Raw genomic sequence first — 57,671 nt, 5'->3', positions numbered from 1 at the left:
AAACTATACAATCCATACCATTTAATATGTACTGTTTCTATTAACCTCACCTCATTTTTAGATAATATTATAATTTCCGAATGTTCGAATTATTTTGGATACATAGCCTTGATTACTTGAATTATAAATAGTGCTTTTCAATAATACATTTTATTATTACTAATTTCAATAATGAATATGTATATCTCAACATGAATTTCCTATCATTGGTTTCGTCAAGTAAGGCTCATAATTCTCTTCGATAATTTTATCTTACTGTGGTGGGAGAATCCTTGTACAGTGGAGATAGCGTGTCAGCCGGATGAGTTGATTTTTCGTTTTCTAAATACCTTTTCTTAAAATGATATGCGGTGTTTTCACGTAAGACGTCATTTGCATAGAATAGCGTACTTTTTTGTGGGAATTCGAAAATAACACCTTCACAGGAGTCGGACACTTGTCGATAAGCGACATGCCCCCTCTTTGATACATTTTGTTTGCTAAATTGATAAGCATTTCAACATCCCCAAACGAATTCTTTTGTTTTGTTAGCTTGATGGGCATGTGGCACTCCCCCTATTAATAAATATTACTAACCATATATCTATGATTCATATCTATCATATTTTTTATAAACAGGATCAATTAGATTTAAAAAAAGATTTCTTTTTCTTTACTCGTAATAAATCACCTGTCCATCCTTTGACTCGCATATATAAATACATACCCCCTGTTGTGAAAATAATAAATAAGAGAGCGATTAAATAGCTATATTTCCATTCTAGTTCAGGCATATATTTAAAATTCATCCCCCACAATGCTCCTAAGGCCGTCAAAGGCGTACTTACAGCAGTTAATACAGTAAGAGCTTTCATAATCTCATTCCCACGATGTGAAGAAACCACTTCTTGTAAATGAATCATCGTGTCTAATTCTTCTTGGTACTCTTTAACGAGTTGTAATCCACGCTCTAATTTTACGTGTGTTTGTTTATAACAAAGGGTGTTCGTTAGGTTTTCTAACCAAGCTTCCTCCAAGCCTTGTAACACTTCTTGTATTAAGCGAAACACATGTGTGTTCATAAATAATTCATGACGAATATGATAAATTCTTTCTAAAACTGCTATGTTATTATGATGATAAAAATCCCATAATACATTTCTAAAATTGTTTTCGAAATAATCAACCTTTCGCAAGTAATGAGATATAAAGATTGATAAGATAGCACATAATCCTTCAGCGGAACTATTACAATTTTTCACACTAAAAGAGGAATTATCTATTAATTTTTGGAAATCCTCTTCCTCTTTTTCCTGGACCGTTATCAGTATTCCATGAGCTACGAAATAATGAAGAAATTTTTGAATTTGGGCGTCCTTTTTATCTTGATCATATAAAAACGAACCATATACACAAGTTTGACTTGGTGATAACGTATAAACATATAATCCATTTTCACAAGGAGAACTTATTTTCTTTATAAATTGAGAAAAATAAGATGTTACATCACGAGGGATTATAGAAGAAAGTTTTTCAAGTTCACTAGTTTTCACATGATACCAATCCCATTTCGGCATTTTTATACATTCCACATTATTCTTCCTTTCTGAATAGTTTTATGTTTCATCGAATAATATCCGTAATATGAAATTTATATGTAGGTATTCATGTCTTGGAGGAAAAGTTTTTAGATCCTCTACATTACAAACTAAATGGCATAGGAGGTCTTCTTCTGTTACACAAGGAAGACCCCCTATATATTAGTTATTTGGATTCTAAATTTTAAACATTTCCTCTATACAAGCACTTTTTATCTTTTCTTATTTATATGTGGCACGTCTATTTAACGAACTCCATTTCGGTCGTTATTATAATTTAGATTCATATGCAGATTGATTGGTGATGTCGTCAAATACTTGACTTCCAATCATATAGTATCCATGAAGTGCAGCCTCTTTCGAAGCGTCTACCATACGGAAAGAAGAAATTTCACCTTGCATTTTTTCAATTCGTTTTTTGTGGATATCTACTATCCCTCCTGTCCAAATAATAGTGTCATACTGGGCTAACTTAAATTGTTCTTGTAATACACGCATAACGTCTTGGAAGTGTGTATCCAACTCTTTTTGAATCAAAGTATCAACCTGACTTGTCTGAGGATTTTCTTCTCGATCCCCATATCCTTTTTCTAATACTTTTGGCATGTCGTTAATATGCAAGTGATCACTTTCCCCCCCATGATTCTGCAGGATATTCTTAATATTTTTCAAAGGCTTGCTACATCCTAGTTCCGTCTCATAATGATTTAAAATGACATTCTGTTTCATATCTGTCATTTCTAATGTACGAAATCCACCATCAATAATTAAGATACGATCTTGTTCCTGAATGATTCCCTCTTTTAAGAAATAGGCATGTAAAGCGACCGGTTGCTGAAGAATCAAAACATTTTCCACCGTAATATTAATAAATTTCCCATCAATTTGTACGGAAGTTTCTTTTTTTAGTGCACGTTGTAATTGCTCATGCTGACTACCAAAACAAGTAACGGGAAGCCCGGTAACAACTAAAGGTAACACGACATTTTCTTTATAATCCTTTGCAATGCAACCAAATATTTGTTGTTTAAACTGTTCGCTTTCATAATAATTTTCTATTTCTTCGTCAAATGGAGGAAGAAATGAAGCCCCAGATTGATGCGCTTCATTTCCCATGTAGTATGCAAAGTCTAAGTCTATAAAACTTACCTTTGTTAAATCTTCACTTTCAGCATGATTAGGTACAGGGGCTAGTGTGGAAGCTTCACTCTTAATCGTCACCTCAGAATCTACATCCTGTCGATATGCCCGCTTAGTAAAACCAATTCCTACATCAATTGCATACAGAGATTTCATACTTTTTTCCTCACTTTCTCTTTTTAGAATTAAATCTAAGCACTCTCTTCTTTCCCTTCTTTCATATATTTCTTTTCATTTTTCGTTTTTTCTCCGTCTATGTCTTTACTGTTTTGATTTATTTCGTAATCCTTTTCATCTTTTTTCTTTTTATTATTTTCGTTTTCTGTTAAGTCTTTAATAGTAGAAATGACAACTGGTGTGGCTGTAAGTAGTTGTGGTAATGTTTGTTTTGCAACATTAGCTGCAGTTACAGAGAATTGTTTACTTGTCTCAGTTACCTTCTCTAATGTTTCCTTTATGTTTCCTTCTTGTAGTTTGTCTTTTACGCTTTTTCCTTTTGTTTGTATAGCTTTCCGATTTTCTTTTTTTAATAGAGAAACCATGACTCCTGTCGTAATCCCAATCACAGCGTATTTAAATATTGTATGTTTCATTTTTCTCACCCTTCTCTACTTTTATTTTCTTCCATGCTACAACCTAAAATAATTAACTTATCTATTTATCAGATGTTACAATCTATTAGAGAGAACGATAGTTTTGCGGCTGCCTATCACTCGCCATTGGTGTTTCAGCTGTTACTAGAAGTAAAATTCTCCCTTGATCTAGTTTTTCTTCATATAAATTAGCTTCCTCCTTTGACAACCCCATTTCCTCCATTTGATTTCGGAGTTCGTCCCCTTTTTTGGAGAAAAAGTTGATAATACTTGTACCCAATCCTTGTTCTTTTACTCCAATCGTATTTGTGTTTGTATCATCCGCAATCTTTTTTGTTAGATGTGTTTCATGTGTTAAAACGTAAATGTCATCTTGGTGAATCCCTTGCAATTCTAGCTCTTTTACTTTCATAACTACTTCCTGTTCATTTTCATATTCATGAACCACCGGTTTTCTTTCATTCTTATGCATTGTATTTTTCCTCCTTTAGATTTTTTATTTTTTTATTTAGTTGTTATGTAATATGTAATACACTTATTTTAAAGATGTTAAACCTAAATTTTCAAAAAATTTTATGTAATAGATTATTAATGTTTTTGAATATTAAAGCAATGTCACGAGCATTTTGCTTTAATAACAGTGTTACAAATAACAATTTGTTTGGAAGACAAGCCTCTTTTTTTATCATTGGATTTTCCAATGACATAGAAGCACAGCGCTGCATTACATGTAACTGTCCCATGGAATTCCCTACTTCAAAAGAAAAAGCATCTCACTAGATGCTTTCTTTCATTGTTCGCACTATAAATGTATTTAGATAATTCTCTTATTACTATAAAATACATTTATTCTAGTTCCTAAACCTCACTTATTTCTTAATTCACTCATACCAATATAAAAGCACATAACCTACCATTAAAAAATAAAGAAAACAAATTATTTGGCTATTCATTCCGTAAGCTTAATACTCAAGTTAATTTTTTTCACAAGGTTAAACTTTATTAAGAAAACCTTAAGGAATTTCCCTCTATATTTATAAGATTTTTTTCTATCCTAAATCATGTAAATGAACAAGAGGAGAAATGCTTATGAAGAAATTTGTACTTTGCATACTAGGAATAGGCCTACCTATATACATACTACCTTTCATATTACGGGGGGATTTGGATAGATTTAATCCGATTGCTGAAGAAAAAAATGTATATGCCATTGCGAAGGGGTATGGTGTTCCAGATTATCATCATAAAGGACAAGCTATGTACGCCCTAAAAGGTGTTGATGAATCAAGAAATGAGAAAGAATATACAGTAGGAACTAGCACCCCTAATGATTTTATAAAAAAAACTTACTTAAAAATTCATGTGAAAGGAAAGTATGTGTATTCTTACGACGTTATTTCTAAAAAGGATGTTCCGGAGAAAATAAGAAAGCAATTAGAGGTAGAAGTTAAATAAAAGAGCCTGCTCTTATGAGCTGGCTCTTAATTACCTCCCCAACCTACCATTAGGATATCTTAAGCAAGGAGAATTCTTTCGATCACTTTATTACATTCGCTATCATTGTTTTAACAACCATCCTTCAATTACTTTCACTGTTTCATCTTGCTGTGTTTTTGGCGTAATTAAGCTTGCATTATCACCTTTTTGCTCACCACACATGCCAAAATGTGCATGGTTTCCGCCTTTTATCATGTGCATAGTTGTATTCTTTGACATGAACTTTTTATTGTTCTCTATTTTTTCTACTGTTGCTAAAGCATCTACTTCCCCATAAATTGATAACATCGGCATCGATTTCGTAGAGAAATCATCTGCAGGGTACGAACCTAAGAAAATAATCCCGTCTACCTTGTCTTCATTCTGAAAGGCATACTTAGAAATCATAGCTCCTCCCATTGAATGCCCTGCAACATACCATTTTTGAACTTCAGGATACTGTTCCATTACACTATCTACTGCATTGATTCCAAGTATCGCTAAATTTAATGGCAACTTAGGCATTACTACAAAGTGCCCATCTTTTGCAAGAGCTTCCCCTAAGTAACTATAAGCCTCAGCTTCTACTTTAGCTCCTTGGTAAAAAATAATCCCTACTTTAGCATCTTTCTGTCCAAAAACGATATGATCCTCATCTTTTTTATCATCTACTAACGACAAAGCCTCTTTCGTTGGTTTATAAGTAAACTGAGTCCAAGTCAAAAACGTAATACTTCCTATAATTAAAATACCTAGTAAAGAGTACAGAATAATTTCCATCCATTTCTTCACAAAGATGACCTCCCAAAGATGTATATATTCTATATTTTAGATTATCATTCATACACATAAAAACTCGAGCATTTTTATTGTGCTCAAGTTTTTATTTACGTCTTTAATTTATACTATAAATTGTCCAAGATAAATATGTAGCAAATGCAGACCATAAAAAATATGGAATTAGCAACCATGTCGATACTTTAGATAATTTGGAAGAAACCGCTATGAGAAGTAACGTAGTAATAGCGACTAGTAAACAATCTACTGTTGCTAAAAATAAATTTTTTTGACTGAATTGAAAGTAGCTGAACGCTTGATTACAAATATAATTTAAAAGGAATACAAACCAAAAAGTTTTTGGCTTACATCCATATTTGTTGTAAATAATTGCAACTGATAATGCAATAAGTCCATATAATACAGCCCAAACTATTCCGATTGTCATACCAGAAGGTGTCCAAGACGGCTTTTCTAGCGCATCGTACCACATGCGATCAATAGGAAATAAAACACTAGAAACATAAAACAAACCATATGTTAGTAAGAACACTATAATACTAGACTTTTTCATAAACATTCTCCTTTTTCAATAGAAGGTTTTAGAAACTCTATATGATTATTCTGTCCCTTTAATGGGTAACATTCTAATATTTAAATTTCGAATACATATTGTTTAACCTATTTTATACGAACTCTTTCATACTTTTATATGCACAAAGTGCTCTCTCACGTGCTGCCTTATGATCAACAATTGGCAAAGGATATGTATGACCAAGCGTTATATTGGCCTTTTGTAAAATATGCTCAGGTGCTTCCCAAGGTTTATGTATATATTTATTAGGCATATCTCTTAATTCTGGTACCCATTTTCTTATATACTCCCCATCTTTATCAAACTTTTCTCCTTGTGTGATGGGATTAAAAATACGAAAGTACGGTGATGCATCTGCCCCACTTCCAGCAACCCACTGCCATCCCATTGTATTATTTGCAATATCAGCATCTAGCAGTGTATCCATAAACCATTTTGCTCCTTCTTGCCACGGAATTAACAAATGCTTTACAAGAAAAGAGGCTACAGCCATTCTTGCCCGATTATGCATAAAACCTGTTTGCCATAGTTCCCGCATTCCCGCATCAATAAACGGATAACCAGTTTCACCCTTCTGCCATACTGTTAATAACTCCTCTTCATTATTCCACGGAAAATGTTCGAAGCTCTTATTAAGAGGTTTATATACTGTAAATGGATAATGATATAGCAAATAATAAGAAAACTCTCGCCAAATGAATTGACGGATAAAACTATTCACTTGTTTTTCAAAAAGACTACATTGTCTTTCGGTACTTTTATTGATTAAGTAATGATACATCCATCTCACTGATATTTGGCCAAATGCAAGATACGGTGCCAACATCGAATGAGCATTTTCATTTGGAAAATCTCTTCCTTCACTATAAGAGGCTAATTTGCTAGAGAAAAATTTCTTACATGTTTTGTATGCCCCTTGTTCTGTAGGCTCCCATATTAATTCAATATGAGATGTCCACCGTATAGTCGGCAGCAAATGTAATTCTGAAACAGATAAGCTTGCTGGTAAAGAGTTTCCTCCTTTTATATGCTGCACTTTACTAATAGGTTTAGGTATTACCTGCTTTTGAAATGCATTGTAAAAAGGCGTAAACACCTTATATTCAGTGTTATCTTTCTTTTTAATAATCCACGGTTCTAATAATAAATGTGAATTAAATTCCTTACAAATAATACCTTTACCTTCTAACATTATTTTCATTTTTTCATTAGATTGTAATTTGTCCGGATCATAACAAATATTCCAATATACAGCCGTTATACCTAACTGTTCTATGAGAGAAAGTATTTCTTCCTGTGTATTTCCTTGGCGAATTATTAAAGTAGAGCCCAATGTCTCAAGTTGCTTTTGGACATCTATTATAGCATGATGTAACCACCACTTTGACGCACTTCCTTTTGAAAAAGTTTCGTCATGTACATATACCGGAACAACCTCACCGGACTGAGCAGCTTCAAATAGAGCTGGGTTATCATATAAACGAAAATCTTTTTGAAACATAACGATAATTTTATTTTGCATGGCTATCCTTTCTAATTCTTAAAGCACAATTCTTTCTTTATGAAAACAAGTACTTCTGTTATTTTTAAATGATTATAAGAATCACTGTTTGTAATTGCAAACAAACTTTTCTATCTTTAATGGATTTTTCCAACTCTTAATAAAAGTAAAAATACAATGTACTTTGTACTTATCTTAAACTCTTATAAAATAAAAAAGAAAATGGAGAGAAATATGAGAAAACAGTTTGATAAACAGTCAAAATTAAATACATCTATAGATTCAACAATCCTATGGACTTTTCAAAACCAAAATGCTATAAATACACTTTTGAATGAAGGTAAGCTTATAGCCGATTCTATTTTTGTTAGTAAAGAAGATTTCACCGCATATAAATACATTGTAAGACATATGAAACAGAGTGGTATTAATTTTATTATAGATTTGCCCATTTGGGCATGGCATTCATGCAACGGTTACAAAAAAATCCTACTGTTGAGACAGCAAGGGAATTACTATCAGATATTCAATTAGAGAAAGAAATATACCTCATCGAATTCACATGTCCTAATTTTTTATTCATGCTAACAAACTATAGTCGATGGTGCGACATTTATTTTAAACTTACTGACAATCCTAAAGCAATTATAACAAGTGATGAAGAAAAATACTTATTTAATCTTTATCCTACCATTGAGGAAGACTGGGAATATCATCATATCCAAGCAACTCTACCCTACCTAAAAAAAGAATGGATTATACAAATAACAGGACTTAGTAAAATGAATGGATTTAACAAATAATATTGTTTATGAATGCTTTATTTAAGCATTCATAAACATAACAAATAGTCACATTAAACTAATGCATTTAAAATAGCGCTTTTTATATGGTACCCTAAATACTATGATTTTGCATACGTGCAGCTTACTCATTTAGTTTTGGTCTAGTTTGTAAATATAAATTCAAATCCGGACTTGAACCGCTAATAATTACATCTCGAACAATTTTAGAAAGTACCATACTATATACTAATCCATTATCTCCATATGCATAGATAAAGTGACAATTTGGAAACTCTTCATACATTCCAATTATAGGTAAACCATCATGAGTACCACCATAAAAAGCACTTAAATAAAATTCAGGTTCAACTGTTATATTTGGAAAGAGCTTATTAAATTCATTTACTAATTTCTCTTTTTTATGAATTAATTTTGAATCTCTTTCTTGAGCAATGTTTGTATCTTCATCTAATCCACCTATAATAATCCTGTTATCTGCAGTAGTTCTCATATAAATATATGGTCTCGCAGTTTCCCAAATAAGAGTACGCTTATACCAAGAAGATAAATCTTCCACAGGATTAGTTACAATTGCATATGAGCTAATCAGTGTAGCGTTCTTCTCCTTTTTAAATTCCAAACCTTCATATCCTGCAGCCACAATTACTTTGTTGGCAGTAATAGAATTGCCCCCTTTTGTATAAAAAACAGCACATTCTTTCTCTAACTTTTTGCCAACGATCTCCGTATCTTCATAAATGTGAACTCCTTTATTAGAAGCTTGTTTTAATAAACTATGTGTAAATTTATAAGGATTTATTTCACCATCATTATACGTATAAATAGCTGCACGTTTTTTAAATGGATATCTCTGTCCAATTTGTTCCTCTGATAGCCAAGTCGCTTTAAAATCATGCTTATGTAAATAATACAGTTCCTTTTCTAATTTCTTTATATCCTCTTCATAGCTTGCATAATATAAACTGTCACGTCGTTTAAAGTCAGAGCAATAAGGTAAATTTTGATCAGCATATTCAATATCATTAATAGCTTGTTCACATAATTTCATATGCTTAACTGCATACTCTTCTCCAAATGTATTTACAAGCTCAAAAAACATCTTGTCACCTAAATATTGAATAAGTGCTGTATTGGTAAGGTTACTCCCGTGTCCTACCTTTCTTTTATCAACGATAACAATATTTAAATCTGATTCACTCAAATAGTATGCTGATTGAGCACCTGAACTTCCTGCTCCTATTATTAGTACGTCACATTTTATATCTTCTTCCAATCGAGGATAAGAAGGTGTATTAGAAAAAGTTGTGTTCCAATATAATTTCCCTTTCTGTAAATCCATTTAAAGTGCACCGTCCTAAATAAAATAGTTATATCCCCATCTGTATCTCCAAATCATTCTAACTATATACTTCTTATCAAAATTATTCTTGCTACCATTAGATTATTAGTCCAATATTTTGTTCACCCATATATGGTATTAAACTAAACTTATAAAAAGTTAATAGTATATATATTATTTATTTTCATTTAGAAATTTAAGAACTTGGTTAAAAGCTTCTTGACCTGCTGGAGTGTTCATTTTAAATTGAAATTCATGTGCTAACTCGCCAGAGATATTTTTATCAAAGAAAAGTGTATCTACAGGTACTCCTTTATTTTGTAAAGTAGAAGCTAATGCTTTACCTTGATCTTCAAATGATGCAGTATTTCCATCTGTGATGAACGTTGGTGGGTAATCTTTTGTAACATGTTTATAAATAGAGGCGATTTCCATTTCAGGTAATGTTTCAAACTTCTTTTTCCCAAAGTAAGCCCAGCCAGTAGTACGCATAAAGTCTTGCACTTCTTTGGATGTTTCCATTTTAGCTAATGCAGGCATATTATACGGGCCGCAAAATAGCAGTATACCATTAATTGTAGAAGGAGCAACAATAGCGTCAATCCCGGTTAATTTCGCATAATCTGGAGATGTTTGAATAGTAACAAATTGTCCAGATATTTGCGCTCCCGCAGAATCTCCTGCAAAATACAGGTCATCTAGTTTTACATTATATTTCTTTGCATTTGCTTTTATATATTCATAAGCTTCACCAAGTTGTAGTACTGGTGTAGGATACTTTCTTTTAGGAGCAAGAGCATAATTTATATTTATCACTGTATAACCACGAACAGCTAATTCTACTGCATAACCAGTAATGTCTGATTTATCTCCACCTACAAATCCACCCCCGTGTACCCAAAAAATAACAGATGTTTTTTCCGTAAGATTTTTGGGATAAATAATGTCTAATGTACCATCAGGAAATTTAGAATTATAATTAACATCTTTAACAATTCGTGTCTCTTTTAGAGCGTTTTTATAATTGTTAGATTGAACAAACATTCCACCTTCAAATGCTTTTTTTATGAGAAACGCTTTCGGAATAGGTGAAACATTCCAAAAAACAACTCCGGCAATAATCAATCCGAAAACAATACAAATAGTTAGTAGCATTCTTTTTTTCCATATCATTTTAGTTTTTAACTGTTTTATTCTCATAATTAAAGAATCTCCATTCTTTTTAATAATAATCTTAAAATAAATCACAACATAAATTTTTATTTTCCGCCTGCTAATCCGTCCTTAGAATTTCATGCAAAAGGTTATATATTTTTATTATGTACATATTAGATATCTCCTATAAAACACATTAAAAATTCAAACAAAAAGAGCAAAAGATCCCCATTTATAGAAGATTTCTTTTGCTCTTTGTAAAGGACACAAGTCCAAATAAAAGTTGCTTATCTATCGATAACTTACACATAAGAATGCATTTTTTTCGCTACTTTATTAGTAGCAATTTTAACAACCATTTCTTTTTCACCTGTTCTATCAATCCTGAAACCATGAACTTTAACATTAGACGGCACTAATGGATGATGACGAATCATATCTATACTCTTCTCAATATTTTCACTAACATTTTCTTGTCCGCTTAGCCATGCATTCAAGCTACCACTTGAAAATTCAGGCATGCAATTTTTAAAGAGATAGTCTAATTCTCTGCTATTTTTTATGAAATCACGTTGAATTTGTAGATTAACTACATCCGTTGCTTTATCCTCTCTTCCTACAACAAAAATTTCTTCCACATTTTCTTCATAAATAGCAATAATAATAGATCTCATTATATCTCCATAAGGATGTACAATTACAGAATCATAGCTGTGTATAGTCAACATGTTTTCTTGTTGAATGTTAGTTTCTTGTTGGATAATAGGCTCTATTTCGTGTTCAATGTCTGTTAATAGTAATACTTTTTTATTCTTTGAATTCATATGGAGCACTCCTTCTTCATTATTGTATTTATGGAACTTTTAAACTAGTAACGATAGTTGAATATTCATTACATGGTTATTACCAATTTTTCCATTGTCCTTCTGGATCAACACTTGCCAGTCTAACCCATCCATTTTGAACTTTTTCTCGAAATGTAAAATCGGTATTTAGCAAACGCTCTATATATTCAATAGGCGCTTGAATTACAATTAGTAAACGAAGTGGTGAATGATATATCTCACTATCTGACTGCATAACCGATTGCCAAGGTAAACCTGGCAACAAGTCACTTGCATTTCCTTGCATAACACCGAGACCTGCCGTTACGGTTTGGGTTGTTTTGTTTCCACTACCATAATAATGAGGTGCTACAGTTGAAGCGTAATATTGGAGATTTATCCACTGAGCTACCGTTCCCGGTCCTGCAATGATGCTAGCTAATATATCGCCACTTTCATCCTGTTTCCAATCATAATTATGAAGGAAAGCCCTTCCTTCTAAGTCACAATCCTGAGTTAATTCTCGTTGTCCGATAATAAAAGATGCATTACGGGCTAATCCCCATTCCGGACGTATTTCACTCCAATCTTCTGCAAATCGATGTGCCTCTTTACTCGGATTTTTTATTTTCGTTTTAAAATTAGGTAATTGTGTTAAACGCTCTCTATTTGCATCTTGGCTGACATTTGGCATAACCGACTCAATACAATCAAATGCTTCTTGCGCAGTTTCCGAAAGTTGTGGGACGTAAATCCATTCCAATTCATCCACTGTTGTTTTATGTTCAGCTGCTGCAAAAATGGTATCCTCAGGAATTTTAATACCTTCAGCAGACAACGCCTCTCTTACTTCTGGAAGGTTACATAAAGTAGCAAAAACTTTTGCATTGAATCCTCCTGCTGCTCCGCCACAAGCACCACACTCAAGCGCTGCAGCATAAGGGTTGTTCGTACTTTGACTACTGTGTCCGCACATTACAACTAAAGGCGCGAATTTTTCTGTTAATCCCACCATTTTTAAAGCTTGACGCACATAGTTCACTTTTTCTTCTTTCGTAAAACCGATAGGTATCTCACATTTTGTATTATGAACATGATTAAGTGAGAATGTTGTATCAGGTTTTTGTAACATCGTTTTACGAAGGTTACGAAGGAAACTACCTACTCTTCTTGGCACAAAACTCCTTGTTATCATTTGTAAACCAAGTAAAGGGCCGCTTACCTCAGGTAATAGCATACTTGTCAGTACATTTTGTTTCATCGTTTTAAACGTATAGCTTACTGAGCTGTCTATCTTCTTACGTTGTTGATAATTTTTAAATTCATTTTCATCCGTGAGCTCTTTTATTTGATGTTTCGGTTTTAATATAACTGGCAAAGAAGGATGACTATCATTACTACCTAGTTCACTAGTCGCGATTGGTAACCCAAAGAAACCAGCTATTCCAAACGTTTCGAACGGACCTAATTTTTCTAGATGGCGACGAAACGGTTCTGAACGTACATCAATACAGAATGCTAATTGAGCTAGTACACGTTTTTTATCATTAGTTGCACGTTGCTTAGAAGCAATCTTCTCCCTTAATTGCTCTGCATGCGTCTGTTCCCAAGCTTCTAGCCAAAGTTTCCTGCGAATATTTTCATCAAAACGATAAGCAAATGCTAGTAATTCGCTTTGTTCAGCTGCAGACATTTGTGACCATTCCAAGGTTGAAATATTCCCCCAGTAGATCCAAGAAGCTATAAGTGGGACAATCGCAACTTTTTTCTCAGCCTTTTGATTTTTTATAGGTAAATAAGGTTTTACAATGGCCAGCTCCATAGAAATTCGAACTGCTAAATATTCTATAACGAGTTCCTGCTCCTGAGTTGACTGTTGGGAACGCCATAGTACTATTCCTGCCCACCCAGGCAAAGCAAGCAAGTGACCTTCAAGATAAGCTTGCTTGTTAGATTCAGAAATTCCTAATTCAGATAACGCTCTTGTTAAAGCTACCTCGGCATCTTCTGGCCAATCTTTTAAAACGCTACGCTCATTTTTACTAAGCGCTGGATCAAATGTAATAAGGTGATGCCATGCACGATACAAACCTTTTTCTCGATTTGGCATCGTCCAACTTGACCCGGAGTCATCCAAATATAATTTACACCATTTAATGATATGATAATTAAGAATATTAGAGAGGTTTTCACCCTTTTGATTCTCTATAAGTGAACTTACAGGTTGCAAAGAAGAGTCTTTCATACTCTCTGTATTTATATAACTCATTTCTTCTGCCAGTTTATTTAATTGTGGCGATGATAATAGACTAGAAGGTAATTCCTCTAATTTTAATGCTGCTTGGCAAAACTGCTCCACTTTCTTTCGCGGGATATGAAAAGATTGTGAATCAAGCCAACGAGACAAGCCACTCTGTAAAAATGATTCCTCAATCTCCCCTTTCGTCTTTGCCGAATGAATGATAGCAGCACTCGGATATATATCCACATTACGAATTTCTTTTAACCAATCTGCAACTTGTTCAAATGATTGTTTTTCAAGTCCCATCCAAGGGTGATGAGCTGCAAATGTAGCGATCGGCCAAAGTGGTGCAATCACTCGGCTAGCAGATTCAACTAAATCATTCATATTCTTTTCTTGTATTTCAATATTTGTATCTTTCTTCTTTAAAGTTTCTTTCGTTACGATTGACTGTATGCTCATCACTGATTACCTCCCTTTGATACATAATGTTTCAGATAGCTTGGATGACTTTCTACTGACTTTTGTCTCGCTTCACCTACTCGAACGAACCAAAGATATATTACAGCAAATATTGTAGAGGATTGATTACGAGTAACGAGAGTACTAATAGCACTACCAAATAATAAGAGACATATAACAAAAATAACGGCTGGAGCTGAAGGTTGAACATTTTGATACATGTCAGTATGCAACCATTTATAAAGAGAATTATGAACGGTAAAGTAAATGAGAGAAAATCCAGCTAAAATAAATACGCCAACAATTCGTCCCATTCTTCCCTCTCCAAAAACAACAAGCTGTTTCCATGAAACGTATAATGACCAACCTAAGATGAACGCACTAACTAATTCATACCCTTCTCCAGAAGTCGTAAACCAAAATGCCATCGCTATAAATAATCCGAAAACACGTCCGACCATAATCCATAAATTAGACACCTTTTCATTAGATTGCTTTACTACCCCAAAACGTTGTACGGAAGAACCAGCTTGTAAAAACAGTGTAGCTTTAAACAAACCATGTAAAATTAAATGAATAACAGCCGCCAAATAGGCTCCTAATGCGCATTGAATAAGCATAAACCCCATTTGGGCAATAGTTGATCCTACTAGCTGACGTTTATAATCAACTTGAACTAGGCTAATTCCTGTTCCGATTAAGATAGAAATACTAGAGAAAATTAGTAAAATGATTTGTGCAATATCATCATGAAAAAGAGGTGAAAACCTAGTGAACATGATACCGCCAGCATTTACTAACCCCGCATGCATAATAGCAGAAACAGGAGTTGGAGCAACAGCTGACTCAATTAACCATCTTTGGAAAGGCCATTGTGCTGCTGGAATCATCACAGCTACTATAATCAATAAGTTAATTCCTGTTTTCTCCAACGTTCCAAATTGAGCTACATTTTCATTCGTTAAAACTGATGTTAACTGCCACTGTCCAGTGACTTGAAAAAGCAAAATGATAGCTGCTAGCAAGGCGATCCAGCTTATTGTAAATAAATAACTAGAAGTTTTTGTTGCTTCGCTAACCACTTTCCATCCTTTATTTAAACCTATGAGTAAAACCAATCCTATAAGAGTTGCTCCCCAACAAATAATCATAAAACGAAGATCATTACTTAGCCATGCAACTGAAGATACACCTGTAGTACATGTAAAAAGCGCAAAGTATTTTCGATATGAGCGATCTCCCAGTAAGTAACGTATAGAAAAACGTTGAATGATTAAACCAATTGTAAGAACAAAGAAAGCCATGAACCAAGCTAAAGTATCTAAATGCCAAGGCCCTACAACTCTATCTCCATTGTTATTAACAAGTGCGAGTAAAGAAACTAATGAAGGCAAAGCAGCGATACCAATATGGATATGAACAAAACGTAAAGGCATCCTTGCATGTAAAAACAATAATCCACTTAGCCAAGAAGCACTAAGCGCCATAAAAAATAATGTTAACAGTGTTGATGAACTCAGCGAAATTAACATGTACAATACTCCCTTCCCAACGAAAATAACCGATAAAAATTCCTTTTAAGTAAGATAGTTTTTTAATTTCAAATTTCATTCACTCTTTTTAGTACATCGTTTTTTTTCATAAAAAAAACCGACAACTTCCATAATTCAATGATTTTATATCATCATTGAATTATGGAGATTGTCGGTTTCCCTTCAACTAACTTCAGTAAAGTTTTTTGAAGAGCTCCCATTTTATAGAGGATAATAATGTATGTATTACTCCTGTTAAAAAGAAAAGTATATTTCTGATCTCCTAGATTATGCAATCAATATATCAATTTATGTTATAAGCTATCTTTTCATTAAGAAACTTTTTCATTTAGTCAATATTACATATTAAAAAAATGCTAAAGCCTTAATTATAGCAAACTGTTAAAATGAGCATCTATCAATTTTTTAAAACAATTATAAGATAAACCATATTAAGCAGTTTGTCAATTTATTTATCCATTTTTCGAATCAAAATTCATTATACATAAATAATTTCAAGTTTTCTTGTTTTCTAATCATTACCATGTTAATAAGATAAAATACAGTACACAACTTGTAGATTTCTTAATTACCTCACTGCATTTTTAGTGTATCTTCCACTAACCCTACAGTGGTTTTAATTTTTAAAATTTCTCCTCAAGATTATGAAACAATTTAAAAATCATTACTCGTTCACCTGTACGGGAGCTTATATCCGTATGAAAGCTTTTCACTTTCTCTCCAGTTAATTCTAGTATAATCTCTTTTAACTCTTCAATTCCAGATTCAACTAGCTCCGAACGATTTTTCTTTATCGTTAACATACCGTCTTTTGTTTCGCAAACAGTATATTCAGCCGGTGTTAAAATACCTTGTAAATTTACGATAATCATATCCCGTAATATATCTGTCTTAACGGATATAGACCCGCGTCCTAAGTAGTCCTTTTCCCAGTGAGTAATTGCTTTACTTATCTCTGATTCAATAGAACCTTTTGAGTTTTTCATCTATGTATCCTCCTTCAATAAAATAGATTTACAATAACAATATAATAATCCGGATTGATTTTATTTTCAATTATTGAGAAGAATTTATAGGAATCGTTTTCAGGTATCCTTTAGTATTAAAGTGAATTTTTATATTGCGATATACGTTTTTTTGATCATCCCCAACAAGATACTCTTACTATAAAGGCTCTGTTGCATAGATTTCTAAAAAAGACATTCCGGAGAAAATAAGGAAACTCTTGTAACGTAATATACAAACAAAAAATCCTACACTTATGAGTAGGATTTTTCTCTTTTTATATTAGTCAAAAAACTAAAAGTATACCCGCCCTCCAAACATATTACCGATTGGGTTTATGCATATTTCCTTCGAATTTTGCCAACCACCAATAACAGTAAAGGAATCCCTAGCTCATAAATGGGAAATGCAATTGGAATTACGAAAAATATGTAGTAATAATGGGTAAATGTCTGGATATTTTTAACTGACACAGCTATGATGAACGAAATAGGAGCAAGAACTAAAGCTACTTTTCGCCAATCCTTCAAATGAAACATTTGTGCTGTTCCATAACAAGCTATGAACATGTATAACGCCAATTTCACAAAAATACTAAAAAACCAAATAATAACTATCAAAATATCCACATTTTGAATGAACTCCATGACAGATATGTATCGGCTCAAATCGTAAACCGGATACAAAAAACTCGAAGATAAATTCGGACCGAATGTTAAAATGACCGCTAATGTGCCAATTGTTACCATAAAAACAGCCAGTCCTACTCCCCACATCGCCCGTGATGGCGCTTGTTCGGGTTTGTCCATAAAGAAAACGAACATTGTCATCATGACAGCCTCTCCAAAAAACGCGGCTACAGGAGTATAGGAACCTTTAAAGATGGGAAGCCATCCAGAATCATGATAAATAGGAAGCATATAATCCAAATTCATATTGCCAACATTCAAAATGATTACAAACGTTATCATTAAAAGTACCATTGGCCCAATGATTTCACTTAAGCGCCCAATACCTTCCAACCCGCCTTGATAAATGATAAAAATGAGCAATAACATAGCAGTAAAGACAATAATCCACAAAGGTGTATTATGAAACAAAGCCATACTAATGAACTCACCAAATTCACGGACCGTTATCCAAATTATCATGTACCATCCAAAGAAGTAAGGAATCATCAGTAGTTTTCCTAGCCATTTACCAAGAATGGTTTGACTAAATTCAATTAGAGTTTGCTTCGGATAAAGCGAGCCAAGTGTAGTTGCCAAAAAAGTAAGCGCAATCCCTACACACCCTGCAATCAAGAGCGAGATCCAAGCGTCTTGTTTGGCAGTGCGAATCGTCGCTGGAATAACTAGAAGGAGTGATTGGCCCACTTCAAATGTGAACATCATCCAAAAGATTTGTCTGCCAGAGATTTTCATCGAATTTCTCACACACTATATTCCCCCTTATTTTTTCATTTCATTTTTCTTTAACTGCAACGGCTGTCCAGTCAGTCCTACTCGCCGAATAGTAAGCTTTGCATGAACAGAAACCTGCACTTTTCGAAACTGCTTACTCCAATTCTTTTTTAGCCCTTTCCATTCGGATGGATATTTTTGATGAATGGCTTCTCCCAATCCAAAGATATCGGTTCCGTATTGTTTTTGAACCTTTTTAATAGTTTGGAGAGCTTGTTTTTCAGATTGTTTTTCCATTACACGTTCTAAAAAAGTAAGATTTTTTGGCTGCGAAAGATCTAAATTCGTATTGTTCTCCTGAATCGTTCCTTCACCTGAAAAAACAACGTCACACTTAATTGTGGCCCCTTGTATAGTCGGTATAATTTTTCTTTTGATTTTTGTCATATATAAACTCGCACTACCATTCCCTTTAGAGGCGGTTGCTGTAATCGTCTGTTTACTTAAACGATTCACTATCCAAAGAGTAGCTAACCATTCCTGCATATTTAAGTATCCTACCAATTTAAGATTGTTGTTAAATATAGCAGCTCCTACAATTTGAAACCCTTTGACCTCGTTGTCACCTTTTTTATGAGACATATTTAGTTTAATAACTGGCAAGATTGGGGTGATTCCATCACTCGTACCAGCAATAAGAAAATTTAATAAAGATGTATCTCCCAATGCCTCTATTTGCATATGCTCTTTAAGTGCCCCAAGTGCCGGGATAGCCTCTAAAGGGATAGATGCTTTCAGAAACTCTTTTGCAGTATTTCCCTTTACTACTAACGCATCTGCTCGTAATCGAATATCAGGATCGCGACTATATGCATCCAAAACTGGAGCGAGACCATTTTCAGCCAATTTTTCTCCAATTAATATTACACGCTGATGCCCTCGAAAGATTTCCCTCGACATTTTTGTTTGCATCATTTGTACAGCTTCATGTGTATCCTTTCCAGTTCCTGATTCAAGAAAAACTGATTTTCCTGCATTGCTTCTTCCGCTCTGTCCCATTCCCATTTTTGAAGGGATAATAAACTGGGCGCTAATTTCAATCTTATTATTCTTCGCTTGATCAAGTCCCCATCCTAATTCTATTGCTAGATCATTTAACTCTGTACGATCCCAGCATCCCGTCAAGAAACATAAAGAAACTACTAGTACCATACAAAGTGCCTTGTGTAGGCTCATTCTGTTTCTCCTCCCCGTTTTGAACCTGGTTGTTGTCCATCTGGAAAACGGACTTTCTCCTTACCAGATACCATTATAGGACGATGTGTCATGTTCCAACGAGGTGTTCGAAGCAAAACATCCTTTAAATCACGCGGAGTCTGAGGCGCAACCGGACTTAAATACGGGACGCCGAATGAACGTATGTTTGTTAAATGAATTAAAATCGCAAGGGTACTTATAGCAATACCATACAGCCCAAGCATCCCTGCTAATAGTAGCATCGGAAAGCGCAGCATCCGGTAAGCTGTTCCTAAGTTATAGCGCGGGAACGCAAACGAAGCAATTCCGGTTGTCGCCACAACAATAACCAATGGTGCTGAGATAATACCTGCTTGCACCGCAGCTTGTCCGATAACAAGTGCCCCTACAATGCTAACTGCTGATCCAACTGGTTTTGGTAACCGAACGCCCGCTTCCCTCAAACCTTCAAATAAAAATTCCATCATCAGCGCTTCTATAACAGCTGGGAAAGGAATACCTTCTCTTGCAGCTGCAATACTAATAAGCAAATTTGTTGGGATTAGTTTCGGATGAAAGGTTGTAATAGCGACATAGAGGGAAGGAAGAAATAATGAAATATTGATTAATATTAAACGTATCCATCTCACAAAAGTTGTGTAGATGGATCGTTCATAATAATCCTCTGCTGCCTGGAGACCAGTCCAAAATGTCATAGGAACGATTAAAACGAAAGGTGTGTTATCCACTAAAATTGCCACTTTCCCTTCTAATAAACTTGCACACACCGCATCTGGTCGCTCAGTATTTTGAATTTGTGGAAAAGGCGAAAAAGGTTGGTCCTCAATAAACTCTTCAATAAAAGCTGACTCTAACACCCCATCAATTTGAATTCTCTGTACCCTTTGGCGAACTTCATCTAAAACCGAATCGGGAGCAATTCCTTCAATATAGGTAATCACTACATCTGTCTGTGACAATTCCCCAATCGAATAAGGTTCCATTTTTAGTTTTTGGCTCCGAATTCTTCGGCGAATAAGGCTCGTATTGACCCTTAAAGTCTCCGTAAACCCGTCCCGAGGGCCACGAACGGAAATCTCGGCAGCTGGCTCTTCAATACTCCGTTTTTCAAACCCTTTTAAGTCAGCGACCAGTGCTTGACTCTCTCCTTCTGTCAAAATGACGATATTCGCTTTCAATACTGCTTCTATAACCTCACGAACTTTAGAAATCGTCTTTACTTGAGAAACTGCAATAAGCTGATTTTGTATAATTTCTCCTACTGAATCCATAACCTTAAGTCCACTAGGCATCCCCTCGAACATCATTGGTTTCAAAACAACTTGTTCCACAATACCAGTGTTTACCAATCCATCTATATAAATAAAGAGGATTTTAATCTGGCTATTTATAAATATTGGACGAAAAACAATATCGGAACAATTTTCAAAAACTTGTTTCAAAACTTCTTCATTCGCAGATACACTCTGATCAAGTACACGATCTTGATCAGAGTGTATCTGCATACTTGCATCCTCAAGTTCCTGAATATCTTTTCTCAAATGTTTTCTACTAAGTTTTTTCATCACACTACCCCATTTATCGAATGGTTTATGTTTTTATACTTGGAGCTAAGCATTAGTGATTTCTTGACAGAAAATCTTTACAAACCGTTCCACTAAGTAGTTTCTGGCTAAGTAATCATTTATCTAAAAAACAACAGGAAAATATACCCTCGACATCCTTCTTAAAATCTCCCTCCACATGAAAATTATTCAACTTTTTCTATAAGTTGTTTATTCTAAAATGAGGTTAGGACAAATAATAAGAACTCTATATGCATAAACAATAAAAAAAGCAAGCGACCTCAATTATTAGATCACTTGCTTTTCTTTCATCATATACTTTCTAAACAACTCTATAAACGATTCTAATTACTTGCCTTACTTTCAAGTTTTTGAGTTGCCACTTTTTTAGGCATGAAACATGCAAAAATTAATGCTACGAAAGATAAGAATAACATGAATAGATACGCATCACTTGAGCCGAAAATAGAAGATAATTTCACTAGTTGAATAGCTGTAATGTTTCCATTTTCTAAAGATAACTCTGAAGCATGTGAAGTTGCTTGAGTCGTATATACAGTAATAACAACCGCGGTTCCAATAGCACCGGCTAATTGACGAACCGTATTATTTACGGCTGAACCATGTGAACCTAATTCTCTAGGTAAAGCATTTAGTCCTGCTGTATTTAAAGGCATCGAAATAAAACTTAACCCAATTCGTAAAATAATAGTACGCACCATTACATACATATACGTTGTGGATTCAGTTAAATCAATTACACCCCACATCGAAATAATGATAAATACTAACCCTGTAATAAAGAGTGGTTTTGCTCCGTATTTATCATACATTTTACCTGTAATTGGTGATAAGAATGCATTAATGACCGCTCCAGGTAATAGAAGTAAACCTGATTCAAATGCGGTAAAGCCTCTTCCGTTTTGTAAGTAAATCGGTAAAAGAATTAAATCAGCATACATAATCATCGTGATAAGTACATTGATCACTGATGTAAGAGTAAAAATTTTATACTTAAATACGGATAAATTTAATAATGGATCGTTAGACTTTATTTGACGTAAGCAAAATAGCGTTGTAACAAGTACCCCGGTAATAATTGTCGTAATAACAATCGGGTGATCCCATCCCTTACTTCCTGCACTACTAAATCCAAATAAAACACAACCAAAGCCAATCGTTGATAAAATGACACTTACAATATCCAATCTTGCTTTTGTCGTATCTGCAACGTTCATTAAATATTTTAGCGCAAGAATAATGACGATGAATACAAATGGAGCTAATCCAATAAATAACCATCTCCATGATACATATTCAATGATAAAACCAGATAACGTTGGAGCAATGGCTGGCGCAAAAATCATGGTAAAGCCAATCGTTCCCATAACACTCCCGCGCTTTTCACTAGGATATAAATATAAAATAACTGTCATCATGAGCGGCATAATAATTCCTGCCCCAATTGCTTGAATCATTCTTCCTATTAATAACATGTCAAAATTGATGGCACCGGCACATAGTAATGTTCCGATGAATAAAAAAATCATTGAGCTAGTAAATAATTGCCTCGTTGTAAAACGCTTCATTAAAAATGCCGTAATTGGCACTAACACACCGTTTACGAGCATAAATCCTGTTGCTAACCATTGTACAGTTGCAGCTGTAACATCAAATACTTCCATTAATTTACTCATTGCCACATTAAGTAACGTCTGGTTTAATGTCGATAAAAAACATCCAGCAATTAGTACAAGTAATAAAATTTTCTTATTTCTTTCTGTTATTCCCTTCTCCATCTGTAAACTCCCTTTTTCTATAGTTGCATTATCGACACAGTGTCGATAAAATTTATAGTAACAAAGATACATATTCCTGACCATGAACAATTTTGTTGAAAATGTTCATTAATCGACATTGAAAATATGCTATGTCGAGAAAGTCAAAGAAAAATCTATAAAGGAGTTTCAAAATGTCTACATCAAAAAAAGAGGACCCTCGTACACTTCGTTCAAGAGAAATGTTTAAAAATGCCGTCTATTCCCTTTTACAAGAGGAATCCAATATTTCAAATTTAACAGTCCAGAAAATTGCAAACAAAGCTGGATTAAATCGGACAACATTTTACTTACACTATCAAGATATTCAGGATTTACTCATGCAGCTTACTGATGAAATTTTAAACGAACTTTCTAATAAAATTACTGCTTTAATACACGTAAGTGATTTATCAGAAAAACAACAGCTAACACAATTGCTTGATTATTTATATATTCATCGAAATTATTTATCCATTTTATTTAATATGAATCATTTTGAAGAACAATTATTTCTATTAATAAAGCGATTAGTAGAAACGAGAAGGAATAATAGTGAGACAGAGTTACCCGCAGATTATGTCGCTATTGAGATTAAAACTGCCTCATTGGTAGGAATCATCATGTGGTGGATAAGAAATGGACTTCATTTTAGTTCAGATTATATTACAAACCAAATTTATTTCATGTACAGAGGATAGTGAGGTTAGAGCATGTAAATCCTATTTCTCTATGTAGAAAAATGCGAATTTAGTACGCTAAGAGAATTTGAATATAAAAAATACCCCGATTGTTAGAATGTGCTTAACAATCGGGGTACACTTCATGGAAATCGACTTTGTATTAGTTATTGTTTTAGTAATAAAAACACCTTTTTAAAATAACTATATTTATACTATAGACGTTGATCTTTTTGGAAGTTTAAACGAAAATGATCCTCATCACTATATACCCCAAATTCATAGCCTTGCTCTTTATAAAATTTAATAATTTCAGGAAGAGCTTGTAAGGTTTGCGCCTTTTCATGCATTAAAACAACTTCTACTTCTTCTGTTGTTTGTTTCTTTACATTTTCGATAATCTGAGTTGGATTATCTTTTAATTTCCAATCATTTGAGTCTATTGTCCAATCCCAAACTTTTATTGCTGCTTCTACAATTTGATTACGAATTTCCTCACCCTTTAATCCTGGGGCAGATCCATATGGCGGACGAACTAGTTTAGGAGTTGTACCCGTAATATTATGGATAAGAGCTAACGTTTCTTTCATCTCCGGTACAAATTGTCCTTTTTTGTATAGCTTATCACTGTTATGTGTCATACTATGAGCACCAATATAATGTCCTTCTTTTACCGCTCTTTTTACATTTTCCTGAAAACCTGTATTTTGTAAATTGCTACCTTGCATAAAAAATGTTGAGGCAACATTTTGTTCTTTTAGTACATCTAAAAATTTCCCAGTTAATTCGCTAGGACCATCATCGAATGTTAAATACACAACCTTTCCTACCGGTTTTCCATCAGGTCTTTTCTGTTTTACTGGTGGCGTTTCTTTTTTCTTTTCTTGTTGTTGCGTACTAACTTGATTACTACTCTCATTAGCTACTCCCTTCGCTGGAGTAGAGTTCCATTTCCCAATTAAAAAGAATGTGAAAAAGATCGTTGCTAAAACAACTCCTAAAGATATGATTGCTTTCGTTATTACACTTGTTTTTTTCTTACTTTGCGATTCTTTCATTATTTTTCGATCCTTTCCCTATTAATTTTCATATTCATTATTTATAAAGTTGAATCTTTCAGTTTCAACCGGTGTTTACAATAAATAGATTAATAGAGATGGATAAAGATAAAATGCAGAGATAGCCTTACTATTGAAATACTATTATAATTTTGTAATTGGAATGAATTTGAATCACATAAAGAACCAGAGAAAATAATATGATTTGGAGGTATCACGATGAGCCTTTTAATTAGAGAGTTAAAAACAAATGATTTAGACAATCTCCCGGAGATTGATGACAGTTTTATAGTGAATGCTCGGTTAATTCTTTCTCTTTCAAAAGTAAATAGACGAATAGAATATACAGTAGAAGACGTTCCGAGTTATGAAAAAAGTTATTTACAAAATGATAATGAAGAAGTGGCGTACAATGAATATATAAATAATCTTAATCAAGTAATTTACATAGCACTGTTACATAACCAAATCATCGGATTAATAGTATTGAAAAAGAATTGGAATCACTATGCTTACATAGAAGATATAACGGTGGATAAAAAACATCGTACACTCGGGGTTGGTAAAAGATTAATTGAACAAGCAAAGCAATGGGCAAAAGAAGGCAACATGCCCGGTATCATGCTTGAAACGCAAAATAATAATGTTGCTGCGTGTAAGTTCTATGAAAAATGTGGATTTGTAATAGGTGGATTTGATTTTCTTGTTTATAAAGGTTTGGATATGACAAGTGATGAAGTTGCAATTTATTGGTATTTTCACTTCGAATGAAAATGTTCTTAACGTTAAACAAACTCAAAATAAAGACCCCAATCTCTCTACATTAAAATTGAGAAATTGGGGTTAAGTTATTTAACAATATTTTTTATTTACAACAAGTAACTAATTAATAATCCTGCTGATAATAAGAAGCCGAAAATCGTATTTGTCATCGCTGTTGATTTCATGGCGATGCGCATATAACCGGGATCCTTTGCTCCTTTTTGGAAACTTTGAATAGCAGAGATTGGCTTTCTCAAACCTAGGAACATAACTAATGCCCAAGGGCTTATATAACCCATTAATACAATTACGGCAATCCATAAATAAGCAATGAAAAAGGCTACCGCTAGTGTTACTATTGCTTTTTCTCTCCCAAGGAGGATTACTAATGTCTTTCTTCCACCTTTAATATCTTCTTCGATATCTCGGATGTTATTCGACATGTTGATTGCACCGACTAAAATTCCAATTGGAATGGAAATCAATACACTTTCAATTGTGATCGTATTCGTTTGAATAAAGAAAGCGATGAGTACAAAACATGTCCCCATTAACAATCCAGAAACTAATTCTCCAAATGGAGTGTACGCAATTGGTAATGGACCACCTGTATATAAATAGCCAACCGCCATCCCAATTAAACCGATGACGACTAACCACCAGCTGCTATTCATACAAATATAAACTCCAATAATTGCTGCTACTACATACAATAAAAGTGCAACTGTTAACACGTTTTTTGGTTTCAATCCGTGACGGACAATTCCACCACCGATACCAACAGAATCAGCGGTATCTAATCCACGTTTGAAATCATAGTACTCATTAAATAAATTCGTTGCTATTTGCAATGCTAAACATGCAACCATCATCGCAATAAATAAAAGCCAATGAATGTCTGTAACATAAAGTGATGCTACTGTTCCTAAAATTACAGGAGAAAACGTCGCCGTTAATGTATGCGGGCGCGTCATCTTCCATATTAATTTAGCGGAACTAATTTCTTTTTCATTCCCCATAACTCTGTTCAATCTCCCTACTTTAAGTATAAATTACTAGCAGTTTCTTTCTATCTATTTCCTGCCACGCATCTATTATAGCAAAAAAAGAATTGATGATAGAACTGTAATGCTCTTGCTTACACCATAAATTTGCATCAAAATATATTTTTTCTAATATGGGGGTACCCCTAATACCCCAGAAGAAAAAGAAGAGTTTGAATCCTTTAACGTACAGGACGTTCCATATATCATTGTAAAAGATCATGAAAATAACATTCAAAAATTAATTCTTGGATTCAGCACTCAATCGTTAGAAGAAGCTATTTTATAATAATCATCCAAAAAAGAAACGAACATATATGTTCGTTTCTTTTTTTGGTGCTTAATGCTCAAGAAAACTTATAACCGCATAAGTATATAGAACGACTAGAGCAAAGGCACATATTCCCATAATTATAATCGCTAGTGCGCTTTTCTCTTGTCTAAACCCTATAATTCCAAGAATAAATGCACTCAACATTGTTACCTTAAGCATTGTAGAAAGGTTGGGAATTGAATATCCACTCAACCAGGTAGAGAAACTTACAATTACAGAAAAAGAGAACAAAGTTAGAACAATAGATAATATATTAATGTGCTTCCCATACTTCAGTTGCATTTCGCTAGCCTCTTTTCATTAGTGAATAATAGTTAGGTGAATATATTTTTATTTTATTCTAAATTTTCTTGAAAATCCACAACAAAAAGAAGAGGTTGTCCCAAAAAGTCACTGAATAGTTACTTTTTTAGCAACCTCTTTTCTTTATTTTTTACTTTCCTCTAGTTTAGAGATACTTGTTTCTTTTTCAGGTAACGTATCAAAAAAAATCCGTTGCTCAAATTCGAACAACGGACCTCCTTTATATGAACCAATGTAAAACATCCTCGGCAATCTCTTCCGGTCTATCCCAATGCATTAGGTGCCCTGTATCTGTATAAAGCTTAGTCGTAATATCAATATGCTTCCTAAATTCCGCAATCTGTAATTCTCTTATTTCTAAATAATTATTAGGAAGATCGCAATACAACAATAAAATATCGCTTTTAATTTTATGAGGTTTCAATGTTTTATACACCATATATTGAAACTTAATTACACCTCTAGCGGTATCGTCAGTAGCATGCCATTTCACTTTATTATCTTCTTCTCGCATTAAATCATAAACCGCACGTTCTATTAATGGTGACCATCTAGTGTAAACCATTTTTTCTGATTGAATGAATGCTTCTTTACTGTCAAAAATGTATTCATCAAAATCTTTTTCGTAATGGGTGATTTCTTCTTCTAATGATCGCGGTGGACACTCTCCTTCTTTCGCATCTTTATATAGCTCCGCAAAATAATTTGCATTCATTTTACCATGATGATAACCACCATCTAGCAAAACCATTTTATTCACTTTTTCTGTACATTCTGCTGCATAGTGAAGCGCAACGCTTGCTCCCCATGAATGCGCTACTATATGAAATGTTTCTTTTCCTATCTTCTCAAGTAATGCTACTACCCAATTTATTAAATGAGATGCACTGTAATCTTCATCCTTCCCAAAACTTGGTGTTTTCCCATGTCCAGGTAGATCAAACGATACAATATGATATTTATACTGTAAAAGCTGCGCTAATTCTATAAAACTTAATTTTGTACTTCCTAAACCATGAAAACAAATGATTTGAGGATTACTTTTATCCCCCCATTCACAAACACTTGCTTCATATTCGCCAAATTCTACAAAAAAGTGATTCATTTTTAATCTCCTCTAATTATTAGATATAAATTAGTTTGAATGTAAAATTGTTTTTTTAGAATAAATAAATTCAACAAAATTATCCAAATTCCTTTTTCACAAATGATTTTTATAGAATACGAGATTTAGAAAGCACCAACCACCTATCATTTAAGTTAATGGTTAGACTACATCTTCACGTCTATGAAATTAATATAGTTTAATAGTTGTACTATACGTTTATCATATGTGTGATTTTTCAAAGTTCTATTCAGCCCATTTTTTGCTATTCTTTTTCTTTCTTGTACATGTTCCAAATAATACTCCGCTTTTTGTATAAACTCCCGTGCACTATTAAAAGTCTCTATTTCAACACCTAGTATGTAATGCTTTGCTACATCTGGTCGTATATCAGTTAATTGAAAAGAACCTACGGCATTAATTTCAAACGTTCTATTATTTACTGAATAGGCTTGGATATTTGCAGCATTACAATTCAATTCTTTATCATTTGGTGAACGGTGTAAATTTATATTAATTTTAGTAGCTACGTAATATTGCAATGCATCCTCATACTTCGTAAGTGGCAAGACATGTATTTTATCCTTTAATCTTTCATAATTCTTTAACTTCTCCCAACCGAACCCCACAATTTTTATATTTTTTCCTGCTAAATACTCTGAAATAGAATCAACAAAGGTAAGTCTATTTTCAAATGCTGTGCCTATAAAACTAAGATCATACTTATATGTATCTTCTTTCTGAGAAGGTTTAAACACATCTTGATTTGCTGCTAACGGCAGATGAAATACATTGTTACATCCCAACCCTCTATAAAATTTGATACAATTTAAATCTTGCGTAAATATGTAATCATAGTACGGCACAAGATGTTGTGTTACATCCGTATAATACGGATCATCTGTCAGCCAAAGTCCAGTAGTAAAACCTGCATTCTTTATTACTGGCATGACACTAATAATTCCCTCGTTTAAACCACCGAGTACCAAAATAAAATCCGGTTTCATTTTTAATGCGGTTTCTATCGCTCGTTCTGGGTTTACCATAATTGTATTACTGTTCACCTTTTGTAAACTATTCAAAATTGCTTCTTCGATCATTGGATAATAAAAAGGAATGCCTGATTGAATAAATAAAATTTTCTTAGGCGTATTATCTTTCATGTCATCTCCCCTATTTCTACATAATCAAAGTGCACAAAAATTAGCAGTCTTTATTCATTTTTATGACATCTTATTTTACATGTATAAGCAACGTTTATGTCCATTATGTTGAACTTCCCTCATTTCACAGGCTAACGATCATACTTTCTTTATTCATATCCCTATCATGATATATCTATAATTTTTTATTACTTATACAACTTCATACAAGAAAAAACAAAGTTATTTTTCTCCTTTTATTATCAGTTACACCATTTCGTAATAAAAAGTTGCGCTTTTTACTCATGCTTCTATATATATCAAAAGATACACTTTATATATAAATAGACGAAAAGGAGTAAATCAAATGAATGCATTAGTATCTGCAAGGAATGTAACAAAGATTTACAACAAAAACCAATTACCTGGACTTAATAAAGTTTCATTTGATATTAAAGCGGGCGAATTTGTAGGTATCATGGGGGCCTCTGGATCTGGAAAAACGACTTTATTAAATATTTTATCCACTATCGATACACCTACAGATGGCGATGTTTTTATAAACGGGGTCAATATCCAAACGCTTAACAATAATAAATCTGCTGATTTTAGGAAGGATTATTTAGGTTTTATTTTTCAGGAGTATTATAAAAGAAAGAGCCAATTCACATGAGTTGGCTCTTTCTTATCGTATAAAATTTCAATAGTTACACTAGCTAGATTTTATTTCTGTAACCCATTAATAATGGTATCTATATTCCATTTCATCATTTTCAAGTAAGTATCTCCATCCTCACCTGTTTTACCTAGTGAGTCTGTAAAAATTGTACCTGCAATTGGTACGTTTGTTTCTTTTGAAACAGTTTCCATACTACGTCGATCTACACTTGTTTCGACAAATAAAGCAGGAACTTTGTTTGTTTGAATTAAACTTACAACATCTCGAATTTGATCTGGTGTACCTTGATTTTCTGAGTTTATTTCCCAAATGTATCCCGTCTTAATACCATATGCTTTTCCAAAATATTTAAAAGCACCTTCACTAGAGATTAAGAAACGTTTTTCTTCAGGGATTTGATGAATTCTGTTTACCGTCTCATCATGTAATTTTTGAAGTTCTGCTACATACTTATCGGCATTTTTAGTATATAACTCTTTATTTTTAGGATCTTCTTTAATTAATGCTTTCTTCACATTTTCAGCGTATACAATACCATTTTTAATATTCATCCAAGCATGTGGGTCTGGTTCTTTTTCCAATCCTTTTGTTTCTAAATAAATAGCTTCTACACCTTCACTTACTTTATAAACCGGTGCATCTTTCTCTGATTTATTTGCCGTTTTCAATAGTTTTTTAAACCATGCGCCGCCCTCTTCAAGGTTTAGCCCATTGTAAAACACCATATCTGCATCTGTCATTTTCATAACATCTTTTGGTAGCGGATCATATTCATGTGGGTTAGCTCCAATTGGAACAAGACTATGAATCTCAACTTTATCTCCACCAATTTGCTTCACCATATCGTATATAATGGAGTATGTAGTTACAACTTTTAATTTCCCACTTTTCTCTTCTTTCCCATTTGTGTTACTAGAACACGCTGTTAATGCAAATACGAAAATACAAATTACCGATAATAAAATATTTTTTAATTTCATCATTATCCTCCAATCAATTATGACAACTCTGCTCTATTTTTTCTAATTTTAATAGCTCTCCAAAACAAACCTTGTGACGGTGAGAAAAAGAATGCCAATGCGAACAAGAATGTTGCAACGAGAACGATTGTTGCACCTGAAGCAAGATTATACGAGAAACTAAAATATAGCCCTACTACAGATGAAAGTGCACCAATGCCTGCCGCTAAGTAAATCATGACCCATAAACGGTTTGTTAATAAATACGCTGTAGCCGCTGGTGTAATAAGCATAGCGACAACTAGAATAATTCCCACAGTTTGAAGTGAAGCAACTGTAACCATTGTAAGTAAAATCATTAAACCGTAATGAATCCATTTGTTCGGCAATCCATAACTTTGCGCCATCGTTGGATCAAAAGTGGATACGAGTAGTTCTTTATAAAACAAAATCACAAGACCAATAATGACAACTCCAATAATAAGTGTCATCCACATATCGGAAGAGCGAACTGATAAAACATTCCCGAATAAAATATGATACAAATCCGAACTACTCTTCATAAAGGTAATTAAAATAATCCCTATAGCGAAAACAGATGTAAACATAATCCCTATCGCCATATCATGTTTAATTCGACTATTTTGACTTACAAATCCGATTCCAACAGCAGTAATAACCCCTGTTAAAACCGCCCCTATAAAATAATTCATACCAATCATATAAGAAAGGGCTACGCCTGGAAGAACAGCATGTGAAATTGCATCTCCCATTAAAGCCATACCTCGTAAAATAATAAAACAGCCAATTACACCGCAAATAACTCCTACCATAACGGAAGTTAATAACGCTTTCTGCAGAAAACCGTACTGCATTAATGCATCTATAAATTCTACAATCTTCATGATGAATGTACCTCCGCTGCATTATTAAACAATATGCCATGATTTACATACGCTTTTGACATAACAGTTGGTTCTAATACTTGCCTTACTTCTCCGTAATGAATTAAGCTCTTATTCAATAATAGTAATTTATCAAAATAGGACTCTGCTTTACTTAGGTCATGATGTACAACAACAATTGTTTTTCCTTCTTTACGTAATTCTCTAAGAATTTTAATAATTGTCTCTTCACTTGTTACATCAATTCCAACAAACGGTTCATCTAAGAAAAATATCTCTGCCTTTTGTGCTAATGCTCTCGCTAAAAAGACACGTTGTTGTTGTCCACCTGAAAGCTCACCAATTTGACGATTTTTAAATTCCTCCATACCGACTTTTTTTAGACATTCAAAAGCCCAATCTCGATGCTCTTTCTTCGGTCTTTTCATCATCCCTAAAGATGGATATGTTCCAATTAGCACCACATCTAAAACTGTGATTGGGAAATCCCAATCTATATCACTCCTTTGCGGTACATATGCAACATGCTTTCTAGCACTTCGAATATCCTCTCCAAGAACTTGAACGTATCCCTTATCATTTGGGATTAAATCTAAAACAGCTTTCATTAAAGTAGATTTCCCCGCACCGTTTGGACCAATAATTCCAACGAGCTTCCCTTTTTCAATATCGAAGGAAACATTTTGAACTACTTGATTCCCTTGATAAGATACAAACAAATCTTTGACAATTATAGCCTCATCCATTTTTTATGCATTCCCCTTTCTTTTTTTCGTTTATAAAAATATTTTGTACTAAGGCAACTTTTAAACAAAAAAATATAACGCCAATGTAAATTCACACTAAAGTTTCCTTAAGGAAACTTTTTTATATGAGTCAAATTATATAAGCTAGATGCAAATTTGTAAACTTAATTTTACTAATTTATAAATATATAATGAAAATAATTATCAATGTGGAACAAAATATATTATCTATTTTATGATTTTAAAAAAAAGATATTACTGTGAAAGACAAGCAATATAGTATAAAAGAGAAAGAACCTACTCGTATGAGTTGGATCTTCCTCTTTTATACTATTTGATACGCTCTACAGCAAAAACATGGTTAAAATTAAATCACTTCCAAACAACACCTCGTAGCTCGTATTCCATTCTATTTTCAACAGCAGCTGCAATTTTGGGACTTGCGAATCTTTCCGTGATCCAAAGTCCTAAGTCAACTCCTGAAGTAACTCCTCTTGCGGTAATCACATTCCCTTGATCCACAATTCTGTAAGGAAGAATCTCTGCTCCATATTCACTCATTTCACTCTGCGCCAAATGATGCATGGTCGCCTTTTTATCATTCAATATACCGGATGCAGCTAGTAACATACCTCCTGTACAAACTCCCGCAACAATCGTTCCTTCGTTGTGCATATCTTTAATCATTTTAGTCAAAGTACCAAGCTCGGCTTCCTTTCGTGCCCCGTGCTCAGCTTTATGATTCCAGCCACCACCAGGTACAATTAATAGATCCGGACGATTATCCATTCGCAAAAAATCATGTAGTTTAACCGTAACTCCAAATGAAGTAGTAACTTCTTGTTTCTGTACACTTGATACGAGTTCAACCGTAAACGGAGCCCCTTCTTCTATTGCTCTTTTCAATACTTCAAAAGGTGCAAAAGAGACAAGCTCTCCAAAACCTTCAAACAATACAATTTGTATTTTCAATTTTTGAACACCTCATATACTTTTTTCTCATCCAAAATTAGAAGAATAAATGTTATCTACAAATTAACAATGACGACAGTCTTTCTCCTCTTCTTTTATAAACTCTCAAATGTTCTACTAATTCACTCTCTTCACCTAATAGACTCGTCGTCTTTTTAACGAAGTTCCAATTTAGACTACCGGATAACCATAATAACGAAGAAAGTCTTTCATAATCATTTGATGTTAAAATGTTACTAGCTCCGTACCCTTTTAAAAATGCCCTAGCAACTTTCGAACATACTACATGTGACTCTATTCCTTCTGTCCGGGAATACCATTTTATTAAAAAAGCTAGTCCTTCAATGCGATCTACATATCCAATCGATTCAAAATCTATAATTCCTCTTACACATTGATTTGAATCCCATATGACATTTAAAGGATTTAAATCAGTTTGTACAATACAATCCAAATCACTCGTATACGCACATTCTATATGGTACTTAGCGAAATCTATATACCCTTTCAATTCCTTACTTGTACAACCCTTATTTTCTAATAGCTTGATAAACTCACCATATCCATCTAAATGAGATTTCTTTTGAAAAGTCGAGCTTTGGAACGTACTAGAAATATCATGTATCTTTCTTGCTTCCTTTCCAAAGACCTCTGCCATTGCTTCTGTACAATGAGTAACATGCTCCCCTTCAATCCAAGTAGACAATACAAACCGGTACTGTTCGCCATTCCAAGTGAGTAATGTAAAGGAATCCCCCGCCATATTCTCCTTAATCTCCATAAACGGAATTCCATGCTCTCGTACATAATACGTAAACCGTACTTGCTCTTTCAATTGTTCATTTGATAACGTCCCAAAGGCTGGATTACTTATTCGATCGCTATTTATAAACCGTGCGGAATATCGTTCTCCATTTACGATAATTTTATAATGCAAATCTGTATGCCAACTGTTCTTATGTAGTTCTTCTTCTACTACTAATGTATGAATTTCTTTAAAATAATTTATTAATACGTCTTTTATTATGTGTTTCATACTATTCTCCTTACATGTAAAAAACTTTTAAGATAAGAGGTTTGTAAAACAAGCCAAACTTACTCAAACGGAAAATAATAACCTACATAATTAAACACATTTGTAAAACCTACATTTTCTACAACGGCCACAGAAGGCTTATTTAACTCCATGCAGTCCCAATATGGAATAATATTATTCTCCAAACATTCTTTTACAAAACTATGAGCTATCGTTTGAGCTAATTTTCTCCCTTGGTGACCTTCTATCGTTTCAATATCTATACAATGTATATTTTCAAAAACGAACCCTGAAAAACATACACTTACAATCATGTTGTCAAAAACCATACAATAGCCTATTCCCTCGTTAAAAAATTCATCAAGTGAGGACCAAAACTCTAAAATTTTTGATTGTAAAAACTCAATATTTTTCAATGGATCTCTTTGATTCTCATAAAGAGTTTTACTCATTTTCAGCACTGTATATCCTTGTTCAATTTTAGGTTCATGATTCCCCACATAATCTTCTTCCTTTAGCGTATACACTCTTTGATTCCAACTCTTTAAATTACGATGGTGAAATATTTTTTCGATTGTTTTATTCCACTTTGAGTGATTACCGATCCCTTCAAAGCAAGTTAGTCCAACCTTTCTAGCCTCAAGTATTATTACATTATCAATAAAGCTATTCATTTCATTATTAAATTTTTCATTTTCAGCATTGCCAATAAAAAAGAAGCCATCATTATTCCCCAACCAAATGAGTCCCGAACTAGGAGAAGTCATGTTATCTACAAATATACGACCAGGATTCACTCCTGCAATTACAGCCTTTACTTCTAATTGTCCTTTTTTATTTAGTAAACTGTTACATTTATAAAAATCATCCTTTTTCAATTCAGAAATCATATGTTATCCCCCCTGAAACTGCTCTATTCTAACTTTACCACCATGACAGAATATTCTCTATTCGTTTTAATATTTGTTTTAAACCAAAGAAGTAGATAATAAAAAAGAGCCAATCCCTATAAAATAGAAGATTGACTCTTTACTTTACTCCCCTGTTTCAGAAAATTGCTTTATACGTTCTCCAATTTCATCGCGAACACGTTGAAATTCAGACCATTCTTTTCCTGCTGGATCATCAAATCCCCAGTGAACACGATTTACGTGCGAAGGTGTCGAAGGACAAACAGAATCTGCATGACTACAAAGGGTAACAACTAAATCAGCGTTATTTAAAATATTTGAATCTATTATATCTGATGTTTGATTCGTTATATCAATATTTACTTCATTCATCGCTTTAATAGCATTTGGATTTACTCCGTGTGCTTCGATTCCTGCAGAATATACATTCCACTTATCACCTAAATATTGTTTGCCCCATGCTTCTGCCATTTGGCTTCGGCATGAATTTCCTGTGCATAAGAAATAGATTGTCTTTTTGTTTTCCATGTTGTTTTCCGCCTTTGTTTTTAAATTATACTGGTTGATCATTAAAATATTTACGCTTAAACCAAAAAGCGACATTTACAAGTGCAATCATTACAGGTACTTCCACTAACGGCCCGATAACAGCTGCAAATGCTGCACCCGAATGAATACCAAACACACCAACTGCTACAGCAATTGCTAGCTCAAAGTTATTACTACCTGCTGTAAATGCTAACGTTGTAGTCACTGGATAGTTTGCACCAATTTTCCTTCCCATAAAAAAAGAAACAAAAAACATCACAATAAAATAAATGAGTAATGGAATTGCTATTCTTACTACATCTAATGGTACGCTAACAATCATTTCCCCTTTTAAAGAGAACATAATGATGATTGTAAATAATAATGCAACTAATGTAAGTGGACTAATCTTCGGTATAAACACCTTTTCATACCACTGTCTTCCCTTTAACTTAACGAATACAAAACGTGTTAACATACCTGCTATAAAAGGAATTCCCAAATAGATAAATACGGATTTCGCTACTTCTCCCATTGTAATATCGACAATAGCCCCTTCAATCCCTAACCATTCTGGAATGACTGTTACAAACACGTATGCATAAACGGAGAAGAATAACATTTGAAATACTGAGTTAAAAGCCACTAAACCTGCCGCATACTCTTTATCCCCATCTGCAAGGTCGTTCCAAACAATAACCATTGCAATACAGCGTGCTAAACCAATCATAATGAGTCCGACCATGTATTCTGGCTTATCAGGAAGAAAAATAATTGCTAAAACAAACATAAGTACAGGTCCAATAATCCAGTTTTGTACTAAAGATAAAACCAATACTTTTACATCTTTAAATACTCGACCCATTTCCTCGTAACGAACCTTTGCTAATGGTGGATACATCATGACAATTAAACCAACAGCAAGCGGGATAGACGTTGTTCCAACTTGTAATGTATTCAGTCCGTCTACTACACTAGGAAATACAAACCCTAAACCAATCCCAACAGCCATAGCTAGAAAAATCCATAGTGTTAAATATCGATCTAGAAAAGATAAACGTTTCATTTTATTTTCCATCTCCTATTAACAACAAGAATTTTGTTCTACTACGTTAGAAGTCGTGCAACAAGATGCCTCTTCTATTTTATGAACATCACTCTGTGCTTTTGTATAAAAGAATTCCCACTCGTTCCCATCAGGATCCGTTACCCAAAACTTATCTTGAACTGCATAGCAACAAGTCGTATCCATCTCATCACGCGCAAAGAAACCTTCTTTTTCTAATCTTTCTTTATGCAATGTAATCTCTTCAGCTGTATCCACTTGGAAACCGAAATGATTTACTTGATTTCCCTTCACCTCATCTCGTACGTTTAGCGTGAAATTAAGTCCTGGCGTCTCTAATAAAAATTTTGCATAATCTACTTTCACCTTAACTGGTGACACACCAAATACCTTTTCGTAGAATTCAATAGACTTCTCTAAATCCGTAACATTTATACCGACATGAACATATCTCATAGCTTATTCCTCCTCTTTATATGTTATTAATCAATTTTTTTTGATTAATAACGCAAAATTTTAACAACAACTACCTTTGCCTGTTTTTCTAAAGATACAGCATAATTCTTCTGATAATAAATTATTTACTTCCGCATCATTTAAATCATAATAACTCCACGTACCTTTTGTTTCTTTTACAATTAAACCTGCATCTAATAAAATCTTTAAATGATAGGACAACTTAGATTGCGTCATTTCAAAAACCTCTGTTAAATCACATACACAAGTCTGGCCTCGCTGGCAAAGTTCATACATAATCTCTAAACGCTTCTGATCCGCTAATGCTTTGAATTTTTTCTCATAGAGCTGAAAATCTTGTTCCATTTTAGTTCACTCTCCCTTCATCAACTTTTTTTGATGTTTATAGTATATATGCAGATGAGTTCTATATGCAACTATTTTATCAACTTTTTTTGATTTACAAAAACTTCCTCTCGTCCTGTCTTTGTTACAATTAAAAAAGACCATAGCTTTTTCAAAGATGAAAAACTACGGTTCTTTTTACAACTTAATAGTTACAATATTCCCCAGCAACGGAGTCCCTATAACTGTTTTTAATTTTAATCTGACCATTATAGAGTAATGCCCCATCACCATCAATCTAAGAAAAACAAATACCCCAAAATGAGAAAAATCAATATAACACTTCGGTAAATAAAGATAACTCTTGTTTTTGTGCGTATTCATAAAAAGCACGTCACCCTTTCTCATTAAAATAAGAGAATAATAACGTGCTTTTAATTTCAAAAATAGTCTAAATCCTTAAGTTGATGTTTGTTGGGCGGGACCCCAATAAGAACGGTATCTAAAAGTTGTATGAGAGGTATTAGTTCCATTCCAAAGGTCTCAGCAAACGATTAACTCAAGTACCGATTTCGGATGACCCCCATGTGATGAAGTTCGTGTCCTGCGATGCCGTACGCGAGGGCGCGCGCCGTAATGCTTAGGTTGTTGGCTGTGCCCTTGCGGCTCCACGCCTCAGCCGGTAGCCCGCGCAGCAATGTGATCGTTGATTGCCGTACGGCCCGGTAGTCTTCGGACAATTGCTCGGTTGTCCAACTTCCGAAAGGAGGCATGAACAATTCCTGATCGAAACCAGTCAGAGACGTCTGGTCCCCTCTTGCGAACCGGAGCAGGCGGTAGGTCATGACGCGTTCCGCGTCTGCAATGTGGCCCACGACTTCTTTCAGCGTCCATTTCCCTTCTGCATACCGATATGCGGCCTGGCTTTCGGTCAACGATGCCAGTAGCTCGATCATTTGCTTTTCCTGGGCGAACAGAATATCGATGATATTACCGTCCGGCACCAAACGGATATATTCACCGGAGCTCCCGGCGTATTCTTCTTCTGACGGTCTTTGATTCATGCGTAGTCACCTCTTTATGTACATATAGAAAATTATAGCGCTCGTCTATTTCTAATAAATTCGCGAAATGATAGAACTTCCCTTCTAATAATCGAAAATAAGCAACTATTTAGTTGGTCAGTCGCCACACTATCCTGATTCGTTAGCACAATAAAAATTATCTGTTATACAATATTTCGAAGTTATTAATATATATAGGTAACACTTTTTTTAATTTAAAGATGAATTTTCAATTATATTTTGAAATAAACCGGAGTAAAACACACTAGTCTAACTACTTTTTTATACAAGATTTTATGCAAAAAAGAATAGAGAAGATCCCTAGAATCCCCGCTATATCAATGATGTATAAAATCTTGTATAAGAGATAGATAGACATAGAGACAAAAAATTTAGTAAAAACAAGGATTCTATGAAAAACTTGCTACCGATAACGAGAATTATGTATATAAGCTGCCCATATGGACAGCTTATTGTATTTTTGCTTAGCGTGCAAAATTCGCGTCTTGTTGGCGAGATCCCAAACAGTACGATTTTATTTCAAAGACACAACGTTCTTACTACACATTTTTTATTTATCCCACACTCTCATCTGCTAGTATTACTATTTTTTATTACTAATGTTGCCGTTTCACTCGGATGGCTAAGAGGAAAATGATGGCCATATGGAACAAAATCAACCTTACCAAGATGCGATGGAGCAGAATAACTTCTGTCATAATCCCCCCAAATAATGTGAAGATTATACTTTGTTACTTCATTGAAATCACCTTGATCGTTTTTCAGTAGTAAACTGTTAAGCTGAACCGTAGTATTTAAAATTCTAAGAGAAGTAAAACTGTTCCTTATTTTTTCAATATAATGTTCAGGGATGCTCTCTATACTTTCAAACAAACCATTACTTAATAAATATCGCTCTATGAAATTAGTAGTTGCCAGTTTTAATGTCCATTTGTTCATAAATTGAGGAACATTTAGCGATTTAGCATTTTTTTTAACAACAGGTGGCTGAAGTAAAGTGATTGAATACTTCTTATCTATGTACTCTTGTACCAATGCTTCCAGAAGAATAAATGCACCGAATGAATGACCAATTAGATGTGCACCATTAGTAGCTTTCTCCAATAACTTTTTCACTACATTCAAATAGATATCTAGAAGATTTTTCTCTCGTTTAAAAGGAGAACGTCCCAAACCTGGAAGATCCAAGATCCATACAGGTTGACCAGTTTTTTCATGAAGCTCTTGTGCTAAAGGAAATAAATCCTCTCCATCACTCAATAAACCATGTAATAAAATAAACGGTTTACCCTCTCCTTGCAATTGGTAAAGGGTAGTGTTATCGCATAATGTTCGTTTAAATAAATGATTATGCTGGCCATTTTGATATATCATTCGATAATCCAGATCAGCTACTACGGCAGGGAGAAATTTCATTACACTCGTCTTCTTAAACCAATCCCCTCCCATAATTTTTTTCGCTGAAACATTTGAAAATTTTCGTTTTGTAATAAAATTCAGTCCATCAGAAGGAATTTTTGTTATTTTACTTACTCCACTATTCATAATTGTTTTCATAAGCGGCATTGGAACCGAGATTTTTGGTGCCCTCATATTCATACTTTCCGACATAACACTTAATAATTCAGCAATGTTCTGATCGTGCTGTTTGTCTTCAACAAGTGTATATGTTTGAATAGTCGGTTGCTCCAACCTGAAAACCTGCACAATAAACTTCGCAAACTCATCGTTTGAAATAAGTGGTAACCTATATCCCTTACCTCCAGGAATCACTGGCATGAGCCCTCTTCGCATACTCATCACAAGCAAACCTAATCCTGCTATCTGCTCTGTACTCCCTGTTTTGCTACTACCGACTACAGTTGGTGGATTAATTACAGAAAGCGGATAACCTACTGCTGATGCTTGGTGACGGATATAAAGATCTGCTAAAAATTTTGTTCTCTCATATGGATTTTTTATTTTCAAATAACTGTTTCCTTCTTTAAACACATCAATTGCAATCTTGCTATTTTTATCATCAAAGGGACTCATATAACCTACAACATGAATAAATTGTTGCAAGCCCTTCAATTGATGAATACTTTTAGCTAATTCACTAATATGTTTCGCGCCATTTAAAAATACGGAAGCTGCCTCTTTACTTGTCGCTTGAATATCCATGGGGCCTCCTGCGTGAATAATCACATCCGTTTTCAACACCCTCTCCTTATCTTCAGCACTTAGACCTAAATCTATTTTCGTCAAATCACCTTCAATAAAGTGCATAACTGCCTTTTTTAAGATGCCTCTTTCTCGAAAAATGCGTATTGCTTTACTTTTCGACCTCACTAAAAGAAGAATTTTAACATCCTCTTTGGCTAATTCTTTCACTAATTGCTTTCCAATAAAGCCTGTTCCACCAGTTAAAAATACTGTTCTCATATAAAATCTCCTTTTTAGTACTATTCAGTACTAATTTGATGTAAAAAAAATGCTTCTTTTATCGAAGCAATTTTAAAAAATGATCTGCTGTTTTCGTAATTACAGTTGCATCCTTCAATGTTTCTGAAATAAATAACGCTCCTTCAAGATTTGTAATAAAAAGGGATGCAACCTCATCAATATTAATCGTATTTCTGAATTCTCCATTCTCTACCCCTTGTTTAAGTAATAGAGAAACTTTCTTTTGTAATCCTGTAAAAAAAAGACCTATTTTTTCTTTTATTTGCGTGGCCTGTGTAGGACTTTGAATATAAAGAGTAATAAATGGACAGCTCCCCTTATACTCTCTCGACTGAACTCCTTGTGATAATTGCTTTAAAAACAGTTGGATACGATCTTCAACTAAAAATTGGCTCTGAGAAATTACGTCATCAATTGCAGATTGATACATTTCAATCCAATAATCAACGACCCCTTCTAATAGTACTTCCTTATTAGAAAAGTGATAATACACATTAGACTTTGAAACTTTACTTACACGTACTAATTCATCCATACTTGTATAAGCAAACCCTTTTTCTAAAAATAATGTTGCAGCTACTTCAATCACACGTTTTTGATTCATTAATTTTACCTTTGTCATAAATAGAACTATATAGTACTAATTTAAATATTGCAAGCATTTATGTTAATTTTGAAAAAATTTCGATTAAAAAAATTCCACTAATATTGATTTTACTGCAAAAAAAATCTTAGTATCAGTGTTACGCAAAAAAAGAAAAGGAGTGGATCCCCCCCACTCCCTTTAACCATCTACCCCTGATTCCTCTGCGCCTCTCTAAACTCCTCCTTCACCTTCTCTAACAACCCTTCTTCCGTAATTAATCGATACGCCGTATTTGCTAGTGCTTTTGCGGATGTAATTAATGCTTTATCTCCAAGTTCTGAACGTGCTGCTTCTCTAAATTCATTCGTATGTGCAATTAAATCATCTGGCCCGATTTTAATGTACGGGTGAATGGTCGGTACGACTTGACTTACGTTTCCTGCGTCGGTTGAACCGATGCCAAATCTTTCTTTCCGATTTACGTCTTCACCTTGTAATTCTAGTTCTTCGGCTACGACTTCATTAAATGTTTTTGTTACGAGTAGTTCATCGATTTCATTTTGGAATTGATGAATTTTCACTTTCGTACCTGTTGCTAACGCTGCTCCTTGTGCAATGTTTCTTACTTTTTCTGTTACTTCCGCGCATCTTTTTCGCGTTGCTGCACGGATGAAGAACCTTGCTGAGGCGTAGTCAGGAATAATGTTAGGTGCTTTTCCGCCCTCAGTAATAACGCCATGAATTTTCACATCTGACGGAAGTTGTTGGCGAAGTGCGTTAATGCTGTTATACAGCTGGATAATCGCATCTAATGCGTTAATTCCTTCTTCTGGTGAAGCTGCGGCGTGAGCTGTTTTTCCGTAAAAATGAAAATCAAGTGGATCGACTGCTAGTGAAGGGCTTGTTGTCGCTGTTTTTCCGCTCGGATGAATCATAAGTGCCGCATCAATATCTTTAAATAAACCAGCTTTTACATAACTCGCTTTCGCACTACCGTTTGGCCCTCCTTCTTCAGCTGGTGTTCCAAACACGACAACTTCCCCGCCAATTTCTTCAAGCGTTTCTGATAATGCGATCGCTGCCGCAACGCTAATTGTGCCAATTAAATTGTGACCACACGCATGACCAAGTCCTGGTAAAGCATCATACTCAGCTAAAAATGCGATAACTGGTCCTTGTTTTCCTGAACTTTTTCGCGCGATAAAACCTGTTTCATGTCCAGCTATATTGTGCTGCAACTGAAATCCTACACTCCCTAGCAATAAACTCAACGTTCTTGATGCATAAAACTCTTGGTTACCAATCTCCGGATTCGCATGAATATCGTGACTTGTTTCTATGTACTTTTCCTTATTTCTTTCAATACTCTCTTCAATTGTTTTTCTTTGTGACGTTACTCCTGTCGCTCCCATTTTTCTTCCCCCTTATATTTTCACGTAAAAAAGCCTCTTTCTAAAAGATAGAAAGAGGCTTCTGTATATACAGTCAAAATGAGCTTCTTTCTTATCTTTCAAGTTACCTTGCTGGAATTGGCACAGTATTCATAACGAATCCGCTGCCGAGGTGTCATAGGGCCAGTCCCTCAACCTCTCGCGATAAGAATTTTCATAAAATTATATTAAATTACATTCATTCTAAGTTCATTCCGATTAAAAGTCAAGGAATTCCTATCCGAATTTACCGAATATCTAAAAAACCTTTTAATACACCAATTGTTTCTGGTGCTTGTAGTCTTGCACATACGTACGGAAATTCCGTACTACCTTCAAACATCATTTGAGATGTGAGCGGTGCGCCTGCCCAGAATATTTCATCATCGATTACGATAAATGGGAATGCTTTGTTTTGTCTTTGTAACTTTACATTTTTTAATGGAACTGGTCCATCACTATACACTGTTATTTGCGCATTTGTACGCATTAACGCTTGCCATACTCGCTTATCCACTTGTTTTGTACTTGGAAGTGAAATAATAATTTTTCGTTTTGCGGCTAAAATATCTTTCAATAGCCCTTTCGGTTCTTCCAGATTCATTTCCATAAACCAGCGTAAACGTTTTGAAATTTTCCGTTCCCACAATTGTCTTGATGTCGTGCGATCATACACATCTCCGTGACGTTCTATATGCGCTGTTAATTGTGATAACGCTTGTTTTCTCGAAAGGTTTTTACGCATATAATGACAATCTGATAATTGAATGAACTTCCCTCTCGCTCTCGTTACTGCAACATTGACGAGGCGATGGTTTTTATGGTCAAAGAATAACACGCCAGGTCGTTCTTGCGGATAACTATCCACTGTATCAAAAATCATCATATCTCTTTCAGAACCTTGAAACTTATGAACCGTCGCTGCTAAAACAGGTATATGACGATACTTCGTTTTCTGCAATATTTCTCTAATGCACGTTGATAAAAAGCGGGATTGCGCTCTGTAAGGTGTAACAATACCAATCGATTGAACACCGTCTAACAGTCCGATTAACATCATTTGCATCGCTACTAAGCCAGACATAATGTTAAAACGAGAACCAGATGCAGCATCTTTTAAAGAAAAGGCTCCCATTAAGCTCGTATCAAATAAAACACTCGCCTCATTTGCGAACGGTTGTAGTTTCGCAAGTTCTTCACGTTCTGAAACAGACGGATGATCATATACTCTATTTTTATAAATAAATGAGTTTGTAAACTTCGAAATATCTGCATGCATACGTCTTTGTTCTTGCAGCATAAAGAGGTTCGGATGTGCTTCTGATTTATTAACAGACTCAACAATTCCGGCATGATAAAACATATCTTCCCCAAGCCATTTTCGAACGAGTTCATGGTTTGCCATCGCAATTGGAGGTAACTGTAAAAAGTCCCCACAAACTACGATGCGTTTTCCAAGTGAAGCAGCTAACGCAATTTGCGGAACATATGCCATACTCACTTCATCTACGACAACTAAATCAAACGTACGCTCATAAATAAGTGAATCAATCGCACATTTCGATAAAGTCGCACCGATTACTTTCGCATTTTCAATATATTCTTTTTCTACTTCTTTAATTTTCGCTTTTTGCTTTCGAAGATCACTTTCAATCTCTTGTATACGCTTCTTATCAGCAGAAGTCGCTTTATATGATAAAATCTTTTCACGAAGATCTTGGCGTGTTTCTTCTAAATAGAGTCTTTCTTCTCCCCACGATCCGTTCGTCGTTTCAACTAACTTCGACGCAAGTAATGTTTCATGATTTCGTATATGATCATGCTGGCTATAACCGTAACGAACAATTTCACCAGGCGTCCATTTCTTTTTATTTTCAATTTGCTTCGTTACTTCACTCATTAATACGTCCACTGCCGCATTACTATGAGCTAATACAAGTACTGATTTTCCTTTTTGATAATGAGCCGAAATAATACGTGATAAATTGTAAGACTTCCCTGTTCCAGGTGGTCCCCACACGTATGTCGTCGGATTGTAAAACGAACGATACGCCAATTCATTTTTTGGATTTTTCATCTTCTCAATATGTTTCGGACTGCTCGTCCCGTCAACAAGACGCTTTATACGATTACGTTTTAACTTATCTTTACGCGCTTCTTTCAATCGCTCTTGCAGTTGCTCTAACAATTGCCACGGTTCACTGTATAAAACAGCTTCTCGTATTTCACCTTGTATATAATCATTTAATTTCAATTCTATTTCTAATCCATGTACAGATAATACTTCTCCTGTCGCTTCCTCACCATCGAACTCAATTCGAATTGGTGAACCTTCCGGTAAGCTTACTTCCGAAATAAGCTGAAATACATATACTGTACTTTCATAATCTGTATATAAAAAACGACCGTTCATGATAGAAATTTTACTACCACCTATCGTTTTCCAATGCTTAATTTCATACGCTAATGCATAATGCCACTCTTTCATCGTTTCCGATAATGAAGGAGTTTGAGTAGGTGTATTCATCGTATAATCTCCTTCCTTCTCCCCAAACATACTTTCTCACTATACCATATAACACGCTAAAATTTGTAAGGTTTTTATCTTGCTTATTTTCTTAATTTTCAATAATATATTGTATATAATTTTCAGAAAGAAGGAATCTACATGTCAGTTAGAAGAATTGAACACGTCGGACTTATGGTTGCAAACTTAGAAACATCTATTTCATTTTATGAAGAAGTAGTTGGCTTACAGCTCATTAAACGTATGGGACACCCGAATCCAAACTTAAAACTCGCTTTTTTAGGTGTGGAAGAATCGAAGGAAACGATACTCGAACTCATTGAAGGCTACAACTCTTCTCTTCCGGCAGAAGGAAAAGTACATCACATTTGCTTTAAAGTGGATTCATTAGAGGATGAAATTAAAAGACTAAATAAACATAAAGTAACCTTTTTACTAGGAGAAGAAATTGAAACATTACCAGATGGAACACGTTACATATTCTTTGCTGGTCCTGATGGAGAATGGATTGAGTTTTTTGAGACGGAGAGATAAACCTTTATTTTACGGGTTTAAAACAAGTATTTTATGAGGAGTAAAGAATGATCAATACAATCTATATTATTATTTTTTGGATACTTATACTATTCCCTATTCTGTATGTAATCAAAATAAAGTATTGGAATTTAAAAGTAGTTGCCGTATTTGTTGGAAGAATTCTATTAAGTATTATCTTTTTCATACATGGAATAGCTTTAGGAATGCAACGAAATTGGGTAGAGCCTCCCTATGAAACAGAATGGGATTTCTTAATAAAGTCTTTATTAAACGGAAAAACTGATGCACTTATACACTTATCACTTCTAATTATTATCATTACTTTGGATTTAGTATTCATATTTTATTATAGAAATAAAAAGAAATAGGATATTCTCTCCTATTTCTTTTCTTAATGTTATAAAAAATCTTTCCAATAGCTCTAACTTGCACAATGCTTCCCGTTAATATAATACGCTGATTCTGTGAAAGCCGTAAATACAACCTCTACTTCTGGAAGTCCAAAATCCATTACATATGTAGTAATAGCCTTGGCAAATCGATCACGAATTTCCTGTCCACGCTCGAACCATTTCACTTCAATAAGAGGAAATGCTTCTATTTCTTCTCCATTGAATACAAACGTAGAACTTGGTAGTTCCAAGGTGAAATTATCCGTACCACACTCACAGATATCTGCAAGTTCTTCTACTAAAGGCTTGCTTATGCTTTTTAATTGTTCAGTAGTAATTCCACGAAACACAACATGCGGCATGTTATTCCCTCCGTTACATAGCTTATATTTCCTCATATCATAACACAATTTATTTTGCTGCACTAACATCTATTCGTACATTTCAATGACTCCAGAAAACATCGAAGCAGTACGTCGAGTAATTGATGAAAGTAATAGTGGAACCTTACAACATAAAGAACAGTACCTCAAGATTTTGGTTCGTTGGTATGAAGGCGATTTCTCTCAATCCGTTGAGGAGCATAATTTATTATGGGAATTGGATAATAACAGCACTGGTCAAGGATACGAGTTAGCGACACCGGAACAAGAAGAAGCATACATTCTAGAACAAGGGAAGTCTGAAAAACAATAATGAGGTATTGTCACATCGATATTAAACTATCAAATAGAGATGCTCCTATAATAAAAAAAACGCTATTCTTTCTGTAGCATCAATTCAAAAAAAGAAGGGCTTATCCCCTTCTTTTTTGAATTCTGTGTCCCTTATTATTTACTATAACCACGATTCAGTTTCGTTAACTTTTCATTGATGGCAAAAATTCTTACTCTAATATCTTTAACACCAAATGTTTGAAGTCTGTTTTTGTGCATTTCCGCGTATTTTTCAGCATCTTGTTTTTCTTCAAATACATAGATGCCTCCAGCTTCATTCGTTTCTTCATTCTCCGTCCATATTTTCCAATGGAATCCTTCTTCTTCATTAATACTTTTTGCTAAATCCAAAAATGCTTTTTCCATTTCTTCACCAAAAGGACCTTCAAACGGAAAATCAACTTGTAATAAATATGCCATTTTCACTCACTCCTATTTTCAATATTTTTCAATTCGAATGCAGGTAATATCTTAAATGAGTACGGTTGTTATTCCTGCACTCAATTGAAATTTCACCTGCATTTTCACAACCCCTGCCAAAGTTGATTGTGGTTCGATTATTTTATCCAGCGAAAACCCGTGTTCAATTAAAGTATTTATTAACATCCTCAGTTTTTATCCAATGGTTGCTTCCTTTGCGAGCTATTACTATTGGATGTTCGGTTGAAAAGATAGCACAATTTTAATTATCATCTTGATTTGAACCATGCATACTGAGACACTACTCTTCTTCTAAAATAGCGTAATAATATTCATCCCACCATTCATTTCCATGGGGTATACACTTCCTGAAATATCCTTCTCTTCTCATTCCAATTTTCTCCATCAATCGATATGACGGGATATTTTGTGGCTGACATGTAGCTATAATTCTATGTAATTTCATTTCCTTAAACCCATATTTTAATGTAGCTTGTGCTGCTTCAGAAGCATATCCTTTATTGAAATATTTTGGGTTGAATACCCACCCAATCTCATAAGTATGCTCACCAAAATATTTATGAAAAACAATATGACCAATCAGAATATTTTCGTCTACCAGTATCACAGGAAAGTTCTCTGCATTTTCACCCATATTTCTATTTACAAAGTTTCTTGCATCTTCTTCAGTAAAAACCCCTTCGGGTATGTATTTCATAACATTGCTATCTGATGTATACTCATGGACAGCTTGCCAATCTTTGAATTCAAAATTTCGTATTAATAATCTTTCTGTTCTTATAAACATTTACTTTTCTCCTCTCAAAAAATCGTTTCTTTATTTCAAATCCACATTCAACCCTTAAACTATCTTACAGATTCATCATAGAAACTACATGAATAATAATTTGATAAATATATCATATAACAAATATTAGCATTCATACATTTCGAAAATTATGTTAATTAAGAGCGAAAATAGCTTTTTCTTAACTATTCTTAATTTCGTTTACTACTAACTTCATTTTAATTAAATAAAATGCTCGATCTGATTTTTTTGCAACTTCTTGTGAATGAGTAACAACAATTACGCATTTTGTTGAGTTTAAATTAAAGTCTACTTCTCGCTGATGTTTCCCCTTTTTATTAAGTACTTCAAATCTACCATGTTGTTTATATAAAGCATAAAGATTATTGGATTTTGAATCAACATATACGTCCCTTTTATTTAAAAATAAGAAAACCCCATATTCAATAAAAAATACAGGGTTTTTATAAAGCAGTTTATTTTGTTCAAAGTTATACTTAGTCGAAAGAAGTTCGTGAATGAAATATTACTTATCCAATTAAGAAAAATTCATATACCAGCCCAAACATCTTTTCCATATCGTCCTTCATCTTGCACACGTTCCAACCAATCCCTTGCTTCTTGTTCACTGACTTCATGAATTTCTTGATAAGCTTGACAAAGGGTATCTTCTACATCCGGAGCCATTTTACTTCCATCACCACATATATAAAGATGAGCTCCATTATCTAATAACGAAATTAAATTGATTCTATCTTGTTTTATTAAATGCTGTACATATGTTTTAGGATGTCCTTCTAGGCGAGAAAAAGCTGTGTGTAAAGAGATTAATCCATCTCTTTCATCATTTTCTAGTTCTGTACGATAGAGATAATCCTTTTCAGGATGACGACAACCAAAATATAGATGTGCTTGTCCTAAGTTCATACCTTTTTGCTTTTGAACGCGACGTGCTTGCAAGAATCCACGGAATGGTGCAATTCCAGTACCTGGTCCAACCATGATAATTGGTGTTTCTGGATTTTCAGGTAATTGAAAGTTTGATTGTGGCGTTCGAATGAAACAGATAATCTCATCTTTATTATGACGCTGAGCTAAATAATTAGAAGCGACTCCTTCATATGTCCCTTCCCCACTCCATGCAGGTGCATTAACAACACCAACAGTAATGCTCAGACGATCCTGCGCAACGAGTGGAGAGCTTGAAATAGAATAGTAACGCGGTTTGAGCGCAGGAAGAAGTTCTAAAAAGCGTTCAAATCGGATTTCACAAGCCTCATACTTTTCAAGAAGATCCAACATTGATATACGTTTCTTTAATATTTGTTCATGATAAACTCCCTCTTCCAATAATGATTCCAATTCCTTTTTATGAGGAGGGCATGCTGTGAATGTCACCATTTCTCGTATTTGTGCTCGAGTGGCTGCTTCTTGCACTTCTACACTATAACTAAGAAGGTCATATAAACTAACAGGACTATCTAAAGGTATGTGATTTACACTGCGCCCACTTGCGCTCAATATGACTTGATCCTTTCCGTTTAATCCAAAGCGTTTTAAAATTCGGTTGACATTTTTCTCACTATTAATTGGTAGCACCCCAAGGTGGTCTCCTTCTTTATACGTAGCGCCTACTGGCAAGGATATCTCAATATGTCGCGTGCTTCTTTCACTGTTAGATGATTGAAGTTCACGATTTTCCAATATAGATGCATAAACTGCTTCATATGTTCGCGCAAGAGGAGAACCTCCAAGACGGCTGACAAATTGCAGACTCAAAGTACTGCGTTCTTTCTCCATGTTTTTGTTAAGTTCCAATCCAAATGCCTTCATCGCATCAGACCACATACTTTGTTTCCATTGCTCGAGCTGTTCTTCGAAATCACCACTTGCATCCGCTTCCCCACGTGTAGAAAATCTTGTTGCTCCTTTTTGAGCCATTTGCTCATCAATGTATCTTGGAATTCGCTGATAGGTACTAGCCCAATTATGGTCTCCACAACCAAAAACTGCGTATTGAACACCTTTTAGCTCATCCGGTTTTAATTCCTCCAACCATTGCACAAACTGTCCTGCATTACTTGGCGGCTTTCCATTATAAGAAGAAGTTACAATAAGAACCGCCCCTTCTTTCGGTAGACTTCCAATTCGATCGTTAAGAGCTGCCACTTCCGTTTGAACACCTTCTAAACTAGCTGTATCTGCTAGTTCTCTTGCAATACCTTCTGCTACCCCTGTATCCGATCCATATAGAACAAGAAGCGAAAGATTATCGGCCCCAATAATAGAAGGAGTCTTCTGAACTTGCTGCTTAATTTCATGTTTTTTCGGTTTCTCCTCTGTAGGCGCAAGAACAGTAGTATGGCTAATAATTTGATTTCGGGGTAGAATCCTAATTTTAAAATCACCAGGCTTTAGCGTTAATGTTTGTTTTACGTCCAGCTGATAGTCTTCATAATCAATGAATTCAAAATGTTGAAGAAGCATTCCCATTACGATTGTGGCTTCATGAAGTGCAAACTGCATACCGATACATGCTCGTTGACCATTTCCAAATGGCTTATAAGCGTGATGAGGAACCTTATCCAGCTCTTCAAATCGTTCAGGTTGGAATTCTTCCACGTTGTCTCCCCACGCGTCTTTATCCCTATGTAACTGTGGAATAAGAACAGAAATACGATCTTTTCCTTTCTTAATTGGATATTTCCCACCAATCACTGTATCTTCTTTTGCATAGAGACTGAATGCTGGAGCAGTAGGCCATAGACGTAGCGATTCATTTAAAATCATCCGTATATACTTAAGTTTCATAACTTGTTGGTATGTTGGAGTAGGATCTGTCAAAACCCTATCTACTTCTTCATAGGCTTTTTTCAATTTATCCGGATTCTTTAATAAAAAATAGATTGCAAAAGATAATAATCCACTCGTTGTTTCATGCCCAGCTATTAAAAAAGTGATAATTTGGAAACGAATATTTTCATCATCTAATTTTTCACCAGTTTCCGGATCCTGCACATTTAACATACGGGAAAGTAAATCATTTTCTTCCTGATTTCCACTACTTTTACGTTCAGCAATAATATTATCTACTAAAGAAAACATAGATTGGATATCATGCTGAAATTGACGTTTCGTTCTCCACATGAGTTTATCTTCTATATCCAGCCGCTGTAATTGGTGCATCGCCTCATCTAGAGCACGGGTCATGCTAGTAATAAAAGGATGAGGGGTCTCACGATAAAAGCTATTAAACCGGTAATTAAAACCACATAGACCAATTGTATCTAATGTAAGGCGAGTCATATCCTCTGGAACATCTACGTTTTCATTCGGATTAAGCCGTGCCCATTTTTGAACGAGTTGTACAGCAATATCAACCATCATGGCATGGTAATCTTTCATTGCCCGTTGGCTAAATGTAGGCATCAAAATATTATGAGCTTTTTTCCAGTTAGGCTCATGAGTCTCGCTTGTAAATAATCCGTCTCCGGCAAAGGCGCGAACTTTCGCTAAAGCCCCCTCTATACTTTTATCGAACCTTGTTTCATCACAGACTTCTGCTACCAGTTCATGTCCAGAAACGACAATGATCGTATCACTTAAAGTTTGAATTTGAAAAATAGGACCATACTCTTCCGCTATCTTGATAAAAGATAAGGTCGGTTTATCTTTGTCGATTAATGGGAGATTCCCCAGCGGCCCATATGTTTTCGGCTGAGGAATGGCAGATACTTTTTTATCCATTAAAAACACCCTTTCAAAAAGCATGAAATAAAATATCCCATTCAATAAAAAGAAGATAGCAATGAATCGCCTGGGATAAAAATATGTAATTAATTACCTTAATTTATCTTTCCCCTAACTATTCACGATTATGATATTGCTTATAAGGTTGGTAATCTAAGTTATTTGTTGCTATTACATTTATAACTTGCAGAAAAAATACTAAATGAAAATGAAATGTATTATGATAATGTTTATCAGAAATTGAAAGCTAAAGGTTGTAGTATTAGGAAAACCAGTAGTTTCTCATGTCAATTCAAACAAATACGATAAGTAAGTGTACTGTTGTGTTACTAATGAAAAAGGATCTGATATGAATATCAGATCCTTTTTACTATATATAATTATTTCACTGATTCTTGTCCAAATTTAAATACCCGCGCCTTAGCAGCAGAAATTTGCATTTCTTCATAGTCTAACTAAACATTAAAAATTTGTAGGAATTATAATCTAAAGTTTTATTTTGCTCTACCGATTTAACCTCTCGACAGCTTCCGCGCTTGTATCTACACGTTTAACGAAAAAAACTAATAGCAGTGCAACAATATTCATGCCAAGCGCTACATAGAACGAATATTGAATTCCGGATAATAAAGCCTTCTGAGTTAACATTGCCTTCGTAGCTTCTGTGAAGGTTGTTGGATCTACATCAGCCATTAAACTTTCAGCTTTTGTTTTTGTTACAGAATTCATAATCGTAACAAGAATGGCAGTGCCAATTGAACCGGATACTTGTTGAGCTGTATTATTAACAGCTGTACCGTGCGGATTTAAGCGAGTTGGCAATTGATTAAGGCCATTTGTCATAAGCGGCATCATCACCATCGCCATCCCAAACATCCGCAGTGTGTAAATAAGAATAATATGTGTGTGACTAGAGTCGAGTTGCAGATTTGCTAGCATATAAGTTGAAACGGCTGTAATGGAAAGTCCTACTATACCAAGAATACGAGGGCCATATTTATCAAATAGTTTACCTGTAATTGGTGACATAATCCCCATTATTACCGCACCTGGAAGCATCATCAGCCCAGAGCTCAGCGGTGAAATACCGCGGACGTTTTGTACATAAGCTGGTGTTAAAATCATACCCGAAAACATGGCCACTGCGTTGACAATTGCAATTACAGACGCAAGTGCAAACATTGGGTACTTGTAAACACGTAAATCCAATAACGGTTCATTCATTTTTAATTGACGTATAATGAAAGCAATTAAGGCAATAGCGCCTATAATTAAGGTTGTTAAGACCACTTTATTCGTCCAACCATCGGAACTTGCAGAACTGAATCCATACAACAGACCGCCAAAACCGACAGAAGATAATAATAATGAGAGATAATCAAGTTTTGCATTTTTATTTTGTTTCATAACATTCTCCGATTTCCAAATCCCTAACAGTAAGCTAATGATCGCTAACGGTAAAATCATTTCAAAAAGCAAACGCCAGTCATAATACTCTACAATATAACCTGATAGTGTCGGTCCAATTGCTGGGGCTGTAATCATAACTAACCCAAAAATCCCCATTGCTGTTCCCCTTTTTTCTCTCGGAAAGCTTACTAGCATAATATTCATTAATAAAGGCCCCATGACTGAAGAACCTGCTGCTTGAACCATCCGGCCAGTAAGTAATAACCCAAAGTTCGGTGCTAAAGCCGCTAAGGCTGTACCAAGAATAAAAATCAACATAGATGTAATAAATAAGCTCCTATTGGAGAAGCGGGTTATTAAAAATGCTGAGGCCGGAATCAATACACCACTTACAAGCATATACCCTGTAGAAAGCCACTGAATCGTTGAATAATCTTGAATGTCTAAATCCTTCATTATTGATGGCAAGGCTACATTTAAAAGCGAGTTATTTAGAAATGAAACAAATGCTCCAATAAAAAGGATGACAAGCATTAAATATGGTGGCTTTCTTTTATGTAATGTTTCACTCATATATTCATTTACCCCTTCATTATATATTCCATTAATTCGTTTAAGCCGTTTGCATATCTGCACAAGAATACATTGCCCTTGCAGTATTTTGCCAAACTCTTCGAATGGATATTCTCTTTTTAGCAATTCTACTTGCTCAACGTTGCATCGTTACATCTGAAAATCTTTTTTATTGATCAAACGTTCATAAACGCGTTTGTTAACCGAAATTAAATTAGGTTACATTTTGAGGTGGAGTTGTCTTATTGCCCACAAATAGTAGGATAAATCAACAAGACCATACACCTATTCCTTTAAATACAGGCTTGTAAATCTAGTTATGTAACCATCCATAAAAAGGAATATTACATAGGCTAAGTCTAACATTACATTTTTAAAGTGAGGGGAATAAACTTATGTACCAATATTGGTATTTGAATTCAGAAGGCAACGGTAAGCAATATACGAACCAAATTGCAATGTCATCATTATATTTACAGCCTCAAATCACTAAGGCTGAGGGAATGAATGATTTGAAGATTCTTGAGAATTGGAGTTGTCGAGGCTATCCATTTGGTTGGGATTCGCCAGCCTATTATACGGGTTTCAATTCTCAAACTCCTCCCTTCTCTTTAGGTCAGCCAATCCATTATGCAGGGATGATGCCAGAAGGACATCCCGCTAATTGGACGCCATTACAAGGCCATGTAGGTAATTTTCAAAAACCTCCCTTACCCTGGGCTCAACCATTCAATCATGCAGGGATGTTCGCACAAGGTCACCTTGCCGCTTTACTATCGCCACCAGCCAAAGCTTTTAATTTTAATACCAATAATAACTGGGGTATTTTTGGAAACCCTCCAGGATGGGGCGGACATGCGGGTCCTATGGGATGGGGGAATAACGGTCAGCCAGGAATGTTTGGAAACTTACTTACATTAGGAAAAGGCACCATGAATGGAATTGGAATGCTTAGTAGTCTAATCGGTATGGGGAAGTTCTTCTTTTAGTTAATTAGAACGAGAGGATAGATCCATAACCAAGACCTAAAAACCATTTCCTTTTACTCTTCTCAAACATACTCCCTCCAAGCTCGTTTCCTCTCCTTTCAAATTATAAAAAACATCTATTACCTTGTATGTGATAACTTGATAGAAGTGTGGTGACACCAGTAAAACGCTACAAAAAACCGGTTCCTTTCGTAAAGGAACCGGTTTTTGTAGCGTTTACCTGTTTGAAAATTAGTCACTAGTTAACACTTTGAACACGGCCAATTTGTCCATCTTGTAATCGAACTTTAATACCGTATGTATGTGTTTCACTATGTGTCAAAATGTCTTTCACAACACCACTTACAGTTTTATTATCTCGTGATTCGAATGAGAAGGAACTTGTTACTCTAAAACGTTTTCCTAAAATAGTTGCTTGTATTTCATCCCGAATTATTGTTGCCACGCATTTTCCACCGGCGAATCCTTCTTGACCACTGATAATTCTTGCAAACTGTTGACAAATTAATTCATCATTAAACGCCATACCTTGAATCATCCCCTTTATACTGTTAGGTTATGAATCAATACATAGGTCTGAAACGGTAATGAATCTATTCTATAAAAAATAATAGCAATCTAATGAAATCTATTACCCCGGATTCATATGTGAAGACATTTTTAGAGAACTTAAAAAAGACACCCTAAGGCGCCATCCTCCGACTTGGGAATCATATCTATGTACGGAAAAATTCAGAAACTAAAAATACTAAAGATAAGATACTAACTATAATCCATAGAGCTCTTATGCCATTAATTAACTACATTATTCACCACAAGAAGAGTCCCGTTATATTACTTTCTGATCAGTCTCGTTAAAGCCATCCCAAGAAATCCAACACCCATACCTATTAGCCATCCTGTTTGAGCATTACCTAACATAGATCCCACCCCTCCGCCAAGAAACATACAGCCAACAAATACTAATCCTCCAATTCCCCAATTCGGCCGTTCCATAGTCAATCACATCCCTTCCATAAAACATATGCGATTAACTAGCCCAACTTTCTTACATAGGATGGTTAATTATTTTGCTTACGTGTAGCACTTTAAGAGCATTCAAAAGATGCGATGATTGAGTCATTTGAATTTCTTTTTAAACTTCTTATATTTTCTATACGAATGTCTAACAATGTTTAACACAAAATACGGTATTTTAATAGGGAAAGGAAATTTATAAATGAAAGGCAAATAAAATATAAAATATGCCTTTTCTAGGTCTCTCCACTTACTATCTTCTTTTGTTTTTAAGAAATCAGATACATCGACTACATACCCTCTTCCGTTTTCCATCATCACATTTTTCCCGTGAACGTCACAAGGAGTTAATCCTTGTTCTCTTGCATACTCTAATGCTTCATTGATATCAAAAATTACCTGCTTAGGAATTTTAATCCCCTTATGAATAGCATCGTATAAGGTAATTTCTTTTAAACGTTTCAATACTATGAAATTTTCTCCTTTATATATAAGCTTCGAGTAAGAAGGATGATTTCCGATTCTTCGGTATACTTCTGACTCTTTTTCAATTCCTTCTCCTTCTCGTGCGTAAACTTTCACAACCCAATCTTTGTATTCTTTATGCATGAATACTGCAGCATAATTCCCTATTCCTAAACACTTCCAAAGTCTAGGAATATCTTTAACTACTACAGGCTCGAATTCATCCTCACTTCTTATACTTACCTCTTTTAATAATTCATCCTTTATCAATCCCACAAAACTGTTTATACTCATCATTTCCACTCCGGTTTTGCTAAAAGGGGTCCCACCCCATGCCCATCAAGCTAACAAGAACGAGTTACCCCAAAACAATAAAAATAAACTTGGTTACCATAAAAAACATC

General features: G+C 34.6%; 54 protein-coding genes, 6 pseudogenes and 1 riboswitch (1 of these 61 running past the window's edge). Of the genes and pseudogenes, 10 read left to right on the top strand and 50 right to left on the bottom strand.

Translation table 11 applies throughout. The annotated features are described in order from the left end of the window. The 6 genes from AC3WVA_RS16415 to AC3WVA_RS16390 all read right to left on the bottom strand — a co-directional run. Positions 1-50 carry the 5' portion of a hypothetical protein gene (locus AC3WVA_RS16415; protein WP_048525481.1) on the bottom strand. Its footprint begins 385 nt before the window's first position, so the window shows 50 of its 435 coding nt (coding positions 1-50); it begins with the start codon at positions 48-50; its stop codon lies off the left edge, out of view. A gap of 271 nt (positions 51-321) precedes the next feature. After that, positions 322-543, bottom strand: coding sequence for a PDDEXK family nuclease (locus tag AC3WVA_RS16410; protein ID WP_098521642.1), 222 nt, complete (start codon positions 541-543; stop codon positions 322-324). Between the two features lie 77 nt (positions 544-620). Next, complete coding sequence (locus AC3WVA_RS16405; protein ID WP_098521643.1) at positions 621-1,571, bottom strand: magnesium transporter CorA family protein; 951 nt, start codon at positions 1,569-1,571, stop codon at positions 621-623. 276 nt (positions 1,572-1,847) lie between these two features. Then, complete coding sequence (locus AC3WVA_RS16400; RefSeq protein WP_098521644.1) at positions 1,848-2,873, bottom strand: ParM/StbA family protein; 1,026 nt, start codon at positions 2,871-2,873, stop codon at positions 1,848-1,850. A 35-nt stretch (positions 2,874-2,908) separates the two neighbouring features. Beyond that, positions 2,909-3,310: a hypothetical protein gene (locus AC3WVA_RS16395; RefSeq protein WP_060750332.1), complete on the bottom strand. Its 402-nt coding sequence runs from the start codon at positions 3,308-3,310 to the stop codon at positions 2,909-2,911. A gap of 85 nt (positions 3,311-3,395) precedes the next feature. Further along, positions 3,396-3,782, bottom strand: coding sequence for a YflT domain-containing protein (locus tag AC3WVA_RS16390; protein ID WP_098880569.1), 387 nt, complete (start codon positions 3,780-3,782; stop codon positions 3,396-3,398). 119 nt (positions 3,783-3,901) lie between these two features. Between AC3WVA_RS16390 and AC3WVA_RS16385 the strand changes: the two genes are divergently transcribed. Together AC3WVA_RS16385 and AC3WVA_RS16380 are read left to right on the top strand one after the other, a co-directional pair. Continuing rightward, positions 3,902-4,090 (top strand): hypothetical protein, encoded by a 189-nt coding sequence (locus AC3WVA_RS16385; RefSeq protein ID WP_417902876.1) that lies wholly within the window; start codon positions 3,902-3,904, stop codon positions 4,088-4,090. A gap of 309 nt (positions 4,091-4,399) precedes the next feature. Further along, on the top strand, positions 4,400-4,765 hold the full coding sequence (locus AC3WVA_RS16380) for a YxeA family protein (RefSeq protein ID WP_098880570.1): 366 nt from the start codon (positions 4,400-4,402) through the stop codon (positions 4,763-4,765). Positions 4,766-4,867: 102 nt separating this feature from the next. On the opposite strand, the gene AC3WVA_RS16375 is transcribed toward AC3WVA_RS16380, so the two are convergent. From AC3WVA_RS16375 to AC3WVA_RS16365, 3 genes are all read right to left on the bottom strand, one after another. Next, positions 4,868-5,578 (bottom strand): alpha/beta hydrolase, encoded by a 711-nt coding sequence (locus AC3WVA_RS16375; RefSeq protein WP_492322039.1) that lies wholly within the window; start codon positions 5,576-5,578, stop codon positions 4,868-4,870. 103 nt (positions 5,579-5,681) lie between these two features. Continuing rightward, positions 5,682-6,137: a tryptophan-rich sensory protein gene (locus AC3WVA_RS16370; RefSeq protein ID WP_142341967.1), complete on the bottom strand. Its 456-nt coding sequence runs from the start codon at positions 6,135-6,137 to the stop codon at positions 5,682-5,684. 112 nt (positions 6,138-6,249) lie between these two features. Continuing rightward, complete coding sequence (locus AC3WVA_RS16365) at positions 6,250-7,680, bottom strand: cryptochrome/photolyase family protein (RefSeq protein ID WP_492322038.1); 1,431 nt, start codon at positions 7,678-7,680, stop codon at positions 6,250-6,252. A 213-nt stretch (positions 7,681-7,893) separates the two neighbouring features. On the opposite strand from AC3WVA_RS16365, the pseudogene AC3WVA_RS16360 reads away from it, so the two are divergent. Continuing rightward, positions 7,894-8,462 (top strand): annotated as a pseudogene (locus AC3WVA_RS16360) (DUF3841 domain-containing protein). Between the two features lie 124 nt (positions 8,463-8,586). Here AC3WVA_RS16360 and AC3WVA_RS16355 read toward each other — a convergent pair. From AC3WVA_RS16355 to AC3WVA_RS16310, 10 genes are all read right to left on the bottom strand, one after another. Further along, positions 8,587-9,804 (bottom strand): NAD(P)/FAD-dependent oxidoreductase, encoded by a 1,218-nt coding sequence (locus tag AC3WVA_RS16355; protein ID WP_098346739.1) that lies wholly within the window; start codon positions 9,802-9,804, stop codon positions 8,587-8,589. Positions 9,805-9,978: 174 nt separating this feature from the next. Next, positions 9,979-11,004, bottom strand: a complete 1,026-nt coding sequence (locus AC3WVA_RS16350; RefSeq protein WP_429603683.1) for an alpha/beta hydrolase — start codon at positions 11,002-11,004, stop codon at positions 9,979-9,981. Positions 11,005-11,261: 257 nt separating this feature from the next. Further along, positions 11,262-11,783, bottom strand: coding sequence for a carbonic anhydrase (locus tag AC3WVA_RS16345; RefSeq protein WP_492322037.1), 522 nt, complete (start codon positions 11,781-11,783; stop codon positions 11,262-11,264). 79 nt (positions 11,784-11,862) lie between these two features. After that, a complete protein-coding gene (locus tag AC3WVA_RS16340) occupies positions 11,863-14,487 on the bottom strand; it encodes a DUF2309 domain-containing protein (protein ID WP_492322036.1) in 2,625 nt (874 codons plus the stop codon). Beyond that, positions 14,487-16,019, bottom strand: coding sequence for an NADH dehydrogenase subunit 5 (locus tag AC3WVA_RS16335; protein WP_492322035.1), 1,533 nt, complete (start codon positions 16,017-16,019; stop codon positions 14,487-14,489). Before AC3WVA_RS16335 ends, AC3WVA_RS16340 begins: the two co-directional genes overlap by 1 nt. Positions 16,020-16,663: 644 nt before the next feature. Continuing rightward, a complete protein-coding gene (locus AC3WVA_RS16330) occupies positions 16,664-17,026 on the bottom strand; it encodes a Na-translocating system protein MpsC family protein (protein ID WP_474211596.1) in 363 nt (120 codons plus the stop codon). 354 nt (positions 17,027-17,380) lie between these two features. Continuing rightward, entirely contained in the window at positions 17,381-18,469 is a 1,089-nt protein-coding gene (locus AC3WVA_RS16325; RefSeq protein WP_341014064.1) for a GerAB/ArcD/ProY family transporter, read from the bottom strand. A gap of 27 nt (positions 18,470-18,496) precedes the next feature. After that, positions 18,497-19,684: a Ger(x)C family spore germination protein gene (locus AC3WVA_RS16320; protein ID WP_098346745.1), complete on the bottom strand. Its 1,188-nt coding sequence runs from the start codon at positions 19,682-19,684 to the stop codon at positions 18,497-18,499. Continuing rightward, the gene (locus AC3WVA_RS16315; protein WP_098521650.1) at positions 19,681-21,273 is read right to left on the bottom strand and encodes a spore germination protein; all 1,593 of its coding nucleotides are present in this window, start codon (positions 21,271-21,273) and stop codon (positions 19,681-19,683) included. Before AC3WVA_RS16315 ends, AC3WVA_RS16320 begins: the two co-directional genes overlap by 4 nt. 341 nt (positions 21,274-21,614) lie before the next feature. Continuing rightward, entirely contained in the window at positions 21,615-23,069 is a 1,455-nt protein-coding gene (locus tag AC3WVA_RS16310; protein WP_098346747.1) for a DHA2 family efflux MFS transporter permease subunit, read from the bottom strand. 173 nt (positions 23,070-23,242) lie between these two features. Between AC3WVA_RS16310 and AC3WVA_RS16305 the strand changes: the two genes are divergently transcribed. Continuing rightward, on the top strand, positions 23,243-23,788 hold the full coding sequence (locus AC3WVA_RS16305; RefSeq protein WP_098346748.1) for a TetR/AcrR family transcriptional regulator: 546 nt from the start codon (positions 23,243-23,245) through the stop codon (positions 23,786-23,788). A gap of 194 nt (positions 23,789-23,982) precedes the next feature. On the opposite strand, the gene AC3WVA_RS16300 is transcribed toward AC3WVA_RS16305, so the two are convergent. Further along, the gene (locus AC3WVA_RS16300) at positions 23,983-24,825 is read right to left on the bottom strand and encodes a polysaccharide deacetylase family protein (protein WP_492322034.1); all 843 of its coding nucleotides are present in this window, start codon (positions 24,823-24,825) and stop codon (positions 23,983-23,985) included. 219 nt (positions 24,826-25,044) lie between these two features. Between AC3WVA_RS16300 and satA the strand changes: the two genes are divergently transcribed. Next, entirely contained in the window at positions 25,045-25,596 is a 552-nt protein-coding gene (gene satA, locus AC3WVA_RS16295; protein WP_098346750.1) for a streptothricin N-acetyltransferase SatA, read from the top strand. A gap of 98 nt (positions 25,597-25,694) precedes the next feature. On the opposite strand, the gene menA is transcribed toward satA, so the two are convergent. The 4 genes from menA to AC3WVA_RS16275 all read right to left on the bottom strand — a co-directional run bounded on the left by menA (position 25,695) and on the right by AC3WVA_RS16275 (position 29,535). Beyond that, positions 25,695-26,606 carry a 1,4-dihydroxy-2-naphthoate polyprenyltransferase gene (gene menA / locus AC3WVA_RS16290; protein ID WP_088316211.1) on the bottom strand — a complete coding sequence of 304 codons (912 nt, stop codon included), beginning with the start codon at positions 26,604-26,606 and terminating at the stop codon, positions 25,695-25,697. A gap of 364 nt (positions 26,607-26,970) precedes the next feature. After that, on the bottom strand, positions 26,971-27,246 hold the full coding sequence (locus AC3WVA_RS16285; RefSeq protein ID WP_001176332.1) for a hypothetical protein: 276 nt from the start codon (positions 27,244-27,246) through the stop codon (positions 26,971-26,973). A 241-nt stretch (positions 27,247-27,487) separates the two neighbouring features. After that, a complete protein-coding gene (locus AC3WVA_RS16280) occupies positions 27,488-28,372 on the bottom strand; it encodes an alpha/beta hydrolase (RefSeq protein ID WP_492322033.1) in 885 nt (294 codons plus the stop codon). A 167-nt stretch (positions 28,373-28,539) separates the two neighbouring features. Then, complete coding sequence (locus AC3WVA_RS16275; protein ID WP_098346755.1) at positions 28,540-29,535, bottom strand: CgeB family protein; 996 nt, start codon at positions 29,533-29,535, stop codon at positions 28,540-28,542. 346 nt (positions 29,536-29,881) lie between these two features. On the opposite strand from AC3WVA_RS16275, the pseudogene AC3WVA_RS16270 reads away from it, so the two are divergent. Continuing rightward, positions 29,882-30,163, top strand: a pseudogene (locus AC3WVA_RS16270) (ATP-binding cassette domain-containing protein); the annotation flags it as partial. Positions 30,164-30,237: 74 nt separating this feature from the next. On the opposite strand, the gene mntA reads toward AC3WVA_RS16270, so the two are convergent. The 15 genes from mntA to AC3WVA_RS16195 all read right to left on the bottom strand — a co-directional run bounded on the left by mntA (position 30,238) and on the right by AC3WVA_RS16195 (position 46,220). Then, a complete protein-coding gene (gene mntA / locus AC3WVA_RS16265; RefSeq protein ID WP_098346756.1) occupies positions 30,238-31,173 on the bottom strand; it encodes a manganese ABC transporter substrate-binding protein/adhesin MntA in 936 nt (311 codons plus the stop codon). A 17-nt stretch (positions 31,174-31,190) separates the two neighbouring features. Then, positions 31,191-32,057, bottom strand: coding sequence for a metal ABC transporter permease (locus AC3WVA_RS16260; protein ID WP_048525430.1), 867 nt, complete (start codon positions 32,055-32,057; stop codon positions 31,191-31,193). Continuing rightward, on the bottom strand, positions 32,054-32,803 hold the full coding sequence (locus AC3WVA_RS16255; RefSeq protein ID WP_000343002.1) for a metal ABC transporter ATP-binding protein: 750 nt from the start codon (positions 32,801-32,803) through the stop codon (positions 32,054-32,056). The genes AC3WVA_RS16260 and AC3WVA_RS16255 overlap by 4 nt, the downstream gene beginning before the upstream one ends. 372 nt (positions 32,804-33,175) lie before the next feature. Further along, on the bottom strand, positions 33,176-33,775 hold the full coding sequence (locus tag AC3WVA_RS16250) for a DJ-1/PfpI family protein (protein ID WP_098521655.1): 600 nt from the start codon (positions 33,773-33,775) through the stop codon (positions 33,176-33,178). A gap of 52 nt (positions 33,776-33,827) precedes the next feature. Further along, entirely contained in the window at positions 33,828-34,811 is a 984-nt protein-coding gene (locus AC3WVA_RS16245) for a phosphotransferase enzyme family protein (protein ID WP_492322032.1), read from the bottom strand. 59 nt (positions 34,812-34,870) lie between these two features. Further along, positions 34,871-35,701 carry a GNAT family N-acetyltransferase gene (locus AC3WVA_RS16240; RefSeq protein ID WP_492322031.1) on the bottom strand — a complete coding sequence of 277 codons (831 nt, stop codon included), beginning with the start codon at positions 35,699-35,701 and terminating at the stop codon, positions 34,871-34,873. A 144-nt stretch (positions 35,702-35,845) separates the two neighbouring features. Further along, the gene (gene arsC, locus AC3WVA_RS16235; RefSeq protein ID WP_098521658.1) at positions 35,846-36,250 is read right to left on the bottom strand and encodes an arsenate reductase (thioredoxin); all 405 of its coding nucleotides are present in this window, start codon (positions 36,248-36,250) and stop codon (positions 35,846-35,848) included. A gap of 25 nt (positions 36,251-36,275) precedes the next feature. After that, positions 36,276-37,316, bottom strand: a complete 1,041-nt coding sequence (gene arsB, locus AC3WVA_RS16230; RefSeq protein ID WP_098521659.1) for an ACR3 family arsenite efflux transporter — start codon at positions 37,314-37,316, stop codon at positions 36,276-36,278. Between the two features lie 18 nt (positions 37,317-37,334). After that, a complete protein-coding gene (locus AC3WVA_RS16225) occupies positions 37,335-37,772 on the bottom strand; it encodes an ArsI/CadI family heavy metal resistance metalloenzyme (RefSeq protein WP_098346762.1) in 438 nt (145 codons plus the stop codon). A 60-nt stretch (positions 37,773-37,832) separates the two neighbouring features. Next, positions 37,833-38,138 carry an arsenical resistance operon transcriptional regulator ArsR gene (arsR, locus tag AC3WVA_RS16220; RefSeq protein ID WP_098346763.1) on the bottom strand — a complete coding sequence of 102 codons (306 nt, stop codon included), beginning with the start codon at positions 38,136-38,138 and terminating at the stop codon, positions 37,833-37,835. Between the two features lie 533 nt (positions 38,139-38,671). Beyond that, on the bottom strand, positions 38,672-39,181 hold the full coding sequence (locus tag AC3WVA_RS16215; RefSeq protein WP_065223156.1) for a DinB family protein: 510 nt from the start codon (positions 39,179-39,181) through the stop codon (positions 38,672-38,674). 588 nt (positions 39,182-39,769) lie between these two features. Beyond that, positions 39,770-41,626, bottom strand: a complete 1,857-nt coding sequence (locus AC3WVA_RS16210) for an alpha/beta fold hydrolase (protein WP_492322030.1) — start codon at positions 41,624-41,626, stop codon at positions 39,770-39,772. Positions 41,627-41,684: 58 nt separating this feature from the next. Then, positions 41,685-42,251 (bottom strand): TetR/AcrR family transcriptional regulator, encoded by a 567-nt coding sequence (locus tag AC3WVA_RS16205; RefSeq protein ID WP_048525392.1) that lies wholly within the window; start codon positions 42,249-42,251, stop codon positions 41,685-41,687. Positions 42,252-42,439: 188 nt separating this feature from the next. Further along, positions 42,440-43,645 carry a M20 family metallopeptidase gene (locus tag AC3WVA_RS16200; protein ID WP_492322029.1) on the bottom strand — a complete coding sequence of 402 codons (1,206 nt, stop codon included), beginning with the start codon at positions 43,643-43,645 and terminating at the stop codon, positions 42,440-42,442. Between the two features lie 88 nt (positions 43,646-43,733). Further along, positions 43,734-43,835: riboswitch (SAM riboswitch) on the bottom strand. Between the two features lie 75 nt (positions 43,836-43,910). Further along, positions 43,911-46,220, bottom strand: coding sequence for an AAA domain-containing protein (locus AC3WVA_RS16195; RefSeq protein WP_141539728.1), 2,310 nt, complete (start codon positions 46,218-46,220; stop codon positions 43,911-43,913). Positions 46,221-46,331: 111 nt separating this feature from the next. Between AC3WVA_RS16195 and AC3WVA_RS16190 the strand changes: the two genes are divergently transcribed. Both AC3WVA_RS16190 and AC3WVA_RS16185 read left to right on the top strand, forming a co-directional pair. Then, positions 46,332-46,724, top strand: a complete 393-nt coding sequence (locus AC3WVA_RS16190; protein ID WP_098521848.1) for a VOC family protein — start codon at positions 46,332-46,334, stop codon at positions 46,722-46,724. Between the two features lie 47 nt (positions 46,725-46,771). Next, complete coding sequence (locus tag AC3WVA_RS16185; protein WP_492322028.1) at positions 46,772-47,095, top strand: hypothetical protein; 324 nt, start codon at positions 46,772-46,774, stop codon at positions 47,093-47,095. 53 nt (positions 47,096-47,148) lie between these two features. Here the strand turns inward: AC3WVA_RS16185 and AC3WVA_RS16180 are convergent, their stop codons facing one another. Next, complete coding sequence (locus AC3WVA_RS16180; protein WP_098521850.1) at positions 47,149-47,481, bottom strand: DUF1904 family protein; 333 nt, start codon at positions 47,479-47,481, stop codon at positions 47,149-47,151. A gap of 85 nt (positions 47,482-47,566) precedes the next feature. Here AC3WVA_RS16180 and AC3WVA_RS16175 point away from each other — a divergent pair, with 85 nt between their 5' ends. Then, positions 47,567-47,815: a DUF6241 domain-containing protein gene (locus tag AC3WVA_RS16175; protein WP_071757968.1), complete on the top strand. Its 249-nt coding sequence runs from the start codon at positions 47,567-47,569 to the stop codon at positions 47,813-47,815. A gap of 134 nt (positions 47,816-47,949) precedes the next feature. Here AC3WVA_RS16175 and AC3WVA_RS16170 read toward each other — a convergent pair whose 3' ends face one another. The 6 genes and pseudogenes from AC3WVA_RS16170 to AC3WVA_RS16145 all read right to left on the bottom strand — a co-directional run bounded on the left by AC3WVA_RS16170 (position 47,950) and on the right by AC3WVA_RS16145 (position 54,796). Continuing rightward, on the bottom strand, positions 47,950-48,255 hold the full coding sequence (locus AC3WVA_RS16170) for a monooxygenase (protein ID WP_098254585.1): 306 nt from the start codon (positions 48,253-48,255) through the stop codon (positions 47,950-47,952). Between the two features lie 99 nt (positions 48,256-48,354). Then, positions 48,355-48,508 (bottom strand): annotated as a pseudogene (locus AC3WVA_RS16165) (SAM-dependent methyltransferase); the annotation flags it as partial. A gap of 48 nt (positions 48,509-48,556) precedes the next feature. Then, positions 48,557-49,063 carry a GNAT family N-acetyltransferase gene (locus AC3WVA_RS16160; RefSeq protein ID WP_001968677.1) on the bottom strand — a complete coding sequence of 169 codons (507 nt, stop codon included), beginning with the start codon at positions 49,061-49,063 and terminating at the stop codon, positions 48,557-48,559. Positions 49,064-49,244: 181 nt separating this feature from the next. Next, positions 49,245-49,352, bottom strand: a pseudogene (locus tag AC3WVA_RS16155) (ABC transporter ATP-binding protein); the annotation flags it as partial. A 260-nt stretch (positions 49,353-49,612) separates the two neighbouring features. Next, positions 49,613-52,810: a bifunctional P-450/NADPH--P450 reductase gene (gene cypD, locus AC3WVA_RS16150; RefSeq protein ID WP_098880589.1), complete on the bottom strand. Its 3,198-nt coding sequence runs from the start codon at positions 52,808-52,810 to the stop codon at positions 49,613-49,615. A gap of 507 nt (positions 52,811-53,317) precedes the next feature. Further along, entirely contained in the window at positions 53,318-54,796 is a 1,479-nt protein-coding gene (locus AC3WVA_RS16145; protein ID WP_071757971.1) for a DHA2 family efflux MFS transporter permease subunit, read from the bottom strand. A 395-nt stretch (positions 54,797-55,191) separates the two neighbouring features. Between AC3WVA_RS16145 and AC3WVA_RS16140 the strand changes: the two genes are divergently transcribed. Continuing rightward, positions 55,192-55,785 carry a hypothetical protein gene (locus AC3WVA_RS16140; protein WP_098880591.1) on the top strand — a complete coding sequence of 198 codons (594 nt, stop codon included), beginning with the start codon at positions 55,192-55,194 and terminating at the stop codon, positions 55,783-55,785. Positions 55,786-56,023: 238 nt separating this feature from the next. Here AC3WVA_RS16140 and AC3WVA_RS16135 read toward each other — a convergent pair. From AC3WVA_RS16135 to AC3WVA_RS16120, 4 genes and pseudogenes are all read right to left on the bottom strand, one after another. Next, positions 56,024-56,140: pseudogene (locus tag AC3WVA_RS16135) on the bottom strand (YwbE family protein); the annotation flags it as partial. After that, positions 56,132-56,323: pseudogene (locus AC3WVA_RS16130) on the bottom strand (DUF1259 domain-containing protein); the annotation flags it as partial. The pseudogenes AC3WVA_RS16130 and AC3WVA_RS16135, both read right to left, overlap by 9 nt. 296 nt (positions 56,324-56,619) lie before the next feature. Continuing rightward, complete coding sequence (locus AC3WVA_RS16125) at positions 56,620-56,781, bottom strand: hypothetical protein (protein ID WP_033691926.1); 162 nt, start codon at positions 56,779-56,781, stop codon at positions 56,620-56,622. 123 nt (positions 56,782-56,904) lie between these two features. After that, positions 56,905-57,561, bottom strand: coding sequence for a protein kinase family protein (locus tag AC3WVA_RS16120; protein WP_098521786.1), 657 nt, complete (start codon positions 57,559-57,561; stop codon positions 56,905-56,907). Between the last annotated feature and the right edge of the window lie 110 nt (positions 57,562-57,671).

Source organism: Bacillus sp. EB106-04-02-XG92 (genome assembly GCF_058791995.1).
The sequence above is the reverse complement of the archived record's forward strand: the minus strand, read 5'-3'. Positions and strand labels throughout refer to the sequence as shown.

Coding starts and splice junctions, on each gene's coding strand:
- AC3WVA_RS16175 (WP_071757968.1), top strand. CDS start 47,567: ATGACTCCAGAAAACATCGAAGCAGTACGTCGAGTAATTGATGAAAGT.
- arsC (WP_098521658.1), bottom strand. CDS start 36,250: ATGGAAAACAAAAAGACAATCTATTTCTTATGCACAGGAAATTCATGC.
- menA (WP_088316211.1), bottom strand. CDS start 26,606: ATGGGGAATGAAAAAGAAATTAGTTCCGCTAAATTAATATGGAAGATG.
- AC3WVA_RS16215 (WP_065223156.1), bottom strand. CDS start 39,181: ATGAATCAAAGACCGTCAGAAGAAGAATACGCCGGGAGCTCCGGTGAA.
- AC3WVA_RS16160 (WP_001968677.1), bottom strand. CDS start 49,063: ATGTTTATAAGAACAGAAAGATTATTAATACGAAATTTTGAATTCAAA.
- satA (WP_098346750.1), top strand. CDS start 25,045: ATGAGCCTTTTAATTAGAGAGTTAAAAACAAATGATTTAGACAATCTC.
- AC3WVA_RS16205 (WP_048525392.1), bottom strand. CDS start 42,251: ATGAATCAAAAACGTGTGATTGAAGTAGCTGCAACATTATTTTTAGAA.
- AC3WVA_RS16410 (WP_098521642.1), bottom strand. CDS start 543: ATGCCCATCAAGCTAACAAAACAAAAGAATTCGTTTGGGGATGTTGAA.
- AC3WVA_RS16125 (WP_033691926.1), bottom strand. CDS start 56,781: ATGGAACGGCCGAATTGGGGAATTGGAGGATTAGTATTTGTTGGCTGT.
- AC3WVA_RS16245 (WP_492322032.1), bottom strand. CDS start 34,811: ATGAAACACATAATAAAAGACGTATTAATAAATTATTTTAAAGAAATT.
- AC3WVA_RS16120 (WP_098521786.1), bottom strand. CDS start 57,561: ATGAGTATAAACAGTTTTGTGGGATTGATAAAGGATGAATTATTAAAA.
- AC3WVA_RS16210 (WP_492322030.1), bottom strand. CDS start 41,626: ATGAGAACAGTATTTTTAACTGGTGGAACAGGCTTTATTGGAAAGCAA.
- cypD (WP_098880589.1), bottom strand. CDS start 52,810: ATGGATAAAAAAGTATCTGCCATTCCTCAGCCGAAAACATATGGGCCG.
- AC3WVA_RS16390 (WP_098880569.1), bottom strand. CDS start 3,782: ATGCATAAGAATGAAAGAAAACCGGTGGTTCATGAATATGAAAATGAA.
- AC3WVA_RS16190 (WP_098521848.1), top strand. CDS start 46,332: ATGTCAGTTAGAAGAATTGAACACGTCGGACTTATGGTTGCAAACTTA.
- AC3WVA_RS16330 (WP_474211596.1), bottom strand. CDS start 17,026: ATGAAAAACTCAAAAGGTTCTATTGAATCAGAGATAAGTAAAGCAATT.
- AC3WVA_RS16305 (WP_098346748.1), top strand. CDS start 23,243: ATGTCTACATCAAAAAAAGAGGACCCTCGTACACTTCGTTCAAGAGAA.
- AC3WVA_RS16255 (WP_000343002.1), bottom strand. CDS start 32,803: ATGGATGAGGCTATAATTGTCAAAGATTTGTTTGTATCTTATCAAGGG.
- AC3WVA_RS16200 (WP_492322029.1), bottom strand. CDS start 43,645: ATGGGAGCGACAGGAGTAACGTCACAAAGAAAAACAATTGAAGAGAGT.
- AC3WVA_RS16335 (WP_492322035.1), bottom strand. CDS start 16,019: ATGTTAATTTCGCTGAGTTCATCAACACTGTTAACATTATTTTTTATG.
- AC3WVA_RS16185 (WP_492322028.1), top strand. CDS start 46,772: ATGATCAATACAATCTATATTATTATTTTTTGGATACTTATACTATTC.
- AC3WVA_RS16145 (WP_071757971.1), bottom strand. CDS start 54,796: ATGAGTGAAACATTACATAAAAGAAAGCCACCATATTTAATGCTTGTC.
- AC3WVA_RS16310 (WP_098346747.1), bottom strand. CDS start 23,069: ATGGAGAAGGGAATAACAGAAAGAAATAAGAAAATTTTATTACTTGTA.
- AC3WVA_RS16345 (WP_492322037.1), bottom strand. CDS start 11,783: ATGAATTCAAAGAATAAAAAAGTATTACTATTAACAGACATTGAACAC.
- AC3WVA_RS16285 (WP_001176332.1), bottom strand. CDS start 27,246: ATGCAACTGAAGTATGGGAAGCACATTAATATATTATCTATTGTTCTA.
- arsR (WP_098346763.1), bottom strand. CDS start 38,138: ATGGAACAAGATTTTCAGCTCTATGAGAAAAAATTCAAAGCATTAGCG.
- AC3WVA_RS16180 (WP_098521850.1), bottom strand. CDS start 47,481: ATGCCGCATGTTGTGTTTCGTGGAATTACTACTGAACAATTAAAAAGC.
- AC3WVA_RS16325 (WP_341014064.1), bottom strand. CDS start 18,469: ATGAAAATCTCTGGCAGACAAATCTTTTGGATGATGTTCACATTTGAA.
- AC3WVA_RS16385 (WP_417902876.1), top strand. CDS start 3,902: ATGTTTTTGAATATTAAAGCAATGTCACGAGCATTTTGCTTTAATAAC.
- AC3WVA_RS16355 (WP_098346739.1), bottom strand. CDS start 9,804: ATGGATTTACAGAAAGGGAAATTATATTGGAACACAACTTTTTCTAAT.
- AC3WVA_RS16365 (WP_492322038.1), bottom strand. CDS start 7,680: ATGCAAAATAAAATTATCGTTATGTTTCAAAAAGATTTTCGTTTATAT.
- AC3WVA_RS16350 (WP_429603683.1), bottom strand. CDS start 11,004: ATGAGAATAAAACAGTTAAAAACTAAAATGATATGGAAAAAAAGAATG.
- AC3WVA_RS16370 (WP_142341967.1), bottom strand. CDS start 6,137: ATGAAAAAGTCTAGTATTATAGTGTTCTTACTAACATATGGTTTGTTT.
- AC3WVA_RS16275 (WP_098346755.1), bottom strand. CDS start 29,535: ATGAAAGATAATACGCCTAAGAAAATTTTATTTATTCAATCAGGCATT.
- AC3WVA_RS16340 (WP_492322036.1), bottom strand. CDS start 14,487: ATGAGCATACAGTCAATCGTAACGAAAGAAACTTTAAAGAAGAAAGAT.
- AC3WVA_RS16240 (WP_492322031.1), bottom strand. CDS start 35,701: ATGATTTCTGAATTGAAAAAGGATGATTTTTATAAATGTAACAGTTTA.
- AC3WVA_RS16195 (WP_141539728.1), bottom strand. CDS start 46,220: ATGTTTGGGGAGAAGGAAGGAGATTATACGATGAATACACCTACTCAA.
- AC3WVA_RS16300 (WP_492322034.1), bottom strand. CDS start 24,825: ATGAAAGAATCGCAAAGTAAGAAAAAAACAAGTGTAATAACGAAAGCA.
- AC3WVA_RS16380 (WP_098880570.1), top strand. CDS start 4,400: ATGAAGAAATTTGTACTTTGCATACTAGGAATAGGCCTACCTATATAC.
- AC3WVA_RS16170 (WP_098254585.1), bottom strand. CDS start 48,255: ATGGCATATTTATTACAAGTTGATTTTCCGTTTGAAGGTCCTTTTGGT.
- AC3WVA_RS16260 (WP_048525430.1), bottom strand. CDS start 32,057: ATGAAGATTGTAGAATTTATAGATGCATTAATGCAGTACGGTTTTCTG.
- AC3WVA_RS16140 (WP_098880591.1), top strand. CDS start 55,192: ATGTACCAATATTGGTATTTGAATTCAGAAGGCAACGGTAAGCAATAT.
- AC3WVA_RS16280 (WP_492322033.1), bottom strand. CDS start 28,372: ATGAATCACTTTTTTGTAGAATTTGGCGAATATGAAGCAAGTGTTTGT.
- AC3WVA_RS16225 (WP_098346762.1), bottom strand. CDS start 37,772: ATGAGATATGTTCATGTCGGTATAAATGTTACGGATTTAGAGAAGTCT.
- mntA (WP_098346756.1), bottom strand. CDS start 31,173: ATGAAATTAAAAAATATTTTATTATCGGTAATTTGTATTTTCGTATTT.
- AC3WVA_RS16395 (WP_060750332.1), bottom strand. CDS start 3,310: ATGAAACATACAATATTTAAATACGCTGTGATTGGGATTACGACAGGA.
- arsB (WP_098521659.1), bottom strand. CDS start 37,316: ATGAAACGTTTATCTTTTCTAGATCGATATTTAACACTATGGATTTTT.
- AC3WVA_RS16400 (WP_098521644.1), bottom strand. CDS start 2,873: ATGAAATCTCTGTATGCAATTGATGTAGGAATTGGTTTTACTAAGCGG.
- AC3WVA_RS16320 (WP_098346745.1), bottom strand. CDS start 19,684: ATGAGCCTACACAAGGCACTTTGTATGGTACTAGTAGTTTCTTTATGT.